Consider the following 50,611-nt stretch of genomic DNA (forward strand, 5'->3'; position numbering starts at 1 on the left):
GCGCCCGCCATCGTGTCGGCATTGATATTATAGGTATGGCCATCGGCGCCAACGCCGATCGGCGCGACGACCGGAATCATGCCCGCGGACGAGATGGTGTCGAGAATGGTGCGATCGACATGCGCGGGTTCGCCGACAAAGCCCAGGTCCACGACCTGCTCGATATTGCTGTCGGGATCTCGCCGCGTGCGGCTGACCTTTTCGGCGGTGACGAAGCCGCCGTCCTTGCCCGAAATTCCGACCGCCCGGCCGCCCGCCTGCGCGATCCAGGCGACGATTTCCTTGTTGATCGCACCCGACAGCACCATTTCCGCGACCTTGGCGGTTTCGGCGTCGGTGACGCGCAGCCCGTCGACGAACTGCGATTCGACACCGAGCTGCCTGAGCATCGCGCCGATCTGCGGACCCCCACCATGGACGACGACGGGGTTGATCCCGACCATCTTCATCAGGACGACGTCCTCGGCGAAATCGCGCGCCAGCTCGGGATCGCCCATCGCATGGCCGCCATATTTCACGACGAAGGTCTTGCCCGCATAGCGCTGCATATAGGGCAGCGCCTCGGTCAATGTTTCGGCCTTGGCGAGCAGTGCGGGATCGGGGGCGTGGGACAATGTTCAGGTTTCCAGTGGCTTGGCGTCGAGCCTGCGGCCAAGCGCGACGAACAGGGTGATGAGGACGGGCACGAGCACGATCGAAAGTACGACCTTGGTCAGCATCTGCCCCGCCATCAGTGACAGGATCGGCCGTTCGCCGAGGAACGAGATCGAGATGAACAGCACGGTGTCGACGATCTGAGAGATGACGCTCGCGATGATCCCGCGCAGCCAGACGAGCTTGCCCTCGCCATGCGAGAGCCGCGAGAAGATCACGACGTTGAGCGTCTGCGAAATGCCGTAGGAGATGAGCCCCGCGATCATCATCCGCGCGCTTTGCCCGACGACGATCGGAAACGCATCGATCGCGGGCGGGTACATTTCAGCATCGTGCGGCAATGCGATCACGAGCTGGATCAGCGCGGCGGAGACGAGCAGTGGAATGAAGCCCAGCCGGACGAGCGAGGTCGCGGTCTTCTGCCCGTGGAGTTCGGCGATCGCGCTCGAGATCACGACGAGCAGCAGGAAGGCGAAAATCCCCGCCTCCACCGCAAGCGGTCCAAGCGCAACCTGTTTGACCCCCAGCACGCCCGCAATGCAGACCATGCCGCCGTAAAGTACGGAAAAAACGAACAGCGATCGCGGCATTGAAACGGTCATGGCTTTCCCCGCCCGGAAACGATAGGCCCGCATAGCGCGGCAAGACTTCGCGCAAAACGAAAAAGCGCGCCCCGGCACCCACGCGACGCGAAAGGAGCGGATCGGCGGTTCAGCGCGTCGGCACGGGCTCATCGCCCGAATAATCGTAGAAGCCGCGGCCTGTCTTGCGGCCGTACCAGCCGGCCTCGACATATTTGACGAGCAGCGGCGCGGGGCGGAACTTGGGATCGCCGGTGCCCGAATAGAGCACCTTGCAGATCTCCAGACAGGTATCGAGGCCGATGAAGTCGGCGAGCGTCAGCGGGCCCATCGGATGGTTGAGCCCCATGGTGATCGCGGTGTCGATGTCGCGGATCGAGGCGACGCCCTCGCCCAGCGCGAAGCACGCCTCGTTGAGCATGGGGAGCAGGATGCGATTGACGATGAAGCCCGGCGCGTCATTGGCGTGGACGACCTTCTTGCCGATGGCTGTGGCGTAGGTCTCGACGATCTTCACCGTCTCATCGGCGGTCGCGAGGCCGCGGATCAGTTCGATCAGCCCCATGACGGGGACGGGATTGAAGAAATGGACGCCGACGAAGCGCTTCGGGTCGGGGGTCGCCTGCGCCAGCCGCGTGATCGGGATCGACGAGGTGTTGGAGGCGAGCACCGCCTGATGGCCGAGGATCTTGCCGACCTGCTCGAAGATCGCGCGCTTGACCTCCTCGCGCTCGGTCGCCGCCTCGATGATGAGGCCGGCCGAGGCCATCGGCGCGAAATCGCCGACGGGCTCGATCCGCGCAAGCGCCTGATCGCGCGTGGCGCCGTCAATCTTTTCCTTGTCGACGAGACGGTTGAGCTGGCGCGCAATGCCCTCCTTCGCGCGCTCGGCAATTTCGCGCTTGGCATCGGCGAGCAGCACGCGATAGCCCGCCTGCGCCGAAACCTGGGCGATGCCCGCCCCCATCTGACCCGCGCCGATCACGCCAACCGCCTGCATCGCGATACTCCTTCGTCCGAAAAGCTATCGCGGCGCTCCCTAACGGGTCTTTCCGGACGATGCCAGCAGCCTGCGCTATTTCGCGGCGAGATCGTCGGGGGTCATCGTCCGCTGGACCTTGCCCGCGGCGTCCATGAACAGGATCTGCGCGGTTCCGTCCGCCGCGACCTGGAGCCGCAGCCGCGTCTTGCCCTTGCCGTCGCGCAGATCGAGCACCGAGGCGTCGCGCGCATTCTTGCCGACGAAGAGCCGCGGGTTGTTGAACTCGCCCCGCTCGGCCATTTCGGTATAGGCCTTGTCGCGTGCCTCGGGCGTCATGGCGTCAAAACGAGGCTTTTCCCTGAACATCGCTTCGGCCGATCCCGTGCCCTTGTCGCTGATCACGAGCCCGGCGCGGACCAGCTTGCCGTCTTCCTCGATCTGCTGGAGCGCGACGACCTGATCGCGGTCATAGGGATCGAAGCTCAGATGCCCGCCGCTGCGGATCTTGTCGTTCGCATCCTTGGCGCCGTTGAAGATCAGCCCGCCATTCTCGGTGCCCTCGTCATTGTAGAAGATCATCCCCGCCGCGTCGCGCGGATGACGATACTCGCGGCCCTGAAAGATCGCGCCGGGGAAGCGTCCCTCATTGGACACCACCATGCGCAGCGTGCCATCCGCCTCGCGCACATTGATCCGCTGGACGTCGATCGTGTCGAAACGGGCATTGCGTGGCGCGTCAGCGCCGGTGAGCAGCAATCCTCCGAACGCGAGCGTGACGACGCCCGAATAGATCGCGATGTAATTCTGGAAGCCGCTGGATTTTGGCATGGGCACTTTCCCTTTCATGAACACCAGGAATATCGGCGCTCCGGCTGAAACGCCCCCCATTCGCAGGAGGATATGTAAAAAACTTCGCCTATCAGCGACTTATGGCTTTTGCCAGACTGGGCCGCGATGCTGACGCCGCTCCTCCTCGCGGCCGTGGCTTCGCCCCAGCCCGGCACAGGCAAATCCTTCGGCGACTGGGCCGTGGGTTGCGACAACGCGCTTTCGTGCGAAATGACGTCGCTGGTGAGCGACAGCGTCGAAGGCCATCTGGCGCGCGCAGGATGGCTGACGCTTTCACGCAGCGGCGCGCGCGGCGATGCCCCCGCGGTATCGATCTCTGCGCGGCCCGGGCTTCCTGCCATCCGCGCAGCCGCGATTCCCGCGGGCGATGCGGTCGCGCCAGCGCCGAAAATAATCACGGCGATGCAGACGGTGTCGGGCTGCGAACCCGATGGTGCGCAGGACACCCCCGCACAGGCCTTTCGCCTCGACGGCGGCAACATGCGGTGCTGCTCGCCTGCGGTGCGGGCGCCTATAATCTCACGAGTGCCGCCTATGTCGTCGGCGCGGGGGGGGGGGCAGGTTCGCACCCGCTGACTTCGATTCAGAACCCGGCTGGGGCGGCGAGAATGGCGTCGCCATGCTGGTCAATGCCTATTGGGAGCCGCGCGAGGCGCGGCTCAGCAGCTACGCTAAGGGCCGCGGCATCGGCGATTGCGGAAGCGCCGAAAGCTATGTCTGGGACGGCGCGATGTTTCGCCTGATCGAAGCAAAGCTGATGGACGAATGCCGCGGCAGCTCGCACTGGATCACCGTCTGGCGCGCCGGGCGCCGCTGATCAGACGGGCAGTCCCTGAAGCAGCCTGGGCAGATTGCCCGATTCGCCGCGCGCCTCGGCCATGAAGCGGCGTTTGAGCGGCGGGATTCGCTGGACCGCGCCCAGCCCGAAGCGGCGCACGGCGGAAGCGGTTTTGCCCGGAAGCCCGAACAGCCGGGTCAGTCCGTCGGTCGACGAGGCGACCATGAAGGTGTCGAGCGAGCGCCAGCGGTCGTAGCGCGCCAGCAGCTGGGCGTCGCCAGGATCGAGCCCGATGCGCACGCCTTCGGTCAGCACCTCGGCAAGCGCCGCAACGTCGCGGAAGCCCAGATTGAGCCCCTGTCCCGCAATCGGATGGATGCCATGCGCCGAATCGCCGACCAGCGCGAGCCGCTCGCCCGTGATGTGCGCGGCGTGATGGAAGCCGAGCGGATAGCTCTGGCGGGGCGCGGCGGCCCTGAGCGTGCCCAGAAATCCGCCCATCCGCTTTTCGGCCTCGGCCCAGAAGGCGCGGTCGGACAGCTTGAGCATCGCGCGCGCGTCGGACTGCTTGACCGTCCATACGATCGCCGAGCGATTGCCGGGAAGCAGCGGCAGCAGTGCGAAGGGGCCTGCGGGATAGAAGATTTCATAGGCGACATTGTCGTGTGGCAGCTCATGCTCGAATGCCGAAATGATCGCAGCGTGGTCATAATGCCAGCGCGCGACATTGATCCCCGCCGCCTCGCGCGTCGGCGAATTGCGTCCCTCGCACGCCGCGAGCAGCGAACCCCTGAGTCTGCGCCCGTCGTCTAGTCTTACGTGCACGCCCGCCGCGTCGCGCACCACTTCGGCGGCGCGCGCGGGCATTATCATCCGGATATTGGGCTGGGCGAGTGCGGCTTCGCGCAGCGCGATACGCAGCAGCCGGTTCTCGAACATGATGCCGAGCGGGCCTTCCTCATCCTCGGGAGTGAAATCGAGCACGCCGGGCGCAAGCCCGTCGCTGACATGGATGCGGCGGATCGCACAGCCCTTGCCTTCCAGGTACTTGCCGACGCCAATCGCCTCGAGCATCCGCCAGCTCGCGCTCGCCACGGCCGAGGCGCGGCCATCGAAGCCCGGGGCGAGCGAGGCTTCGGGATCGGCGGGGTCAATGACGGTCGACGTGACGCCATGGCTGCCCAGCGCGATCGCGAGCGTAAGCCCGACCAGCCCGCCCCCCAGGATGATGACGTCGCTTTGTTCGATGGTTTCCACAGTCATGCCATGTCCTTACCCCACTCATCCGCACCGCAAAAGCCCGGAACGGCTCGTCGCGCAAAAGCCGCATCCTGCCGGGGACTCTTGACGCGGAGTCGCCCGAAGGCGCATTGTACATATGCGGAACAACAGGATTTCCGCGCATTTCGGGGGTGGCATGGCAAGCCGCATGAGCAAGAGCGTGCCCGTGTGGCGCGAGTCGATGAAGCGCGGCGCGGTCCGCACCAGTGCGCTTGTCGGCGGCGCGGTGATGCTGCTCGCCACCTTGCTGCTGGTGCTCGCGCTCGCAAGCTATAAGCCGACCGACCCCGCGTTGATGACCGCGGCCGAGGGCCCCGCACGCAATCTGGTAGGCGGTGTCGGCGCGTGGACCGCCGATCTGCTGCTTTCGACCTTCGGGCCCGCAATAGCGCTGATTGCACCGTTGATGACGGTTTTCGGCATGCGGCTGATGCGCGGGGTTCCGGTAGGCCGCTGGCGGCGGATGCTGCTGGGCGCCATGATTGGTATCACGCTGATCGGCGGCGCCCTCGCTTTGTTCCGCGCCAATGCGCTGGCATGGTTGCCCGGTGGCTTTGGCGGCGCGCTGGGGCTCGCGCTTGCCGGAATCGCCGACTGGGGACTTGGTTTCATGGGCGAGATCCCGGCGCGGGGCTGGATCCGGACCACGATACTGGTCGGTTTTGCGGGCGCGGGCATCGTGCTCTGGGCCAAGAGCCTGGGCCTTGATGACGAGGAACGCGCCTGGTTGTTCCGCCGCCGGGACCCCACGGTTGACGATGATCTCGACGATTATGAGGGCGAAGACGAAGGTGTCGCGCTGGTCGAGCCCGCGCCGCGTCGCGCCGAACCACGGAAGGCGGCCGAAGCCGAGGAGCGCCGTGCACCGATCATCTCGCTGCCCGGCCGCAAGGAAAGCACGTCCGACAGGAAATCACAGGGCGCGGTCCAGACCTCTTTTGACCTCAAGGACCGCTACACGCTTCCCTCGGCCGAGCTCCTCAAACCCGCGCCGCCGCCGTCGGGTCAGAAGCTCGACAAGGCTGCACTCGAGCGCAATGCGCGACTGCTCGAGACCGTGCTCGACGACTTCCATGTGAAAGGCCAGATCGTCGAAGTCCGCCCTGGTCCCGTCGTCACCATGTACGAGCTCGAGCCCGCCGCGGGCATCAAGGCGAGCCGCGTGATCCAGCTCGCCGACGATATTGCGCGCAACATGTCTGCGCTGTCGGCGCGCGTCGCGACGATCCCGGGGCGCAGCGTGATCGGCATCGAATTGCCCAACAAGATACGCGAGGCGGTTTCGTTCCACGAGTTGGTGACGTCGCGCGGCTTTGCCGACCAGGGCGGCGCTCTTCCGCTGATCCTTGGCAAGAACATCGCGGGCGATCCGGTGATCGCCGATCTTGCGCCAATGCCGCACCTGCTCGTCGCGGGCACCACGGGCTCGGGCAAGTCGGTGGGTTTGAACGCGATGATCCTCTCGCTGCTCTATCGCCTGAGCCCCGACGAGTGCCGGATGATCATGATCGATCCCAAGCAGCTCGAACTGTCGACCTATGACGGGATTCCGCACCTGCTCTCTCCCGTCGTCACCGATCCTGCCAAGTCGGTGCGCGCGCTCAAATGGGCGGTCGAACAGATGGAGGAGCGCTATCGGATGATGGCCTCGCTCGCGGTGCGCAGTCTTGCGGGCTTCAATGAAAAGGTGCGCAACGCGCGCGCCAAGGGGCAGAAGCTCGGTCGCCGCGTCCAGACCGGCTATGATGCCGATACCGGCCAGCCGATCTATGAGGAGGAAGAACTCGACTATCAGACGCTGCCGCAGATCGTGATCGTGGTCGACGAGCTCGCCGACCTGATGATGACCGCGGGCAAGGAGGTCGAATTCCTCATCCAGCGGCTCGCGCAAAAGGCGCGTGCCGCGGGCATCCACCTGATCATGGCGACGCAACGCCCCTCGGTCGACGTCATCACCGGCGTGATCAAGGCCAATCTGCCGACGCGCATCAGTTTCGCGGTGACCAGCAAGATCGATTCGCGCACCATCCTCGGCGAACAGGGCGCCGAACAGCTGCTTGGCAAGGGCGACATGCTCTACATGCCCGGCGGGAAGCAGATCGTGCGCGTCCACGGCCCCTTCGTCTCCGACGAAGAGGTGCTGCGCGTCGCCGATCACTGGCGCGGCCAGGGCACGCCCGAATATATCCAGGCCGTGACCGAGGAGCCCGAGGATGGCGGCTATGCGATCGACGGCGCGCCCACGGGCGACGACAGCCCCGAGGACCAGCTGTTCCGCAAGGCGTGCCAGCTCGTCGCCGAGAGCCAGAAGGCCTCGACCAGCTGGCTCCAGCGTCAGCTGCGCATCGGCTACAACAGCGCCGCGCGGCTCATCGAGCGCATGGAGAAGGAAGGCCTCGTCTCGCGCCCCGACCATGTCGGTCGCCGCGAGGTGCTGATGGACACTGACGGTCGCCCACTCTGAACCGGGCTCCGGCCTCTAATTGATCCGCCAGAGCCTGAAGGGCGATCCCTTGGGCAAGGGCAGCGGCGCGAGCCATGCGGGTGCCTTGCCCGCCTCGAGCTGCGCGTAGAAGCCCTTGGGGCTGCGCGCCTTGTATACGGTGCCCTCGGCAAAGCCCGGGCAGATCAGCAGCAGCGTCGCGCCATGCTTCTTAGCGACTGCGCGCGCAGCGTCGGGCGTACCGTCAAAGGCGTGGTGGAGGTCGAGGATCGCGTCGCCGTTGCGGTGATAGGGACCCGAAATCGCGTCGTGATGCGTCAGCGTGATCAGCCTCGGGCCCAGATCGTTCATTGTCATGACGACGGCGCGCGGGAACTTGTCCAGCGGCGCCATGGCCGGGATCGTGCCGCACGCCGCGCCCGCCTTGCGCACGGCGGTGCCCTGTTTGGTTTCGACCTTGTTGGGCGCCATTTTCACCACCCAGGGCACGGCGAAGCCGCTTCCCACGATCACGACAATCGATGCGCCCAGCACGCGTACGAGCAGGCTCTTGCTCGCGCGGAAGCGTGGGAAGAGCAGCCAGATGAGCGATACACCGCCCGGCACGGCGAGCAGTTGCGCCGCGGGAGCTGCGCGGCTCTGGAAGAACAGCAGCGCGAAACCGCATGCCGAGAGCAGCGTCACCGAAGCCCAGGCCGTAAGCCGGGCGGGATCGCGCCGGACGAACCAGAGTGTGAGCAGGCTGCCCAATAGTCCGGTGACTGGCAGCCCCAGCATCGTTGCCATGACCCGCCAGTCCTGGCGATAGACCGGACGAACCTCGCGGATATTGTCGAGCCAGTTCTTTTGCAGTTCCGCCGAGACGCCCTCGGGCTTGCTCAGGCATTGCGGCCAGGCGCCTGCCAGGAAGCCGCCCAGAATGGCGGCCGCTGCGCCGGCTGCAGCGAGACGTTGGCAGCGGGTCGCCAAAGGCAGCCGCGCGAGCACGACAAGCAATCCGCCCGCCAGCACCATCGTCGACATCCATGCGGGCGAGAGCACGTCGCAGCGGGGAACGCGATTGTCGTAGGATGCAAAGAGTGCATAGCCGAGCGCGGATCCACCCGCGAGCAGTACCGCATAGGCCTGAAGTCGCTCAAATTCGGCGCGATCCCAGACCCAGCGCAACGCGATCGCGGCACCCGCCAGTCCGAGATAGGGCATCATCTCGAAACCGATGACGAGTGAGAGCGCACTGGCGGCCCCGACGGTCAGTCCGCCGCGTCGTCGTTCGGGGTCCACGAGCCCGGCCATGATGACCGCGAGCATCGCCAGCTGCCAGTTGTGATGATCGATGCGTGTGGGCGAGAACATCGCCATGGTCGACGAAGCGCCGATCAGCAGCAGCGCGGCAAGCGCGAAGCTCCACGGCGCGATCAGGCGGCGCATCGTCAGCGCGATGGCGAAGACGGTGACGCCAAGCGGCAGCAGGGGGGCAACGGCCACCGCGATGCGTTCTGCGATCGCGGTTCCGAAAAAGGGCTTGCTCGCCAGGATGATGGCCGCGATCGGGATATCGACGAAACGCGACCAGTGAATGTTGAAGCCTTCGGGCGGGTTGAGACGGTATTGGCGCATGTCGAACCAGCCCTGGCCGTCGAGCCAGGCGCGCACCTGCATCATGCGCAGATTGTCGTCGGTGTCGCCCAGCGCGAACCAGTGGATCGCGCCCCAGCGGTTCGCGATCAGGTACGCGGCCATTGCGATCCAGATCAGCAGCGTCAATGCGCGCCAGTGGCGATGCGCATCTTTCCAGTCAATCTTCATAGGAGCCCGCTCGATCGCCCTTTTCATATCCCCGGTCCGCGATTAGAGGCTCTTTGCCAGAGCACAAGTGAAGGGCATAGCGATTTTGGGCGCTCTATCGGTCGAAAACCGGATTTTACTGGGTCAACTGGTGCGCTACGGCCTTACCGGTGGTTTCGTCACGCTCATCGGCGCCGGGGCCTATTGGGTGACCGCCACCTTTGCCGGCGTCGCGCCGCTGGCCGCGAATGTCATCGCCTATGCCGTGTCGGTCGTCATCGGCTATGTGCTGCACAGCCGCTGGAGTTTTCGTGGGCATGGATCGCGTGACAATCTGGCGCGCATCACAAGCCGTTTCGTCATGGTCTCGGTGGTCAGTTTCGTGCTCAACAGCCTGTTTGTCTGGGTGTTGACCGGGCCCCTCGGCGGACCGACCTGGTGGCCGGTGATACCGATGGTCTTTGTCACGCCGCTCGTCACATTCGCGCTCAACCGCGCGTGGGTGTTCGGCTGATGGAACGCATCGTCTATGATCGCATGGCGGATCTGGACAGCCAGCACTGGTGGTATCGCGCCCGCCGCGAGATCCTGGCATCGGTGATCGCGCGTCACATCGCATTGCCCGCGCAGGCGCAACTGCTCGAGATCGGTTGCGGCACGGGTCACAATCTCGCGATGCTGAGCCGTTTCGGCAGGGTCGATGCGATCGAGATCGACGATGCGGCCCGCGCAATCGCGGCAAACCGCCTGGGCCGCGACGTCGGAAGCGCCCCGCTCCCCGGGCTTACGGGCGTGGCGCCACATCATTACGACCTCATCGCGCTGCTCGACGTGCTCGAGCACATCGAGGACGATCGCGCGGCCCTGCGGTCGATCGCAGGCCGCCTCAGGCCCGGAGGACGGATTTTGCTGACCGTGCCGGCATTCCCGTGGATGTGGAGCGCGCACGACGTCGTCAATCATCACCATCGGCGCTACACCAAGGCCAGCCTGTCCGGCGCGATTTCGGACGCCGGGCTGAAGCTCGAGATGCTCAGCTGGTTCAACAGCATTCTCTTTCCGCTCGCGGCCACCGCGCGCCTCGCCGGTCGGCTGATGGGAAAACAGGACAGCGACGATGCCTTGCCGCCGTCGCTGGTGAACTCGACGTTCGAGTGGCTTTTTGCGTTGGAGCGCTATGCGGTGGGGCGTGTGCCGATGCCGCCGGGCGTGTCGCTGGTCGCGATCGTATCGGCCTGAGTCGCGACATGGCCGTGCGCGCGACGCCCGCCGGCGCGGCCTGCAACCTGTGAGATGATGTAGAGCGGGCGGCGCTTCGATTCGAGGTATAGGCGTCCCAGATACTCGCCGATCATGCCGAGCACGAACATCTGCACTGCGCCGAGCACGACCACGACGAGCATCAGGGAGGTCCAGCCTTCGATGGCTTTGCCCGCAAGCCAGCCATAAGCCGTATAGGCCAGAAGCAGGACGGACGCTGCGGCAAGCCCGATCCCCATATAGCTGGCGATGCGCAGCGGCACCGTCGAGAACCCTGTCACCGCATCCAGCGCGAAGCGCACCATCTTTCGCAATGGATATTTCGTCTCGCCCGCCAGCCGTTCGGCGCGATCATACAGGATCGGGACCTGTCTAAAGCCGATCCAGGCCACCATGCCGCGCACGAAGCGCGCCTGCTCGGGGAGCGCGAGCAGCGCGTCGAGCGCGCGGCGGCTCATCAGCCGGAAATCGCCGGTGTCGACTGGAATCTCGATATCGGTAAGCCAGGAAAGCCCCCGATAGAACAAGGCGGCCGTGGAGCGCTTGAAGGCCGTCTCGCCCGCGCGCTTGCGCCTGACCGCATATACGACGTCGGCATTTTGCGCCTCCATTTCGGCCAGCATCGCACCCAGCAGCTCGGGCGGGTCCTGCAGGTCGGCGTCGATGATGAGGATCACATCGCCCGAGCAAAGATCGAGCCCAGCGGTCAAGGCGAGCTGATGCCCGTGATTGCGCGACAGATCTATCGCGACGACATGCGAATCCTGCGCGGCGAGCGCACGCATCAGATCCCAGGTCGCGTCGCGCGACCCGTCGTTGACGAGGACGATCTCATAGGCGTCGCCGACCGTGGCCGCGGCGGCATCGCCGAGCCGACGGTGGAGTTCGGTCAGACAGCCCTCTTCGTTATAGCAGGGCACGACGACGGAAAGGCGGGGACCGGTCATTGCGCGCGTATCATTCCTTGTCCGGGCTGGAAATGTCCCGCCCGTCGCGCTTGTAGAGCGCCGACATGTCGTTGCGCCAGACCAAATGGAAATTGCCGAGCGATCGCGCGTCGAATGTGGGGGCATCGATCAGCCAGAGATAGTCGAAGACCGCTGGCACCGACGCCAGCGCCTGATCGATCGAACGCCACGGCGCGGCGGCGCAGTGCGTGGGAAAAACGAACTGAGAGGGATCGGCGGTGAAGGGCGCTGCGCCCTCCAGGCGAACGCTCAGCAATTGCGCGCCCGGCATGTCCCATTGATCGTTCGAGAAGGCCTGTTTGCGGACGAGCGCGAGCGCGGGCAGGTGGTCGAGCCGCGACTTGGCCCAATCCTCGCGGCAGGGCTTGCCGACGAAGGAAACCATACGTGCATGCGGCGGGATATGCGCAACGGCTTCCAGCGTCCGGTCATATGTGCGGTCGTAGAGCCAGAAGCTGGCTGTATGCCCGGCGATCCGCGCGACGAAGAAGGCGCAGCTCGCGAGAGCGATCCAGTGAAGCGCGCGGCGTGAGAAATCCGGCCGAAAGCGGATCGCGAGGATCGCGATGGCGAGCGCGAAGGGGGCGAGTCGCATATCGGCATAGGCCGAACCGATCAGGATTCGCGGCAGCAGGACATAGGTGACCGCGAGCACGAGCGCGGCGAGGGCGAACATGCGCGAGAAGCCCGCGCTCGCGCTCCGCAGCGCGGCCGCAAGTGCGGCAACAAGCGCAATGAGCGAGAGCAGATCGAACAGCTGCCAGCGATCGCGCAAAATCTGGACGAAATAGGCACGCTTGATGTCCCAGTTGAACCAGTCGCCCGTGGTGCCCGCAGAGCCTTCCGAACGCCATGCGAACATCAGCAGCGCGGGCGGCGCGAGCGGCAGGCAGCCGATGCCGCCGCGGAAGATCGCGGCGATCCAGCCATGACCAGCATCGCGGTTGCGGACGATGCCCGCGGTGAAGGCGAGCAGGCCGAGCACCGCCCAGCCGAAGACATGGACGGTCCAGAGCGCAATCGAGAGCGGGACGAACAGCGCGGCGCGCAGCGTCGGGCGCGATGCGAGGTTGAGCCACAGCGCGAAGGCGAGCATCGACAGCGCCATCGACAGCGCGAAATTGACGAAGCCGAACTGGAAGGGGAAGGCGTAGGCAAGTGGCAGCGCGAGCGCGGCGGTCGGCGGCAGGCGCCCGTGCACCGCCTGCGCCACGGCGAGGAAGCCCGCGACGGTGAGCGGCGGGATCGCCATGACGATGAGCTTGGTGCCAAGCTCGACGCCGAAGATCTTGCCGAACGGCAGGATCAGCAGGTCGACCCCGAGATTGCCGATCCAGCGCCACTCGAAACCGTAGAACTGCTGCAGCGCCGGGCTGTTCGCGAGATCAAGCTGGACGCTGTAGCGCCCGATATGCGCGGTCAGGTCGACGAGCGGCAGGATATCCGGCCAGAGCAGGGGCAGCGCCGCGAGCAGGACCAGCGCGGCTGCATAGCCGCGCGTTTCCCACCAGTTGCGTCCCCCCGCCCCGGTCATCAGCGATCGCGCCGCCCGAGCAGTCGCAGCCGCAGCGCATTGAGCTTGATGAAGCCTTCGGCATCGCGCTGGTCATAGGCGCCCTGATCGTCCTCGAAGGTCACGACCTTTTCCGAATAGAGCGAATAGGGCGATTTGCGGCCGATCAGGTGCGCAGCGCCCTTGTAGAGCTTGATGCGCACGGTGCCCGTCACCTTGTCCTGGCTGTGGTCGATCGCGGCCTGGAGCATCTCGCGCTCGGGGCTGAACCAGAAGCCGTTATAGATGAGCTCGGCATAGCGCGGCATCAGTTCGTCCTTGAGGTGCGCTGCGCCGCGGTCGAGCGTGATCTGCTCGATGCCGCGATGCGCGAGGTGCAGGATCGTGCCGCCAGGCGTTTCGTACATGCCGCGCGACTTCATGCCGACGAAGCGGTTTTCGAGCAGGTCGAGGCGGCCGATGCCGTGGGTACGACCGAGATCGTTCAGCTTCGCGAGCAGGCTTGCGGGGCTCAGCCCCTCGCCATTGACTGCAACTGCGTCGCCGCGCTCGAAATCGATCGTGATGATCTCAGGCGCATCGGGCGCATCTTCGGGGCTGACGGTGCGCGAGAAGACATAGTCGGGGACCTCTTCCCACGGATCCTCGAGCACCTTGCCCTCGGACGAGGTGTGGAGAAGGTTGGCGTCGGTCGAGAAGGGGCTTTCGCCGCGCTTGTCCTTGGGCACGGGGATCTGGTGCTGCTCGGCAAAGGCGATCAGCGCGGTGCGGCTGGTCAGATCCCATTCGCGCCAGGGCGCGATCACCTTGATGTCGGGGTTGAGCGCGTAATAGCCGAGCTCGAAGCGAACCTGGTCATTGCCCTTGCCGGTGGCGCCATGGCTGACCGCATCGGCGCCCACTTGTCTGGCGATCTCGATCTGGCGCTTGGCGATGAGCGGGCGCGCGATCGAGGTGCCGAGCAGATAGCAGCCCTCGTAGAGCGCGTTGGCGCGCATCATCGGGAAGACATATTCCTTGACGAACTCCTCGCGGAGGTCGTCGATGAAGATGTGCTCGGGCCTGATGCCCATGAGCTGCGCCTTGGCGCGCGCGGGCTCGAGCTCCTCGCCCTGGCCGAGATCGGCGGTGAAGGTGACGACCTCGCAATTATACGTCTGCTGCAGCCATTTCAGGATCACGCTGGTGTCGAGGCCGCCCGAATAGGCGAGCACAACGCGGTTGATCTTGTCGCTCATGATTGCAGATTCCCGAATGGCGTTGGTGGAGTCGCGAGCGCGGTTATGCGCTATCGCGGTCCGGTGCAACATTCGTCATGATGGGAGGTTCATGCATGGCCGAGCTCAAGACCACGGCGACCGGGGTGATGGTGGCGGATTTTATCGCCGCCGTGCCTGATCCGGTGCGCCGCGGCGACGCGGAAACCCTCTGCGCGATGATGGCGCGGCTGACGGGCGAGCCGCCGGTGATGTGGGGGCCGTCGATCATCGGGTTCGGGCGCTACGCCTATCGCTATGACAGCGGCCATTCGGGCGAGATGTGCCGGATCGGTTTCTCGCCGCGCAAGGCGGAGCTCGTGCTCTATGTGCTGGTCGGCGATGCCGGGCAGGAAGACTCCCTTGCGCGCCTCGGCAAGCACAGGACGGGCAAATCATGCCTGTACGTGAAGCGGCTCGCCGATGTGGACCAGTCGGTGCTCGAAGAGCTCGTCGTCTCATCGCTGGCGTGGATTGACCAGCGCTATCCGCGATGAACCGGTATCCAACCACGCCGGGGCGCGGAACCGAAGGATATGAGACCCCGCGATGCTCGTTCTTTCCTGAGCGGCGCCATGAAAAGGCGTGCGTTCAGGAGGATGTCATGAAGTACACGTTGCTTGCCGCGGTCGCGCTCTGCACGCTGGGTGGTACAGCCTATGCCGGTGACATGTGGAAGACCGCCGACACCGATGGCGATGGCCGGATCACGCGCGTCGAGTTCGACGCGGCGACCGCCGCGGGCTGGACGAAGAAAGACGCCAATGGCGATGGCCAGATTTCCGCGGCCGAAGCATCGGCTAAAGCGGGCGACGCCAAATGGGCGGCCGCCGACACCGACAAGAGCGGATCGCTGTCGCAGTCAGAATATATGGCGATGAAGAACGCATGGTTCGCCAGGGCCGACAGCAACAAGGACGGAGCGTTGAGCAAGGCCGAGGGCGACCTTGCCATGGCGACACCGCATCGCTGACAGCCTGATCAGCGCCCGCTGATCTCTCGACGGAAGGCGCGGGCGATATTGGCGGCAAAGCCTGACAGCGTCGCCTCGTCAGCGCCATCGCGCGCCGCGGCGGACATGCCTTCGAGTGCAATTGTCGCCAGCGCGGTGAGTTCCCCTGCGCGCGTCGGATGTTCGGTAGCGATGAAGGCGCGAATCGCTTCACGGCTGGCGGCCTTTGCCGCGGCCGTTATCGCGCGCGCTTCCGGATCGGTGCTGTTGCGTGTGCCGTCAAGCACAAGGCAGCCGGCGGCGCCATTGCGTTCGGGATAGATGTGCGCAGCGCGGGCAAGCGCTGCTTCGATGACGTCGGCCACGCTCCCGCCGATCGCGCGCGCATAGCCGAAGACATTGGCTTCGCCGGCTGCATAACGTTCCAGCGCGCGCTCGAAGAGCCCCGCTTTGCTGCCAAAGGCCGCATAGAAACTGGGCGGCTTGATGCCGAGTTCGGCGCCAAGCTCGGCTACCCCAACAGCGTCATAGCCGCGCGCATGGAACATCCGCATCGCCTTATCCACAGCGGCCTCGACATCAAAGGAGCGCGGTCGGCCACGTGTAGGTAATTTTTCTGTAGCAACCACTAAAAAACTCCTTGAGCGATGCTCGCGATGTATATATAGCACTCACTACATTAACTCAAGGATCCCCTCATGTCCGACTTCTACAACAAAAATGTGCTCGTTCTTGGCGGCAGCCGCGGTATCGGCGCCGCCATCGTTCGCCGCTTCGCGAAAGGCGGAGGCAAGGTCGCCTTCACCTACGCCGGATCGAAGGATGCCGCAGAAGCGCTGGCATCGGAAACCGGTGCCGAAGCGATCCGCACCGACAGCGCCGATCGTGATGCGCTGATCGATACGATTGCCGGGCGCGGAGCCCTTGATGTCATCGTGATCAATGCCGGAACCGCGCTGCTGGGCGATCCGCTGACGCTCGAGGCTGACGCGATCGACCGGATGATCGCGATCAACGTCAACGCGCCCTATCATGCCGCGGTCGAGGCCGCGCGCCGAATGAACGAGGGCGGCCGCATCATCGTCATTGGTTCGGTCAACGGCGATACCATGCCCTTTGCGGGCGGCGCGGCCTATGCGCTGACCAAGTCGGCGGTGCAAGGCATGGTGCGCGGGCTCGCGCGCGACTTCGGCGATCGACGCATCACGGTGAACGCCGTCCAGCCCGGGCCCGTCGACACCGACATGAATCCCGCTGACGGGCCGATGGCCGATTTCATGCACAGCTTCATGGCGATCAAGCGGCACATCCATGCCGACGAGGTTGCCGAATTCACCGCCTATATCGCGGGTCCGAACGCGGCCATGATCACGGGTGCGATGCACACGATCGACGGCGGCATGGGCACCTGATTGCCTTCAGACCTTGTGCGCGACGCGCTGTTCGTCCTTCGCGATATAATCGCGGGTGATGGGCAGCGCGTCGCGCCGCTTGACGTACTGGATCTGGTAATTGCCCATCCCGCCATATTCGAAGGTCGAGATCGCGCCCGCCAGATAGAATTGCCACATGCGAAAGAAGCGCTCGTCATAGAGCGCAACGATCCTGTCGCGGTTTTCGGCGGTGCGCCTGTACCAATGATGGGCGGTCAGCCCGTAATGGAGACGCAATGTTTCGACATCGGTGGCGATCAGCCGGTTCTTCTCGCTCGCCGAAACGACCTCGCTCAGCGCCGGGATATAGCCGCCGGGGAAAATATATTTGCGCGTGAAAGCGTCGGTGGTGCCGGGTCCGCCGAAGCGGCCGATCGTGTGCAGCAGCATCACCCCGTCATCGGTCATCAGGTTGCGGCACTGGCGGAAGAATTCGCGATAATGCGGTGGGCCGACATGTTCGAACATGCCGACCGACACGATCCGGTCGAACTGCCCTTCAAGATTGCGATAGTCGATCAGCTCGAACCTGACGCGGTCTGACACGCCGGCTGCTGCAGCACGATTGCGCGCGGTACCGAGCTGTTCCTCGGAAAGCGTTATGCCCAGTACGTCGACGTCGAAATGTTGGTTGAGATAGAGCGCCATGCCGCCCCAGCCGCAGCCTATGTCGAGCACACGCTGGCCGGGTTTCAGGTGGAGCTTGGCGGCGATGTGCGCCTTTTTGTCTTCTTGCGCCTGTTCGAGGCTGTTTGCAGGATCGGTGAAATAGGCGCAGCTATACTGCATGTCGGCGTCCAGAAAGAGCTCGTAGAGACTGTTCCCTAGATCATAGTGATGCGCGACATTGCGCTTCGAGCGACCTTCCCAGTTGAAGCGCGATAGCCGGCTTTGCACTCTGCTGAGCGACCGGCGCACCGGGTTCCTGATGGTAAGCTTGCCGCCGCGCTCCCACGGGGTGTTGCGGCGAATCAGGGTGATGAGATCGAGTATATCGCCGCGTTCGATGATCAGGCGGCCATCCATGAAGGTCTCTGCCGCACCAAGCCGTGGGTGGCGGACGATGTATCCGGCAACGCCGCTGTCCGCGAAGCGGATCGCGACATCTCCGAACAGGGGATCGGGCGTACCGAAAGTGCTGCGGTTGCCGAGATGGTCGGTGAGCGTGAGCGTTCCACGTTTCACCAGCCTGTGCAGGAACGTGTCGACCAGCGCCATGGCGTCTCCGTGCGGTTGCGCCCCCTTTTCAAGGGGTAAGGCGAAGCGCGCTCAGGTCAAGACTCGTCTTTATCAGATACCCGCATACCATTCGTAATCGACGCGATCTTCCCAGAAGCCGCCCTTGCCGAGGCCGATACCGTCGAGGCTGGCCACGGCCTCGATCGACTGGACATATTTGGCGTGTTTGTAGCCGAGCTGGCGTTCGACGCGCAGCCTGAGCGGTGCGCCATTGCGGATAGGAAGGAGCCGGTCGTTGAGCGCCCAGGCCATGATCGTTTGTGGATGCAGCGCGTCAACAAGGTCGATCGATTCATAATAGGGTACGTCGCCGATCCGGTCGGCGCAGCGAAAGACGATGAAACGCGCCCGGTCGATCATTCCCGCCTGGTCGAGCAACCTCGAGAGCGGAACGCCGGTCCATTTCCCGATGGCGCTCCAGCCCTCGACGCAGTCGTGCCGCGTGATCTGGCTGCGTCTTGGCATCGATCGAATCTGCGCCATCGACAGCGTGAGCGGACGCGCGACGAGGCCCGACACGCTGACGCGCCAGTCGGCGAAGCCCGCCGCCGCATGGGCGGGATAGCCGCCCGTACCGGGATTCTGCGAACCATTGCCGCGGAAAAAGGGAGAGATTTCCGCAACCGAAAACTCGCGAGCAAGCGCATTGCGATCGGTCAGCAGGCGCTGCGCGTGCCGGTTCATCGCTTCGCCACAGGAGAGGATCTTGCGGAAGGTCGGGCTTTCGCCGAGCCGGTCGCAACCGCCAACCAGTCCCCCGGCTCCGATGGCGATACCGCTCCCTATGAGTCCGCGGCGCGTGAACAGCCGGTTCACCGATATGTCTCCCGCCCTGTGATCATGCCGCCGACGCCGCGGATGGGCCCCGACAAAAGCACGAGCAGCAGGTGCACTCCGATGAAGCCCGCGATCAGCGCGGCGATGATGAAATGGATCGAGCGTGCCGATTGCCGCCCCCCGAAAATGTCGATCAGCCAGGGCCAGGCGGCGTTCATGCCCGGCGACATCGCCAGCCCGGTGAAGATCAGCAGAGGCAGCAGCGCAAAGACGACGAGAATATAGCTCGCTTTCTGCAGCAGATTGTAGCGCTCTCCGTGGTCGAAGCGCAGGCGCAGGTGATCCCTCACGTCGCCCCATATTGCGCCCGGTTTGAGCTCTTCGCGCGTCAAGCTGAGGTCGCGCGCCACATGCCCGTTCGAGAAGGCACGGATCATGAAGCCGAGCAGCCCCAGGGCGAACAGCCAGGCGAAGGACAGATGCCAGCGGCGGGCCAGTGCCAGATTATAGGTCGAGGGCAGGGTGGCCCAGTGCGGAAAGGCCCGGCGTTGGGTGGCGCCATTGGCATCGCTCCAGCGACCGAGGACTCCGGTCGTATCCCAGCGTCGGTCGCCGACCCTGAGATAGCCATGCGTCTCGTCGGAGCCGATCTGCAGCCAGGCTCTGTCGGTATTGGCGCCGTACTGCCCCCAATAGAGCCGCGGATGCGCATTGAAGATCATCAGCCCGCTCATTAGCAGCACGAAGACCGCGAGCGCATTCGACCAGTGCCAAAGCCGTGTGGAAAGACGATGACGGAGCACGCGCCGTGGCCGGCTCGTCAGTTCCTCTGTCGCCTCGGCCGCGCGTTCCATCCCTTTCTCCTGACCGAAGGATCACATCGGGCAACTATGGTGTAAAGCCGCGAATGGTTGCAGGTCAGCCGAGCGCCGCCTGCTTTTCCTCTGCCAGCCGATCGAGTTCGGCGCGGGTTTTCTTTTCCGATGCTGTCTTGAGCTGGCCGCAAGCGGCGTCGATGTCGCGGCCGCGCGGCGTGCGGACGGGAGCGGAGATGCCCGCCTCGAACACGATATTGCTGAAAGCCCTGATCCGCTCGGGGGTCGAGCATTCATACGCCGCCCCGGGCCAGGGATTGAAGGGAATCAGGTTGACCTTGGCGGGCAGCTTGAACTTCCTGATGAGACGCACGAGTTCGCGCGCATCTTCGTCGCTGTCGTTCTTGTCCTTGAGCATGACGTACTCGAAGGTGATTCGCCGCGCATTGTTGGCACCCGGATAGTCGGCGCATGCCTGCAGAAGCTCCTCGATCCCGTATTTGCGGTTCAGGGGCACGATCTCGTCGCGGACTTCCTTGGTCACCGCGTGGAGCGAAACCGCGAGGTTGACGCCGATCTCCTCGCCCGCGCGCGCCATCATCGGGACCACGCCCGAGGTGGAGAGCGTGATGCGGCGCTTGGAGAGCGCAAGCCCGTCTCCGTCCATGACGAGCTTGAGCGCATCGCGGACATTGTCGAAATTGTAGAGCGGTTCGCCCATCCCCATCATCACGATGTTGGTGAGCAGCCGGCCATCGGGCTGGCTCGGCCATTCGCCCAGGGAGTCGCGTGCCAGCATGACCTGCCCGACGATCTCGCCCGCGGTCAGGTTGCGGACCAGTCGCATCGTGCCCGTGTGGCAGAAGCGGCAGTTGAGCGTGCATCCCACCTGTGACGAGACGCATAGCGTGCCGCGGTCCGCATCGGGGATGAAGACCATCTCGTAATCCTGGCCGTCGTCCGAACGCAGCAGCCATTTGCGCGTGCCATCGGTCGAGACCTGCGCCTCTACGACTTCGGGCCGGCCGATCACGAAACGTTCGGCGAGCCAGGGGTGCATGGTCTTGGCGATGTCGGTCATCTGCGCGAATTCGGTCGCGCCGCGATTGTAGATCCAGTGCCACAGCTGCTTGGCGCGCAGCTTGGCCTGTTTGAGTTCCATGCCCTTTTCGATCAGATAGGCCCGGATCTCGTCCCTGGGCAGGCCGATCAGGTCGATGCGGCCGTCCTCGCGCGGCGTGATCGCGCGGGGCACGGGCACAGGGTCTATGTGGCCGGGAATCGGCATGGTGATGGTCTGCGGGGCGTTCATGCCGCGCCACATAGTGCAAAATCGCCGATTTTGCTAGGGTCCGCGCCCCGGGCGAGGGTCATGGCCCGGTCTCCCCGCCTCCGGCGCCGTATCCGCTGCCCGCTGGGTCCGGCTCAGCGCCGTACACAGCCCAGCGCCGCTGCGTCGATCGCGGTCGCCGCTCCGCGCAGACGATAGGTGTCGCTGAAGCCTCGACCCTGGCCGTCCCGGCTGTCGATCGTCATTGACTGGGCATTGCGCATGGCGGCCACGATCGCGGCGTCGGTGCGCGCGTCGGGGGCCCATGCGTCTGCGCCGCCGCCCACAAGCACGAAGCGGCGTTCGCCGATCCGCAGCGTCGTCACCGCCTCGGAGCTGCGTTCGCGGCTGAGGCGGACATGCGTCTGGCCGCGCACGCCTTGCCCGGGCCAGTGCGAGACGCTCGCAAATGCGCGCCACGCCGCCTTTGTCGATTTGCGCAGCGGCTCCGCGATGGCGTAGCATCGCAGCGGCTGATCGTCGCGAAAGGCGCCCCAGCCCTCGAACGTGCCGAGCGACGTGCGCGTGGCCAGCGCTGGAGTAGCGAGCAGAGCGAAGCAGGCGCACCCGAGAAGCAATCTCATACTGGCGCGTGCCCCGTGCCCGTTCGTATTATGGTCTCGCGGCCATGCTCGACCATGACCATCGATCCCTGCGGCAGTCCCGCCGCGACGGGCGCGCGATGCTGCGAAGTGGTCGCGACGCCGGTTAGCATGCCGCGCAGGACGCGGCTCGATATGCCGTGCATCAGGATCAGCCGGTCGCCGGTCTGGTCGGCGGTGTCGTCGAGCCAGCCGCGCAGCCGCGCAGCGATGTCATCATACCATTCGCCGCCGGGCGCCTGCTGGCTGAACAGGCCTTGCTCGCGATCGAGTATGGGCCCGACTTCCGCCATGACGTCATGATAATAACGTCCGCCCCACGCACCCATGCCGATTTCGGCAAGCCGGGCGTCGGTTCTTGCCTGGTGCCAGTCCAGCTCGAGATGCTCGGCGATCACGGACAATGTCTGGAGCGCACGGCCCGTGTCCGATGCCCAAAGCGTCAGCGCGGGCCTGGGGCCGAGATAGTCGCGGAGCATCACGCCCATGGCATCAGCCTGTGCAAACCCCGCGCGGGTAAGCGGCGTGTGGGCGTGATCGCCCTGCAGCCGGCCCGCGGCATTGAACACCGTCTCGCCGTGCCGCGCGATGAAGTACCGCCCTGATCCGCTCATGTCCGGTCCATTCCGCGCCTGTCGCGGCATTGCAATAAATTTCGGTTGCCGATTGCGCTTTTTGCATCCGGTTTATGTGGGGTTCAGACAGCGGGTGCCATTTGCACCCCGTCCCCCGTTCCGGGGACACGCAAGTAATGGAGTTGTGTATGCGTATTCTCGTTCTGGCCACGCTGCTCGCCAGCGCTGCCGCCACCCCTGCCATGGCGCAGGATGCCGCGCCCTTCACGGGTCCGCGCGTCGAGGCGCTGGTCGGCTGGGATCGCGTCCAGGCTGACGGGCACGACGACGATATCGGCTATGGTATCGCCGCCGGCTATGACGCGCAGATCGGCAAGGCCGTGATCGGCGGCGAAGTCGAATATTCGGATTCGAACAACAAGACCTGCGACGATGGCGCAAAGACCGTCGCGGATCCGCGTCTTTGCCTGAAGGCCGGCCGCGATCTCTATGTCGGCGGCCGCGTCGGCACCACGGTCGGTGCCAACACGCTGCTTTACGCCAAGGCCGGTTACACCAATGCCGATGCCAAGTTCACTTCGGACGATGGCACCGACGAAGTTACGCTCGCCAAGAACCATCTCGATGGTGTGCGCGTCGGCGCAGGCGTCGAGCAGAAGATCGGCGGAAAGGCCTATGTGAAGGGCGAGTATCGTTACTCGAACTATGAGCAGGGCGTCGAGCGCCACCAGGTGCTTGGCGGCGTCGGCATCCGCTTCTGAGGAAGCGTGACTGATACGGTGTCGGGCCCGATATCCCTTCAGGTCTGGCTCGGCCTCGCTTCGTCGCCCGGCATGGTTCGGGTCACCGAATAGGACAGCATGATTCCGGCCTGTGCCGGGGCGACGAAAAAGAACGGGCCGGAGCCGCTTGCTCCGGCCCTTTTTCTTGTTAAGGATGGATGATGAACCATTGGGGGTGCGCCCGTGCCCCGCACAACCAGATCCAAGAGTCCCCGGGGGTTAGGACATGAAGGCGACGATCGAACGCGCAACGCTCTTGAAGAGCCTCAGCCACGTGCAATCGGTGGTTGAGCGGCGCAACACCATCCCGATCCTGTCCAACGTGCTTCTCGAAGCGAGTGCCGACGGCGCGATCCGGCTGATGGCGACCGATCTCGATCTGCAGATCGTCGAGAGCGTGGCTGCGGCGGTCGACCAGGCGGGCGCGACCACGGTATCGGCGCACACATTGTTCGACATTGCGCGCAAATTGCCCGAGGGCAGTCAGGTCGAGCTCGCGGCGTCCGAAGGCAAGATGCAGATCAACGCCGGGCGTGCACGCTTCAATCTCGCCACGCTGCCACGCGACGATTTCCCCGTGATCGCGGAAGGCGAACTGCCGACGCGCTTCGAGCTTCCTGCGCAGACGCTGCGCCAGATCATCGACAAGACGCGCTTCGCGATCTCGACCGAGGAAACGCGCTACTACCTGAACGGCATCTTTCTGCACGTTTCCGATGAATCGCAGCCGGTAATCAAGGCCGCCGCGACCGATGGCCATCGCCTCGCACGCGTCACCGTCCCGCGCCCCGATGGCGCCGAGGGCATGCCCGACGTGATCATCCCGCGCAAATGCGTCGCTGAACTGCGCAAACTGCTCGACGAGGTCGATGGATCGGTCGAGGTTTCGCTCTCGCCCACCAAGATCCGCTTCGGGCTCGGCACCGCAGTGCTCACCTCCAAGCTGATTGACGGCACCTTCCCCGATTACAGCCGCGTCATCCCGACGGGCAACGACAAGATCCTCAGGATCGACCCGCGCAGCTTCGAGGAGGGGGTCGACCGGGTCGCCACCATCGCCACCGAAAAGACGCGCGCGGTGAAGATGGCGCTCGAGCGCGACAAGATCACGCTTTCGGTCACCAGCCCCGAAAACGGGACTGCGGCCGAGGAAGTTCCGGGTGAATATGCGTCCGAGGGTTTCGAGATCGGCTTCAACGCGCGCTATCTGCTCGATATTCTCGGCCAGATCGAGGGCGATGCCGTCGAGGTCCACCTCGCCGATGCCGCCGCGCCGACGCTGATCCGCGAGAACGACAAGGCGTCTGCGCTCTATGTGCTGATGCCGATGCGCGTCTGATCAAATCCTAAAGGGCGAGAGACCCGAGAGCCTCGGGTCGCGCGGCCTCTGGCCTCGCTCAGAAGGTTGAGGCCACCTAGGTTCGCGGGGCGGCGGGCGCCTTGCAGCCGCGCTGTGCACCCACGCCCTTCAGGAAGGCGCGGCGCGCGAGCCCCGCATAGACCGCGTGATTGTATCGCGCATCCGACTTGTTGGCGCCTGACACTTCGCGGATGATTCCGCGGCCGGGGATGAAGCTCTGGGCAACGCTCTTCGCCGCGCCGATCGCCTTGACGTCCGAGCCCTCGCCCTTTTGCGGGCCCGCATCGAAATCGGGGCCGAGCGCATCATCAAGCGCGCCGACCGCGCTCGCGATCGTCTGGCAGCTCTGCGTATCCTTGCGCGCATAGGGATTGTTGCCGATCGCCTCGAGCACCGGCGGGATCTTCTTCTTCTGGATGTTGGTATCCTCCAGCGGATCGGTGACGATGGACTTCGCCGCGTCCTCTGCAGACTGTGGCTTCTTGCCCGGCGACTGGGCAAGCACCGGTGCGGCAAACGACAGGGCAACTGCCAGCGTCAGAAGCATGGAGTGACGATAACGCTGCGAAGGATAAGGCTGCATGGCTTGTCCCTTCCGTTAGAGCGACTGGAGTGTGCCACAGGTCCTGCAGAATTCGCAATGATCAGCGCCGGTTGGGCAGTAGATTCGAAACGCGATATGTGCCGGCCTGCCGCCGGGGGATATCGACAGCGGCGTGAAGATGCTGCCCGGCGCTGGCGATGGCAAATGTTGCAACTCGGGCGAAACGGACCCAGAAGGCGCGCGTGCCGCTGACCCGTCTCGCCCTCACCGATTTCCGCTCCTACGCCGACGCGCTGCTGTCGCCCGGCCCGGGATTCGTTGTGCTGACGGGCGAGAATGGAGCGGGTAAGACCAATATCCTCGAGGCAGTCTCGCTGCTCACACCTGGACGCGGGCTGAGACGCGCAGCGCTATCCGAAATGGCGCGCGATACAGGCGCGGGTGGCTTCGCGGTCGCGGCACGATTGGGCGATGTCGATCTCGGCACGGGTGCGACTCCCGACGCGCCTGAACGACGTCAGGTGAGGATCAATGGCGTGCAAGCCGCGGCGACCGCGCTTTCCGAATGGCTTTCGGTGCTCTGGCTTACGCCCGCGATGGACCGGCTCTTCACTGAAAGCGCGGGCGGCCGCCGCCGCTTTCTCGACCGGCTGGTGCTCGCGCTCCATCCGGGTCATGCCGTCCATACGACGCGCTACGAAGCCGCGATGCGCGCGCGTAACAAACTGCTCGCGGAGAATGAACGCCCCGACGGCGACTGGTTGTCCGCACTCGAAGCGCAGATGGCCGAGCATGGCGTTGCCGTTGCCGATGCACGGGCAGGCACGATCGCCGCGCTGGCGGCATGCATCGCCGGCGCTCCGGAAAGCGTTTTCGCGCGCGCGGGCCTGGCGCTCGTGGGCTGGCAGGCGCACGACCAGCAGGCGTTCGCGCGCGTTCTGGCCGAAGGTCGCGCGCGCGATGCCGGGGCCGGGCGCACGCTCGCGGGGCCGCATCGCTCGGACCTTCAGGTGACGCATCTCGGCAAGGCCCAACCCGCCGAACGCTGCTCCACGGGGGAGCAGAAGGCGCTGCTGCTGGGAATCGTGCTCGCGCACGCCGATCTCGTCGCCGCGCGCACGGGCCGGCGCCCGATATTGTTGCTCGACGAGGTTGCCGCGCATCTCGATCCTTCACGAAGAGCGGCGTTGTTCGAGCGGCTTGCAGACACAGACGGGCAGGTCTGGATGACGGGCACCGAGGATGCACTTTTCGACGCGATTCCGGCGGCTGCGAGCCGCTTCAAAATCGCGTCGGGCCATATTATATGAGACGTATCTCCATGCCACTGGAACGCCGCTTTTGCTTGGGTTTTGCCAAGCCCTTCGCTATGGACCAATGATGAGCAACGACACCGCACAAAATCCCAATTCCAACGAATATGGCGCCGATTCGATCAAGGTCCTCAAGGGCCTCGACGCGGTGCGCAAGCGGCCGGGCATGTATATCGGCGATACCGACGATGGTTCTGGCCTCCACCACATGGTGTTCGAGGTTTCCGATAACGCGATCGACGAAGCGCTTGCGGGGCATTGCGACCGGATTCTCATCACCCTGAACGCCGACGGCTCGGTCTCGGTCGAGGACAATGGACGCGGCATTCCTACGGGCATCCATGCCGAGGAGGGCGTTTCCGCCGCCGAGGTCATCATGACACAGCTGCATGCGGGCGGGAAGTTCGAGAACACCTCGGACGACAATGCCTACAAGGTGTCGGGCGGCCTGCACGGCGTTGGCGTGTCGGTAGTCAACGCGCTTTCCGAGTGGCTCGATCTGACGATCTGGCGCGACGGCGAGGAGCATTACATGCGCTTCGCGTTCGGCGATGCGGTCGCGCCCCTCAAGGTCGTCGGTCCCGCCAATGGCAAGAAGGGCACGCGCGTCACCTTCTTCCCTTCGCCAGCGACCTTCAAGATCACCGAGTTCGACTTCGAGAAGCTCGAGCATCGTTACCGCGAGCTCGCCTTCCTCAATTCGGGCGTGCGCCTGATCCTCGCCGATGCCCGGCACGAGGAAAGGGTCGAGCACGAGCTTTATTACGAGGGCGGGATCGCCGCGTTCGTGAAGTATCTTGACCGCGCCAAGACGCCGCTTTTCCCCGAGCCGATCGCGATCAACGGCCAGCGCGACGACATCGGGATCGACGTCGCGCTCGAGTGGAACGACAGCTACTACGAAAACGTCCTCTGCTTCACGAACAACATTCCCCAGCGCGACGGCGGCACGCACCTTGCCGCCTTCCGCGCGGCGCTGACGCGCACGCTCAACAACTATGCGGAAAAGTCTGGGCTGCTGAAGAAGGAAAAGGTCTCGCTGACGGGCGATGACATGCGCGAGGGGCTGACCGCGATCGTCTCGGTCAAGCTGCCCGATCCCAAGTTCAGCTCGCAGACCAAGGACAAGCTCGTCTCGTCCGAGGTGCGCCAGCCGCTCGAAAGCTTGCTCGCGGACAAGATGGCCGAATGGCTCGAGGAAAATCCGGCCAATGCGCGCGCGATCGTCGCCAAGATCATCGACGCCGCCGCCGCGCGCGAGGCCGCCAAGCGCGCGCGCGAGCTCACGCGCCGCAAGGGCGTGATGGATATCGCCTCGCTGCCGGGCAAACTGGCGGATTGCCAGGAGCGCGATCCCAGCAAGTGCGAACTCTTCCTCGTCGAGGGTGACTCGGCAGGCGGTTCCGCCAAGCAGGGGCGCGACCGCAACATCCAGGCGATCCTGCCGCTCAAGGGCAAGATCCTGAACGTCGAGCGCGCGCGCTTCGACCGCATGCTCTCGTCGAAGGAAATCGGCACGCTCATCCAGGCGATGGGAACTGGCATCGGCCGCGACGACTTCAACCTGGAAAAGCTGCGCTATCACAAGATCGTGATCATGACTGACGCCGACGTCGACGGCGCCCATATCCGCACGCTGCTTCTGACCTTCTTTTACCGGCAGATGCCCCAGATCATCGAGGCGGGGCACCTCTACATCGCGCAGCCGCCGCTCTACAAGGTCGCGCGCGGCCGCAGCGAGGTCTATGTCAAGGACGACGCCGCGCTTGACGACTATCTGGTCGACGCGGGCATCGGTGCGATGGTGCTCGAGGCGCAGGGCGGCGCGCGCGCTGGCGAGGACCTGCGCATACTCGTCGAACATGCGCGGCGCGTGCGCACGCTCATGCGCTACGTCCCGCGCCGCTATGATCCCGCAATCATCGAGGCGCTGGCACTGGCTGGTGCGCTCGCTCCCGACCTGCCCGACCAAAGCCGCGAGGAGGCGATCACCAAGGTCGCCAAGTGGCTCGAAGCCTCGGACAAGGAAGCGCGCTGGACTGCGCGCCTCAGCCGTGGCGGTTATGACCTCGAGCGGCTGTGGCGCGGCGTGACCGACCACCACCATATCGAGGCTGCATTCCTCGGCAGCGCCGAGGCGCGCAAGCTGCATGCGCTCGCGAGCGAGCAGATAGAGGCCTATGCCAACGTCTCGCGACTGGTTGCGCAATCGAAGGCGACACAGGTCGTCGCCGACGTCCCCGAGGGCGAGGAAGATCTGCCCGCACCCGTCTCCGACGCAAAGGGCACGCTGGTCAGCCGACCTTCCGAGCTGCTCGATGCCATTCTGGCGTCGGGGCGCAAGGGCCTGTCGATCCAGCGCTACAAGGGTCTTGGCGAAATGAACGCCGAACAGCTCTGGGAAACGACGCTTGATCCGCAGAATCGCTCGCTGCTGAAGGTCGAGGTGTCCCAGGCCGACGTCGCCGACGAGATCTTCACGCGGCTGATGGGCGACGTCGTCGAACCACGCCGCGAGTTCATCCAGGACAATGCGCTGAGCGTGGCGAACCTTGACGTCTAGTTGGCGGTCAGGCGATTTTTGGGACAGGCCAGGCCGCGCTGGCGGGCCGGTGGCCCGCTAGCGAAGGTTGATCCGCGCCCCCGACGTTATTCGGGCCGTGTCCGGTTCAGGCGCTTGATCGAGTTCACGAGGCGGATGCCCGCCAGAAGCCGTATGACCGCTGACTCCAAAAGCATTGAGACCTGGCGAACGCGTGCAAGCGGAACACGTCCGCAGAATCTGCGGAAATGCAACCAGTCTTGAGTACGCGGGAGACGACGCAGGAAGCGTCTTTGGCGGAGCGGGAGGGATTCGAACCCTCGATACGGTTTTGCCGTATACTCACTTTCCAGGCGAGCGCCTTCGACCACTCGGCCACCGCTCCGCATGCTCTGGATGCCTGAAGCCCCTATCGCGCGGCGGCGCTCGACGCAACCGGATCATTTGCAGTGGCTGACTCAGGCTATGAAATGGACGGAGCGAGCGATCGGTCAACAACGTCGGTTGAGGATCCGATGCTTCGGTCGCACGTTTCGCATCGCACGGCATCGAGAAATCCTATGGGGAAACATGTTTGATCATTTGCTGCGCCTGTTCGTGCTTGCCGCTCTCCCGCTGACGCCGCTGGCTGCGCAACACGGCACCATCCGGCCCGTCGATCTGCCGCCCAGCCTTCCTGCCCGCGTGCCTGTGCCTGACGCGCCACTGGGGCCGCCGATGGATGCAACTGCCGGCAACCTTGAGGAAAAAGCGTTCGAAGCCCCAACACCCGCCGCCATTGCCGCCGCAGCTATGGCGGCCGAGATCGAGGAGCGGCGCCGCACTGCAGAGCTCAACGCCACATTGGCGCAGGCGGCCGAGGACCAGCACCGTGCCGCCACGCAAGCGCGTATCGATGCCGCGCGCAAGACCGAGGAGGACCATCAGGCAGCACTGGCCGCACACCAGCAAGCCGTCGCCGAGAGCGAGCGCCAGCATGCCGCGGCGATGGACGAATGGCGCCGCCGCGTCGAAGCATGCAAGGCTGGCGACACGGCCGCCTGTGCCAGATAGCGTACAGGGAACTGGGGGTGGAACACGCATAATCGCGCGATATTTCAGGCAAATCTGCCCCTTTTCATTTGAGAATGTGGCGCTAGTCTCCGACGCTCGATGATAAAGGTCGCCCTGGTCGCCGCTGTGGCACTCGCTCCCGTTGCCTGGTTTGCGCTCGCGCCCGGCGACGCCTCCGCACCAAGCCCGGCCGAGATCGCCGCCAGTGCGCCGCCGGGGGATTGGATCGATATTCCCGAAAGCGAATTGCTGCTGATGGAAACCGCCGAAGGCGGGCGCGTCGTCATCCAGATGGCGTCCGAATTCGCGCCTGTCCATGTCGGCAACATCCGGAAGATTGCGGCAGCGCGCTGGTGGGATGGCACGAGCATCAACCGCGTTCAGGACAATTATGTCGTGCAATGGGGTGACGCGACCGAACGGAAGACGCTGCCCGAAGGTGTCATTGCCAAGCCCGCCGCGGAGTATTTCCGCCCCGTGAAAGGCCTGTCGCCCGACTGGATCGATTGGCCCGACCCCTATGCCAAGAGGACCGGCTTCTGGAAGGGCTGGCCCGTCGGCGGCGATGGCGACAATATATGGCTCACGCACTGCTATGGCATGGTCGGGGTCGGGCGCAATCTGGCGCCAGATACGGGTTCAGGCGCAGAGCTCTATGCGGTGATCGGGCACGCGCCACGCCATCTCGATCGAAATATCGCGCTGGTCGGCCGCGTGATCGAGGGCATGGAGTTTCTGGCATCGCGTCCGCGGGGGACTGGCGATCTCGGCTTCTACACCGATGGGCAGCAACGTATCGCGATCGGCAGCATAAAGCCGATGTCCGATGCCGAGGCTGGCGCAAAGTCGCGCTACCAGTATCTGTCTTCAAAGAGCTTCAGTGCCTATCGCGATGCACGTGCCAACCGCCGTGACCCCTTCTTCAACGTGCCGGCTGGCGGCGCGGACGTCTGCAATATCCCGGTGCCGATCCGACGAGCATCGTGAAGCTCGCATCGATCTTCAGGCGGCGGCTCTGATCAACGCAGCCGCATTTCGCCTTCGGTGATTTCGACCTTGGCGACGCGTGACAGAAAGCTCTGCCCCAGCAGCGACACGCCAAGATCATTTTCCGCGACCATCGCCTTCACGTTGGTTGCCGATACTGGCCCGATCGCCAGCCGGTCGAGCATCACGGGCTTCAGCTTTACTTCACCATTTGCCGACATGGCGCGCGCCGTGAACTCGCCCGCCTGCGCTCCAATTCCTGCCTTTTGGGCGTCCGCGCGCGTCAGCACGACCGCGCTCGCGCCTGAATCGACGAGAAAGCGCACCGCCGCGCCGTTGACCTGCGCCTCGGCATAGAAATGGCTGTCGGACGCGCGGCGGAGCACGACCTCCGCGATCCCGTTGCCGGCCTGCTCGACACGCGGTGGTGCGGCATCCGCAACCAGATGCCCGGAAACCACATTGGCGGCCTGTCCGGTCTGGCCCGGCCTGAGAGCCGGGGTCGTCGGCCCGCCGGGCATCAATGCGAGCAGCGCAATCGCACCCAGGCAGATCAGGAAAACCAGCCGCATCATATTGCAACCCCCTGCGGACCTTCGTCGCCAGCCCTTTGCCCGCCGGACGACGAACGGCGTTAATGCCCGCAAAATCTCGCCGCTTCAAGCGACCCGCGACGAACCGAATCGTTCTCGGGCCGACGCAGCGCGCTGCGGCGGAATGGGCGGGGCATCGGGGTAAACTTCAGTGTGCCAGCCCTGCCTCGATCAGCCGTATTGGTTCGGCGTTCGCGCGTGGCAGTCGCGACAGAGATGGCTGTTCGGCATGCCAGGCCTGGAACATCAGGATGTCCCACAGGCAAAAGTGCCAGCGTCGTTCACCGGAAAGATGTTCGCGCCAGATGCGGCCCACCCGATCCGGGTCGAAAAAACCTTCGGCGCGCAGACGGCGGGGATCGAGCAGCTCCTCGGTCCATTCGCGCAGGGGCCCCGCAAGCCACTCCGCAAGTGGCAGTCCGAATCCCTTTTTCGGACGCTCAACAAGTTCGACGGGGACGTGCCTGTGAAGCACTTGCCGCAGGATATGCTTGCCGCGTCCGCCCTTGACTCTCGCGGACATCGGCAGCCGCCATGCGAATTCGACGACGCGGTGATCAAGAAAGGGCACGCGCGTCTCCAGGCTTACTGCCATGCTCGCACGATCCACCTTGGCCAATATATCGTCGGGCAGGTAGATCAGCGTGTCGCGGTGCATCATCTGTAGCCGGAGATCTGCGAACAATGGCATGCTGTCGCCAGGCAGCTCCGCTCCTTCCTCGTCAGCCGTTGCCAGCAGGTCATGCGGTTTTCCGATCGCCATGAAATCGCGGCAAAAGGCCTCATCGGAATCGGCGCGGAAAAGCCCGCCAAGCTTGGAAAGCCGATCGGCCGGCGCCAATCGCCGCAAATGGCGTGGCAGGACGCGCTGAGCCATTCCCGCCATTTCGTATAGCAGCCCGTCCTGCAGGGACTGGCCCAGCGCGCCGCGCATCGACGAAGGAATATGCCCGAGCGACTGGCGCGTGCGCGCCGCGCGATGATAGCGTGCATAGCCCGCGAACAGTTCGTCGCCGCCATCCCCCGAAAGGCTGACGGTGACGTGCTGGCGGGTAAGCTTGCTGAGCAGATAGGTTGGCACCTGCGAGGGATCGGCAAAGGGTTCGTCCCAAATGGTGGGAAGCCGAGGGATGACCGCGAGCGCGTCCTCGGCAGTGACGTACATTTCGCAATGCTCGGTGCCGAGATGCGCGGCCACCGCACGGGCATGGGGGGCTTCGTCGAAGGCGGCGTTGTCAAAGCCGATCGAAAAGGTGCGGACCGGGCGTGACGATACCGATTGCATCAATGCAACGATCAGGGAACTGTCGACCCCGCCCGACAGAAATGCGCCCAGCGGGACGTCCGCCTCCATCCGCTGCGCGACAGCGTTGCAGAGCAATGCTTCGAGTTCGTCCACCAGCCAAGGGCCGTCGTCGCGCGGGTCCGACGTCCCTGATCGCGCTATGTCATCAAAATTCCAATAGCATATCGGCGCGCTCACCGACCTGCCATCGTCATCGACGACGACATAATGCGCTGCGGGCAGTTTGTGGATACCGCGCCAGATGCTGTGGGGCGCGGGCACATAGCTGTGCCGCAGGAACAGGGCGAGCGCATCGCGGTTTACCACCGGCTCGAACCCGGGATGCGCGGCAATCGCCTTGAGCTCGGATGCGAACACAAATCCGGCCGCGGCGGATCCGTAATAGAGCGGCTTTTCCCCAAGCCTATCACGCGCCAGATAGAGCTTGCGCGCGAGCCTGTCCCAAAGCGCGAACGCGAACATGCCGTTGAAACGGTTCAGCGCGCCCTCCACGCCCCACTTCTCGAACGCCGCGAGCATCACCTCGGTATCCGAATGACCCTTCCAGCGCGGCGCGGCGCCAAGGGCTTCCAGCTCGTTGCGCAGCATCGCGTGATTGTAGATTTCCCCATTGTACACGATCACAAACCGGCCGGTGGCAGAAGGCATCGGCTGGTGCCCCGCCGGGGAAAGGTCGATGATCGACAACCGCCGGTGTCCGAGCGCCAGCCCGGCGTCCTGATCAATCCATCCGCCCGCATCATCGGGGCCGCGGTGCGTGATGGCGTCGGTCATCGCGGCGAGCGTCGAGGCGAATTCGCTTGTCGCCGATCGATCAAAGAACCCGGCGATTCCGCACATTGAACATTACCCCTCGGTGCCAGTCTGGCAGATCAATCGACATGCCTTCCGAAGATCCGATGGATCGCGGACTTGACCGATGCGAACCCCGGCAGCCTGTCGAGCATCGTCACGACGCCGCGCCCAGGCGCGCTTGCCTCGCCGCCGGGGCGATAATATTCCTGGTACCGCGAATAATAGTGGATCGCGTCGCCATAGCTGCGGCGCGCATGCTCGCCATAATTTACCCGATTGAGCACGACCCCTGCGATTTCGTCGCCGAATATGTCGACAGCGACGCGCGCTGCCTCCGGGTGGGACCGCCCCCAATCGAGAACCAGAATGGTCGCGTCCGCGATGCCCGAAAGTATCTTTGCATCGAGCACTGGTAGAATTGGCGGGGCGTCCAGCACAATCAGGTCGAAGCGTTCACGCAGTTGCGAGAGCATCTCTTCGAGCCGTGGCGACGAGATCAGCGCGCTCGCGTCTGCTACGGCGTGATTGACCCCGATTTTCTCGAAATGGCCCAGCCGGTCATCGGACACCAGCACTTCATCGAGCCCGGCGCGATTACTGAGATAGGCAACGACATCGGGGGTGTCCGCCTGGTCGGGGCGCGGGTGCAGCGACGCAGGTTGTCGCAGATCGACGTCGACCGAGACAGCTCTGTGCCCCAACGAACTCGCCGCCGCGGCGAGTCCTGCAGCCACCGTGGTTTTGCCTTCGTTCACCAGAGGCGATGTGACCACGACCACCATTGCCCCGCTCTTCTTAACGCGCGCGAGCAACTCGATATAGAGATTGCGCAGGGCTTCGGGGAATACAGACCCCGGACGCTCGGCGATGAGCGCGTGCGGTGCGGAGAGCGCCATGTGACCTGATACGTCGGGCACCATGGCCAAGGTGGGAAGGCCAAGGGCGCGTTCGACCTGGGCAGCCGTGCGCAGGCGATTGTCCACATTCTCGGCCACCAGCGCGAGGATAATGCCGAGAATCGCGCCGCCGATCAGCGCAACTGCCAGCGTTCTCTTAGGCTCGGGGTGAGATGGCAGCTTCGGAACCGGTGCGCTCGATATGATTCGCATGTCGGGGCGAATATCCTCGGGCTTGGCCATGAGTTCCTTCAACTGCGAGAGCAGCGACAGATAGAGTTGATGGCTCGTGTCGGCTTCGCGTTGCAGTTCCTTCAGATTGACGATTGCGCCCATTTCGCGCGAATTCGCGGCTCGCAGCGCACCAAGGTCACCGGCCAGTGCACCGGTGCGCGCGGCATCGGCCCGGCTATCAATTGCAGCCGACTGCATCGATGCCATCGCTGCGCGCGTCATTTCCTGGCCGATGCGTTGGCGAACTTCGGTCAACTGCGCCGTCGCCTTCGCCAGATCGGGATGACCTGGGCCGTAGAAGCTCGAAAGATCCGCCACCTTCGCCGCAAGCGTAGCCTCCTGCGACTTGAGATCGTTGAGTACCGGCGAGGTCGCGATCGTATTCGATGCACTCGCTACCCCGCGCGCCTTGCTGCCGGTCAGCGCGCCTGCCGCCTTGGCCTCGGAGAGCGCGCCGGAGATACGCGCGAGCAATGTGTTGTTGATTTCTTCGGGGCGCGAAGTGAACAGATTGTTCGCACGCATATAGCCAGCCACCGCGGAATCTTCGGTTTCCAGCGTGACGCGCAACTCATTCACGCGGCTCTTCAGATCCGCGATCGCGCGTCGGCGCGAATTGCGCTCTTCCGAGCGCTGGGAATCCACATGCGTCTGCACGATGCGATTGGCGAGATGGCTCGCCTTATAGGGATCTTCCGAACTGACCGAAACGTCGATCAGATGCGATCGGCCGAGGCGCGTCACCGTCGTGCGACCCATGAGGCTATCGGTGACTTCCTCCAGCTTCGCTTTTTCGGCTGCCTCGTTGACATCCTTCGCGCTCATCTCGGCCAGAAGCGCGCTCTCCTCGAGCTTTGGCGGGGCGGGTTGCAGGCCGATGCGTTGCATCAGACTGAGTTTCGCGGCCGGCGGGACAAACTCGGGATCTTCCATCAGATCGGCATTCCGCACCACGCGTCGGGCAAGCGCACGCGATTGCAGCAGCTCAATACGCGTGGAAATGCGCAGCTCTTCATCAGGGGTCGCGACGACTGTGGCGGCCTGCGCGTCTGCTATTTCCTTTTCGGGCTGGACCATCACGACCGCGGCGCTCGTATAGATCGGCTTTGTAAGCAGCAACGCCAGAACGGTGAATGCGAGCACCCCCAGCATCGCCCCGACAAGCAGTGTGCGATGGCGCATCAGGATGCGCCAGATTTCGACCATGCCTACATAGGCGGCCTCGGTCCTGTTATTGGGGCGCCACGGCTCCTGAACCGTCATCGCCCTTAGGGCCTGCGGCTCAACGATGCGGGCGATTTTCCCGTCGGGCATTGTTCAACCCCCCATCTACACATGGCCGGGGTGCCGGACCGTCTCGAGCTTGCCGGTACCGCACCGAACAAACATTCTATGATCCGGTGCCCATCTGGCCAGCGATCATAGTGATAGCGGCCCATCCCAGGAGATTAACGCGATGGCTTTCCAATTCCCATTGGAAGTAGTGGGGCGCGCATCGGGCTAGGCGCGCCCCGTTTCCGGTGCGGAGCCTTTCGGCTCGATATCGTCAATTGCACGCAGCGATCCGATGGTCGTCATCGCCAATGCCGCGCATCACCGCCCAGATTGCGGCCTGCGTGCGGTTGAGCACATTGAGCTTCCTGAGAATCGCCTTGATATGCACCTTGACCGTGGCTTCAGTAATGTCGAGGCGGCGGGCAATCACCTTGTTCGCTTCACCGCATACAAGGCATTGAAGAATTTCGATCTCGCGATCCGATAGATTGACCGAAGCGCGGCTCGCTTCCCAATCGCCGCTGGCTGGCTGCCAATGCATATTGGTCAGCGATTCGACGACCTGGGTCGGCACCACCTTTTCGCCAAGCGCGATAAGGTTGAGCGCACCTGCCAGCGGTTCACACGATATCGCCTTGACCAGATAGCCGTCGGCGCCGGCTTCGAACGCGCGTGCAATCGCATCGAGCCGATAGTTGTCGGCCATGATGACCACGCGACAACCCGGAAAACGTTGCCGCAGCTGCCGACACGTATCCAACCCTTCCTTGTCGGTAGTCGAATCAACGATGAACAGGCAATTCAAACTGCCGTTCTCGTTGTCGCTGGTAAGATGTTCGGCGTCCTGCACGACATCGAGAACATTGAATGACTGCTCGGTCAGGATCCTTCTCAGACCCTCCCGGACAATTTCATTTCTGCCGAGAATAGAAACCTGAATATTGTCACGCATAACACCCTCCATTGCGTTTTCGGCAATTCATGGAAACAGGATTATGCGACCACCACCCTGAAACATTATTCAATTGTGTAATTTTATTTTATGCTCCGTAAAACAAAATCATGACGATGAGAAATGATCAAATCATCCTCATAGCCTACACACAGTTGTTATTATGCTCGCTCCAGCCCCTGCGCGGATATAACCCCAGGATCACTCCATCGGCGTATCCATTGCCTTGCAACGGATAAGGGATGGACGCTGTTTCAGTGTGTTAATGTTAAGCTAATGCCAATTGGCAGGTATTGCCAATGGGATTATTACGTACGTCATCCTTCGGCGCATATCTCTGCCCAGTCGAGCCGCGAAAGATCCACAATGGTCAAATCACTCTCGCCCGAAAGGTGCATCGGCTGCACCGAATTGACACGTTGCGGCCGATCGACACGGATGGTCTGCCAGCCCCGCTGCCTGGGGGCCACAAAATCCTTGGTTGGATTATCCCCAATATAGGTAAGGCGGTGCGGAGGCAGCCCGAACAGCGCCTCGATGCATTCGAAGGCGCGGGGATGCGGCTTCCAATAGGCGCGCCCCCAAAGATCGGTGCAGATCAACGGCCAGAATCCCTTAGCGGCGAGCCCCAGCGCCCTGATCTTCTGCTGTTGCGCGACAAGGAAGCCGTCGGTCACCAGCGCGAGACACAAGCCGTCGGGCCGCTCGGCCGCCAGCAGCGCGGCCGCATCCTGCGCCAGGCGGATCTCGGGCCAATGCCTGCGATAGACGTCGACGGCCTTGCCGATGAACTCGGGCGTCGCGCGCACGCCCAGATCGGCAAAGGCGCGGTTGAACACGTCGCCTCTGTGGCCGGTGTCGAAGATCGCAGCGGCCAGCTCGGCAAAATTCGATATCCGCAACTCTTCCTCGACCCACGCGCCGACCGCGCGAAATCCGCTCAGCACGTAATCGCGTTCCAGGTAAAGCGTGTCGTCGAGATCGAATACGACCACGCGCTCAACGCGTTCGTGCCGGGGCGCGCGCGCAGTCATGGGCCAACAAACACGGCTGCGTCATAGCGAAGCATGATGAGGTTCTCGAGCCATCTGTCATGCGCGCTCGGCGTCCTGCCAAGCGCTTCTTCGAGCAGCCAGGTGGAGAAGGTCGCGCCGGCCCGGTGCGCCAGCGGATAGCCCCCGCCAAAGCGCGCGTTGATCTCGAAGACCCTGGCGTCGCCGGCATCGTCCATCATGACCTGGAAGCAGAGCGCACCCCGCGGTTCGGGCAGGGCGGCCGCTATATCCCGCGCGATGCGTTCAAGTTGCGGACTCCGCCGTGTAACTCCCTTCTCGACCTCGCCCGCGCGTATCTGGATCCGTTCATGCGGTACCGCACAGCGCATTTGCCCTGCCCGATCGAAAAACATGTTGACGGTATGCTCGCGTCCGCGCAGCAGCTCCTGCGCGACAAAGGGCTCGTCAATCTCGACTTCCCGTAGTTCCGCCACATTATGGACTATGCGGACGCCACGCCCCGAGCTGCCATGTGCGGGCTTGACGAGAAGCGGCCATTTCCAGTCCGAAGCCGACGACGCAGCGACGGCGATGGGGGCAGTGCGGGGTGCAGGAATGCCATGCGTCGCCAGAAATTCGGCGGTCAGAAACTTGTCGCGCGCGATGCCGACCAGCCTGGCTCCGCTGACCGATACAGTGGTCCCGATCGCGGCGAACCGATCGCTGGCCAGCGCCAGCGGATGGAGTTCGGGATCAATTGTCGGAACGACGAGCGTGACGCCATTTTCGCGACAGATTTCCAGGACCGCATCGACATAGCCCGAATCATCGGCGCGCGGCACGGCAAAGGCGCGGTCTGCCTCGTGGCATGCGGGGCTCCATTCGGGGCGCAGATCGCACGCGAAGATCTCCAGATCGATGCCGAGCGCGGCGGCGGAGGCGCGAAAGCTAAGGAGCAGCTCGACGCGCCTGCCCGCCGAGGTGATCAGCATGGCGACGCGGCTGGCCCCGCCTGTCCGCCGCGTCGGCAGGGCTCCAGCTATCTGTTCGGCGAGCCGCGGAGGCATGTTGACGCTCATGCCAATGCCCGCACGAGGACGAATGCCTCTGCGGCCGCCTTGCAGACCGTTGCCCCGCGCAATTTCGCGAGCGCGCCCAGCGTTTCGGTCGAGCGTTCATGCGGGAAGGGCTTTACCTGCGAGGCGTAGCAACCGAACGCCTCCAGCTTGGCTGTCAGATGATCGGCGATATCGACGAACACGGTGGGCAGAAAACCGGGCGTGACGTAGGGTGCATACCAGTTGGTTTCCGAAAGCGTCTCATAGGCGAGCACAAGCCTCGGAAACGCATCGGGACTGGGGCGCGCGGCGACCAGGCTCGACTGGAACAGGATCTGGTGATCCAGGTGAATGTCGCCGATGAAGGGGACGAACAGCACCTCCGGGCGTTCGGCGGCGACAAGATCGTGCAGGGCATCGTTCAGTACGGCATGGGGCACGCGATCGAGCTCCGCCGCCGGGAAATCAAGCCAATGACGCCGAGAGACACCCAGACGCGCATGTGCCGCCGTCATTTCCGACTCCAGCGCGCCTACAGCGGCCGCATTGAACCGTGGCGGCTTGCCGCGCGTCGCAAGGACAACGGTCACGCGGCACCCCGTGGCCGCAAGCCGCGCGATCGTACCCCCGCATCCCAGAACCTCATCGTCAGGATGCGGTGCGATCACCATCGCGCGCTCGATCCCTTCAAGCATCCTGCTCTCCCCCCCGAATGCCCAAGCGGGCGTGGAGTCTCGGTACCCCGTTGGTCGAGCTCCAGTCGTCGATCCACAAACCGCGTCCGTCGCCGCAGCATATGGCAAAGCCCGTCGCGTCGCGCGCAATGACTTGCCCGGCAGACGCTGCATGGCGCGTCGCTTCGGGCCATGGACGGGCGCTCCAGATCGTGAGGCGCGTGCGGTCGCACATGCTGAAGGCACCCGGATAGGGGCGCCCGACGGCGCGGATCAAGCGTTGGATCTCCTCGGAGGGGCGCGTCCAGTCTATCAGGCCATCCGCGGGGGTGCGCCGTGCAGCCCAGCTCGCATATTGCTCGTCCTGAACGACACGCGGGGCGTCGCCGCGGGCAATTAGCGGCAGGCTCTGTGCGAGCATCGCCGATAGCGCTTCCATATGCCGTGCATATAACGAGCCGACAGTTTCGTGGGTGCCAACATGCAGAAAATGCTGGTTCAGGATCGGACCGCTGTCGACGCCCTCATCCATCCAGAACAGTGTCGAAGCGGTGATGCTGTAACCGAGCAGGATGGTCCATGGGATCACGCCGCGCCCGCGCAATTGCGGCAGCGGAGCCGGATGATAGCCCACCACATTATGGCCCGCCGCCTCCAGAAAGGCGCCGCGGCAGATTTGCGACCAGCCGATGACGAAAGTGCAGTCGGGGGCGATCTCGCTTATCGCATCGAGTACCTCGGGGTCGTTGCCTCTTGCATGTCGGATCAGCCGCGCGCCGGCCCCTGCTGCATCGGGTTCCAGGTCGACGAAATCCGAATGGCGCGCTGAAAGCTCGGCCGGAAGCGTCAGCACGCCAGCGACCGACCAGCCGGGGCTGGCGGCGATCGCGTTGAGCGCGAGGCGCGTACTTTCAACCGCGCCGACGAGCATTGCCCGCATACACGCTCCGTATTGCTGGGTGATTGAGCCGTTCCCCGCGCAGGAGCACGAGGAATGTGCGGAAGAGAATTTGGCAGTCCAGGCGCCAGGAGCCATGTCCGACGTACCAGAGATCGAGCGACAGCTTCTCTTCTTCGGTCAGCAGCGTGTTGCCATTGACCTGCGCCCAGCCCGTCAATCCCGGCCGCACGAGCCCCCTGATGGCACCGGCTTCGCCTTGCAGCAGCTTCGATTCCGGGAGCATCGGGCGCGGTCCGATCAGGCTCATGTCGCCCTTGAGCACGTTGTAGAGCTGTGGCAGCTCATCGAGCCGGAACCTGCGCAGTGCGCGTCCCAGACGCGTGATTCGTGCTTCGTCGCTGGCGAGTTCGCCATCGGGGCCATGGATCTGTGTCATCGTCCTGAACTTGCGCAGTTGGAACGGGCGGCCATTGCGGCCGCTGCGCGTCTGCGTGAACATGATCGGGCTTCCCATCGACAAGGCCACCAGCACCGCGATGATGAGCCCGAGCGGCGCGAGCGCGACGAGCCCGAGCGCCGATACCGCAATATCAAACAGTCTGCGCCCGATGCCGCGTGGTGCCTCCGGCGTCTGCAGGGAGGCGTCGTCGAGCCGCATCGTGCTCAGGAGCAGGCCGTTGACCTTGGCGACCGCATATTTCGCTTCAGCTATACGACGTGCGGCCGCGCCCATGATCACCGCCAGGCGGGGATCGCGTGCAAAGCGTTCCATCGCATCGGCCAGTGCGAGCGCATCGCGTGGCGGTACGAGAAATCCATTGACGCCTTCGACGATCGGTTCGCGGCATCCGGGCATGTCGGTGGTGATGACCGCGCGTGCCGTCGCCATCGCCTCCAATATCGTGCGCGGCAATCCTTCGCGATAATAGCTGGGTAGAACGAACACGGTTGCGCGCGCGAGGAAGGGCGTCACGTCGCGTGTCTCGCCAAGATATTCGACCAGCCCTTCGGCGTGCCACGCGCCGACCTCGGCGCGCCCGATTCCGGTAGGGTTGGTATCGAGCGGTCCGAGCAGTTGGAAGCGTGCCTCGACACCACGCGCGCGCAACAGTCGCGCGGCCTCGACGAATTCGCAAAGGCCCTTGTCGCGCAGCAAACGCGCGACCATCAGGAAGCAGATGCCGTCGTCGGGCACGGGGCGCGCGGAAAAGCGCCCGATATCGACGCCCGATCCGGGAACCTGGACGACCCGATGCCTGTGGTCGATGATGCCAAGGCGCAGCATTTCGCCGCGATCGTCGCTGTTGAAGACGAAAACTGCCTCGGCGCGCGCCACCGCCATGCGGTACAGGCGCGAGACGATCGCACGCAGCAGCGACGAACCTGCGCCGGGCGTAAAGACATGGCCGAGCCCACTCACCATCGCGTAATAGCGACCGTGACCGGCAAGGCGCATCGCAATCCCGGCATAGATGATCGGCTTTTGGGTGTAGGCAAGCAGGACGTCAGGACGCTCTTTGCGGACCAGCGAGACGAGCGCGGCGAGCGTGGCGAGATCGGACAGCGGGTTGGTTCCGGTCCTGCGCATCACGATCCGGCGATATTCGACGCCCATTTCGGCGAGCTGTGCCGAAATCTCGGCATCCGCTTCGGGGGCGCACGCAATGACGCTGTGTCCGGCCTTCACCATCGCCGCGAGGAGTGCGCCCCGAAAGTTGACGAGCGAATAGGCGAGGCTGGCGACGACAATGACCTTCATGCCAGTGCGCCCTTCTCGCCGCTACCGCCGTGCGCCACGGATCTCCCGCCAAGCGCAAGCACATCCTGATACAGCGCCGCATACTGCGCAGCGATGTCGCGCAAGGCATAGCATGCGATGATCCGCGCACGTGCCGCCTGTCCGAGCCTGTGACGACCTTCAGGCCCCGCAGCGACAAGCTCCAGCAGCGCACGTGCAAGCGCTTCGACATCGCGCGGGGGAACGACAAGCCCGGTGTCCGCGATGATCCGTCTGCTGTCGCCGACGTCGGTGGCTATGCACGGCACCCCACAGGCCATCGCTTCGCCGATGATGTTGGGGAAGCCTTCTCCCCATGCCGAGGGGAGCGCCAATATATCCAGGCCGCCCAGCCATGCGGCAACATCGGCACGTCCCTCGACCAGCGTGTAACGATCGCGTGGCAGGCGCGATGCCAGCGTGCGGCTATGCGCGGCGTCCGGTGAAGCCATGCCCTGACCGACGATGATCAGGTGAATGTCGGCGCCCGCCGAACGCGCCCGGCATACCGCCTCGACAAGATTGTCGGGATGCTTCATCGGATGTGCGCGTGCGACCATACCCACGAGCACCGCTTTCCCATCGATGTCGAACAGCTCGCGAATCCGTTGCCGGGCGCCGGGATCCGGGCGGTATTGATCGCAGTCGAAGCCATTGGGGATCACGCGCGAATGGCATGACGCATAGCCCAGTGCTTCATATTGTGCGCGTGCAGCGTGCGAATTGTAGATGATCGCTGCGGGTCGCTTCGAGAGCGCCGCGCCGAGCTGCAACACCTTTCTTGACGACCATTTTTCATCGCGGATGTCATCGAGCGAGTGCCGGACGTTCCAGATGAGCGGTATCGGTGGCTGCACCGAACGCGCGGCCAGCCAGGACGCAAGCTGTCCGTGATGCATCCAGCCCATGATGAGGTCGGGTCTCAGGCGGCGCGACACCCGAATCAGTCGCAGAGCAGCGCCTGGCGTAACCAGACCCTGACGCATCGAAAGCGTTTCCAAGGGAGTGCCACCGGCTGCGATGCGCGCGCCCGCAGGACCCGGCGCCATGAGGCTCAGGACGCATTGATCAATGCCTGCTCGATCGGCATTGTCCTGCCCAAGGAGCCGCGCAAGCACGGTTTCCGCCCCCCCGACATTCAACGCAGTGATGACATGCAGCAGCGTCACATCCGCCATAACTCTCGACTGCCCCCGAACGAATTGGTTGCCGAGGTCTGCACGGACGTTTCACAATGAGGCGATCTGTGCGTTTCGGCCTGCCAGGTTCAGCGCCAATGCTAGCTTCTCCGGTGGCAACACGGGCGGAAATTCCGGCCATTATCCTTTCGGACGCATGACCTTGCTGTGGCGCGAGGTCGCGCACTGGCAGCGCGAACGCCGCGCATTCCCAGGAAGCGCTGTCCCTGAGATGCCCATTCTTGCCGCGGTGCACAACTTTCGCCGGCAATGACACCTGTCGGATAGCTGCGAATTCAAAAGGGGTGGAAGGCTACTCCGATTCAGCCTGCTCCGAAGAGCCCGTTCATTTGGGCGTTTATAAACATATTCTTTACGTCATGGAGCGCCGCGAGCCGATGAATCAGCGTCGGCGGCAGACGGGGCCGGCCCGGAGCGCTCCAGATTTCAGCCGGCGGGTCGCGACATAAACCGCATGCCGGAAGCATTCCGAGCGTGACCAACTGGCGGGGGCATTGTGGCTCGTGATCGACTTGCTGAGAACATCGACAATTCCGCGCTATACCCGTAAGGCGGTCATATTGCTGGCCGACAGTCTGGCAACGGGCGCCGCGCTCGCCGTCGCGCTCGTGCTGCGGCTGAGCGGAGACATTCCGCCGCATATGTCGCAGGGGCTCATCGACGCACTGCCGGTGACGGTTCTCTCCGCGATGCTCGTATTCTACGGTGCTGGGCTGCACAGGCGGGTGTGGCGTTTCCTTTCACCGTCGGACTTGCGGGTTCTCGTCGCCGCGGCCACCGCCGCGGTGGTGTGCAGCACCGCTGCCACCGCGCTGCTGGGACTGGCGGAGTGGATGCCCCTGTCGCTGCCGATCATCCAGTGGTTCGTTCTGGTCGTTCTTCTCGCAAGCGCTCGCTTTGCGTGGCGCGCGCTGCGAGGGCACCTGAGAGCGACGACGCTCAACGGAGCCGGGGGCGAGCCGCGCGCCGAACCGCTGCGCACGCTCATCGTCGGAGCGCCGGAGAATGCCGAGGTGCTTCTCCACCAGCTCGAAATAGCACCCGAGGCAGGCTATCGGGTGGTGGGTATCCTGGACCTCACCGGGAAGGATGTCAGCCTGAAGCTGCACGGTATTCCGATCCTTGGCTCGCTCGATTTCCTCGAGCAGGCCGTGCAGCGGCTTGACGCGGCTCACCAGCGCCCCGAGGCGCTGATTATTGCGGGCAACGGTGATTGCATTCCAACTCCGCGCACCGTCCGTCTGGTTTCAGAGGCGCAGACGCTTGGCCTTCGCGTGGTGCGTTCGTTGCACCCCGCCGACCCTAATGCGGCGCGTCAGGCGCCGTTGAGCCTTCAGACGATCGACCTCGCGGACCTGTTGGGCCGGCCGCAGACCCAACTCGACAATGTCGCGATCACACGAGCCATTGCAGGCCGGCGCGTACTCGTGACGGGGGCAGGCGGCACGATCGGCCGCGAACTCGTGCGACAGATCGCTTCGATGAATCCCGCGCAGATCGTCCTGCTCGATGCGGGCGAATACAATCTCTATTCGGTGGACATGGAGATGGCGGAGCATTTCCCGGAGCTGCCGCGCAGCGCGGTGCTGTGTTCGATCCGCCAACGTCAGAGCGTGATGGACGCTTTCGAAGAATATCGTCCCGAGCTGGTCTTTCATGCTGCAGCGCTGAAGCATGTCCCGCTGGTCGAACAAAATCCCTGCGCGGGCGTGATGACCAACGTGCTCGGCACGCGCAACGTTGCGGACGCTGCCCGACAATGGGGCGCGCGCGCTATGGTGCAGATCTCGACCGACAAGGCGGTCAATCCCGTAGGTGTGATGGGCGCGACCAAGCGGCTGGGCGAGCTCTATTGCCAGGCGCTCGATCTGGAGAATTGCCGGACCGACAATCCGGCCCGCTTCATGACGGTACGTTTCGGCAATGTGCTGGGATCGAGCGGCTCGCTGATCCCGCTGTTCCAGCGCCAGCTCGACCTGCACCAGCCGCTGACCGTGACGCATCCTGATGTCGAACGCTATTTCATGACCGTCCACGAAGCGGTTCAGCTTACGCTGCAGAGCACCGCGTGCGCGCTCGAAGGCAATCTCGGCCGGGGCCGCATCTTTGTTCTCGACATGGGCGCTCCGATCAAGATCATCGACATCGCGCGCCGGATGATCCGGCTCGCCGGGCTTGTGCCCGAGCGCGATGTGCCCATTGACATTGTCGGTCTCAGGCCTGGCGAAAAGCTCTTCGAGGAACTTTTCGACGGCAGTGAGGAGAAGCTGCCTTCGACGATTGCAGGCGTGTTCGAGGCCGAACCGCCGCCAATTCCGCTGAAGACCCTCAATTATGCCTTTGACGGACTGGCCGAAGCAACGCGCAAGGGCGACAGCGCGGCAGTCCTGGCGCGGCTTGATCTCGTGCTCAAGGCGCGGACGAGCCCGGTCGAGACAGGTCGACTGGTCGTCCCGGCAATCGCACATGGGCGGCGCGTCGTTCCGATGACGACCACCATCGCGGGGAGCGCATAGACATGAACTATCTCAGCGCGCCCGATCACAGCTATCTCCCGGTCCGGCCGGCTGCTCTCCCCCATCTGCGAAAGGCGGTGCGGTCGCGCTGGCCGGTCTATGCGGAAGACGAGATCGACGCGGTCGTCCAGATACTGCGATCAGGCCGGGTCAATGCCCTGCATCATGGCGAACATTGTCACGCATTCGAGGAAGCGTTCGCGACAATGTGCGACATGCCCCACGCCATAGCCCTTGCCAACGGGACGCTCGCGCTTGAGCTTGCGCTTCGCGTGCTCGGCGTCGGACCGGGCGACGAGGTGATCGTGCCCGCGCGCAGCTTCATTGCCTCGGCAAGCTGCGCGATCGCGTGCGGCGCGGTGCCCGTCTTCGCCGACGTCGATCCGGACACCCAGAATCTGAACGCTGAAACCGTCGCTGCGGTGATGACGCCGCGGACGCGCGCGATCGTCGCGGTTCATCTCGCCGGATATCCGTGCCCGATGGACGAGTTGATCGTCCTGAGTGAATCCTATGGCATAAAGATCGTGGAGGATTGTGCTCAGGCGCATGGCGCACGCTTCAACGCTAGGCCTGTGGGGTCGTTCGGCGACGCCGCGATATTCTCGTTCTGCACCGACAAGATCATCTCCACGGGTGGCGAGGGCGGGATGCTGCTGCTGCGCGATGATGACGCCTGGTCGCGTGCGTGGGCATATAAGGATCATGGCAAAAGCCACAGGCTGACGACGGGGCAGGCGCCCGGAGCTGCCTTCAAGTGGTTGCACGACTCCTTCGGGAGCAACTATCGGATGACCGAGATGCAGGCTGCCATCGGGCTGCATCAACTTGAAAAGCTTCCTGGCTGGCTCGCCGATCGCACACGCCACGCGGGCATTCTCGACGACAGCTTGTCGGGGCTTGCCGCCCTCCGCCTGATTGCCGCGCCTGAGGGCGTAACACCCGCACACTACAAATATTACGCGTTTGTGAGACCCGAATGGCTCGCACCGGGTTGGTCGCGTGACGCGATCATTGCCGCCGCGATCGACGCCGGAGTGCCCTGCCAGAGCGGCATCTGTCCGGAAATCTACCGCGAACAGGCCTTTGTGCGCTCCGGCCTTGGCCCCGAAAGCCCCCGCCCATCTGCGCTGAGGCTCGGCCAGACCAGTTTGATGCTGCCGATAGATCAGACGATCGACGATGACATGGTTTGCGAAATGGGGCGCGCGCTTCGCGATATTGTCCTGATGGCAACCGCCGAGGAGCGGGCGGCATGATCGACCGCCCCGTCGAGCGATTGCCGAGCTTCATCATCATCGGGGCGATCAAGGCCGCCACGACGTGGATTGCGCACCAGCTGCGACAACACCCCGGTATCTTCCTCCCCGGACCGGAGCCGCACTATTTCAGCACCGAGTTCGAGCGGGGTCTTCAATGGTATACCGGACTGTTCCGCACGGCGGGGGCCGCGAAGATGATCGGGGAGAAATCCGCGGACTATCTGTCGCACCCATTGGCTGCGCGGCGTATTGCGGAGATGCTGCCGGCCGCGCGACTCATCGTGCAGCTGCGCAATCCCGTCGATCGCGCCTATTCGGACTATTGCATGCTCTATCGCCGGGGTTCAGTGTCGAGCGATCCCGCGCGCTATCTGAGCCCGAAAACCAGTGAGAACCGGCGCTTCCTCGAGAATGGACGCTATGCGACACATATTGCACGCTATCTGGACAGCTTTCCCCAGCAACAACTCGCGATAATCCTGCATGATGACGTCCGAGCGATGCCCGAACAGACGCTTCGCGAGGTTTGCGCGCATATTGGCATCGAGCCCATGATCATCTCCGAAAACCTGATCGTGCGCAAAAACGACAGTGAGACGCCGCTCCTGCCACTTGGAGTGCGGCGTGTGGCGCGCCCCTTCAAGCATTTGGCCCGGCGACATCGCAACCAGCAGTGGTTCCAGGCGATCCGAGGCGCGCTTGCCCGTCCGGTGGAGTATCCGCCGTTGAGCGACGATCTGCGCGCGCGGCTGTACGACTTCTATCAGCCTGAGCTCGAAACGCTGCAGAAGATGATCGGGCGCGATCTTACCTGCTGGACCCAGGGCACTGCCGCGGCGACGATGCCCCGATAGCGAGTTGCAGATGCGAGCGCGCCCCTATCTGGATTCAGCGTCGATCGGATGGGCGGCATCTGCGCCCATATTGGCGGTTGCGGTGTTTCTAGCGCCATATATCGCGTGGCGTCCAGGTGCGATCCTGTTCACGATCAGCGATATGTTTTTTGTGCTCGGCGCTTTTTTGATCGCGCTCGCGCACCGCATGCCGCTGCGACCATTCGCATATTTGACGCCATATTGGCTGCTCGCGCTGGCGGTGATGCTGGGCGGACTTTATCTCGGCAGCATCATCAATGGCGATCCGTTGCGATGGGCGATCCTCGCCGGGCAATATCTTTTCAGCCTCGCGCTTCTCCCGATTCTGCTGATGCGGCATGATCGCAGGCGAACCTTTATGCTCTTCAAGGCCTTCGTCGCGGGCGTCGGATGCATGGAACTCTTCGGAAGCGCTCTCTATTTCGCTTATGGGGGACAGTGGGAGCCGCTTCAGCGCTTCGGGCCCGATTTCGTGACCGGCGGCGGACGACTGTCGGCCTTTCTCGCCGATGCCAACTGGAACGCTGCGATGATCGCGATGGCGATTCCGTTCGTCTATTATCTCAGGATCGCCGGACAGCTCGGGCAGATGCTGTTCGCATCGACGCTGACGATCCTGCTCATCGGGCTTGCCCTCACCGCCTCGGTAACGGGAATGGTGAGCGCCGTCCTCGCAACGACCATCTTTCTCGTAGCCGGCAAGGTCAGGCCGCCGATGCGGCTCTTTGCCGCGGGTGGCGCCGCTTTCGCCCTGCTGATTGCTTCAGGTTATGCGCTGCCGCGCGCCTTTCAGACGCGCATCGTACCGGCGCTGGAATCGGGCGAGCTCGCGCAAGCCGGCACCTATCTTGGCCGCGTCGAGCTCATAGAGGAAGCGTGGGACATGACGAGCAACGCGATCGTGGTCGGCATTGGCGCCGACCAGTTTCGTAATGTCAGCGTGGTGCAGCAGCCCGTGCACAATCTCTATCTGCTGCTATGGGTGGAAGGGGGCCTTGCCTCGCTCATAGGCTGGCTCTGGATGATGGGCATCCTGGCGGTGGGAGCGATTTGGGCGCTTCGACACGATCGGCTGGTAGCAGCGCTTGCGCTGTCCGTTTTTGCCACCTTCCTGATCTACAGCGCCGCTTCGCCACATATGTATGCCAGGCAATGGATCGTTCCGTTGCTGCTCGCGATGGCGCCCGTCTTCGCGATCATGGGGAAGTTGGCCCGGCGGCATGGACCCGCCGACATGCCGCATCATTACCCTATGACTCCCAAAGAATTTTAGGATATGGTCACAACACACGGGAGGAGGCCAGCCATGAGAATGTTGGCGTTCGTATGCGCAGCGGCACTGTTCGGGCTGCAGGGGTGCGCGACACCAGCGTCGGACCTGCCCAGGATGTACGAAGTCACCGACACAGCCTACAGGCTGGGTGCAGGCGACGAAGTGCGTATCACGGTCTACGGCATGGACCAGATGACCAACACCTATGTCGTGGGGGATGGCGGCACGATCTCGCTGCCATTGCTCGAGACCATGGCGGTCGAGGGCAAAACGACGGCGGAGGTCGAAAAGGCGATCGCCGACGCCATTCTGGCGAAACAACTCGTGCTTCAGCCCAGCGTCAGCGCCCAGGTGCAGAAATATCGCCCCTTCTACATATTGGGCGAAGTGCAGCGTCCCGGCCAATATCCCTACGCACCCGGTCTTTCGGTGACGTCAGCGGTGTCGATCGCCGGCGGGTTCACTTTCCGCGCCGACAAGAAGGAGTTTGCGATCCAGCGAAAATCCGGGCCGAAAACGGTGAAGGGCAAGGTTGGCCCCGATGAACCCGTGCTCCCCGGTGACACGGTTACCGTTTATGAGAGCTGGTTCTGAGACCTGTGGCGATGGTGCGGTCCAAAGCCAGCAGCCGATGGCAGGGGCTCTGCGCATTGCGTCTGCTTTCTGCGGTTGTGGCTGGGGGCGCGCCGCTTCTGGTCGCGCCCGCGGCGGTAGCGCAGAGGGCGGATGAGGACGAGTCAATCTCGCAACTGCCGCGCCCCGGTTATGAACCGCGCAACATCCTGATCGGGGGCACCGTCATTTCGCCCGAGGCGGAGTTCGGCGCGACTTATGACGACAACATCTTCGCGACCGCGAACGCCACGGACGACGACGTCGTGTTCCGGCTGGCCCCGCGCGCACGGCTTACCCACCAGACATCCCACGTCAACTTTCGGGCGGACGCCTATGCGTCGATATTGCGCTATGCCGAGAACAGTTCGGAGGATACCGAGAGCTACGGCATCGGGACCTCGGTCCAATATCGTCGTGACGCGCACACGCTGTCCGCTTCAGCCCGCTATGATCGCACCTTCGAGCGACGCACCGATCCCGAAGCCGATTTCAATCTCGCCCGCCCGCCCAGCGAGATCGACCTGCTGAGCACGGAACTGCGCTATGCCTATCGCCCCGGGCGTTTCGGGGTGCAGGTGGCTGCCGGTGCGGACAAGACCAACTACCTGCCGCAGGTTGATGCCGATCGCGATCTCACCACCTATCGCGGTTCGCTGCGTGCATTTGTCGAGGTGAGCGGCGGCATGGACGCGTTCGTCGAAGGCTTTGCCACGAAGCGGGACGCGCGCACTGCCGTGGATCGCAACGGTGTCGACCGCGAC

General features: G+C 64.1%; 47 protein-coding genes and 1 tRNA gene. 20 read left to right on the top strand and 28 right to left on the bottom strand.

The window, feature by feature from the left end:
- The 4 genes from argB to MKI88_RS15180 form a co-directional block, all read right to left on the bottom strand.
- Window positions 1-614, bottom strand: a 614-nt coding sequence (gene argB, locus MKI88_RS15165; RefSeq protein WP_241632237.1) for an acetylglutamate kinase, incomplete at its 3' end; no start/stop codon positions are given.
- Window positions 615-617: 3 nt separating this feature from the next.
- Complete coding sequence (locus tag MKI88_RS15170; protein ID WP_241632238.1) at window positions 618-1,256, bottom strand: queuosine precursor transporter; 639 nt, start codon at window positions 1,254-1,256, stop codon at window positions 618-620.
- Window positions 1,257-1,365: 109 nt separating this feature from the next.
- Window positions 1,366-2,235 (bottom strand): 3-hydroxybutyryl-CoA dehydrogenase, encoded by an 870-nt coding sequence (locus tag MKI88_RS15175; protein ID WP_241632239.1) that lies wholly within the window; start codon window positions 2,233-2,235, stop codon window positions 1,366-1,368.
- A gap of 75 nt (window positions 2,236-2,310) precedes the next feature.
- A complete protein-coding gene (locus MKI88_RS15180; RefSeq protein ID WP_241632240.1) occupies window positions 2,311-3,045 on the bottom strand; it encodes a hypothetical protein in 735 nt (244 codons plus the stop codon).
- A 126-nt stretch (window positions 3,046-3,171) separates the two neighbouring features.
- On the opposite strand from MKI88_RS15180, the gene MKI88_RS15185 reads away from it, so the two are divergent.
- Both MKI88_RS15185 and MKI88_RS15190 read left to right on the top strand, forming a co-directional pair.
- Window positions 3,172-3,642 (top strand): DUF1176 domain-containing protein, encoded by a 471-nt coding sequence (locus MKI88_RS15185; protein WP_241632241.1) that lies wholly within the window; start codon window positions 3,172-3,174, stop codon window positions 3,640-3,642.
- A 43-nt stretch (window positions 3,643-3,685) separates the two neighbouring features.
- Window positions 3,686-3,883, top strand: coding sequence for a DUF1176 domain-containing protein (locus MKI88_RS15190; RefSeq protein ID WP_241632242.1), 198 nt, complete (start codon window positions 3,686-3,688; stop codon window positions 3,881-3,883).
- On the opposite strand, the gene MKI88_RS15195 is transcribed toward MKI88_RS15190, so the two are convergent.
- Complete coding sequence (locus MKI88_RS15195) at window positions 3,884-5,107, bottom strand: UbiH/UbiF/VisC/COQ6 family ubiquinone biosynthesis hydroxylase (RefSeq protein ID WP_241632243.1); 1,224 nt, start codon at window positions 5,105-5,107, stop codon at window positions 3,884-3,886.
- Between the two features lie 154 nt (window positions 5,108-5,261).
- On the opposite strand from MKI88_RS15195, the gene MKI88_RS15200 reads away from it, so the two are divergent.
- The gene (locus MKI88_RS15200; protein WP_241632280.1) at window positions 5,262-7,589 is read left to right on the top strand and encodes a DNA translocase FtsK 4TM domain-containing protein; all 2,328 of its coding nucleotides are present in this window, start codon (window positions 5,262-5,264) and stop codon (window positions 7,587-7,589) included.
- Window positions 7,590-7,604: 15 nt separating this feature from the next.
- Here the strand turns inward: MKI88_RS15200 and MKI88_RS15205 are convergent, their stop codons facing one another.
- Window positions 7,605-9,374: an AcrB/AcrD/AcrF family protein gene (locus tag MKI88_RS15205; protein WP_241632244.1), complete on the bottom strand. Its 1,770-nt coding sequence runs from the start codon at window positions 9,372-9,374 to the stop codon at window positions 7,605-7,607.
- A 130-nt stretch (window positions 9,375-9,504) separates the two neighbouring features.
- Between MKI88_RS15205 and MKI88_RS15210 the strand changes: the two genes are divergently transcribed.
- Together MKI88_RS15210 and MKI88_RS15215 are read left to right on the top strand one after the other, a co-directional pair.
- Window positions 9,505-9,867, top strand: coding sequence for a GtrA family protein (locus MKI88_RS15210; protein WP_241632245.1), 363 nt, complete (start codon window positions 9,505-9,507; stop codon window positions 9,865-9,867).
- Window positions 9,867-10,592, top strand: coding sequence for a bifunctional 2-polyprenyl-6-hydroxyphenol methylase/3-demethylubiquinol 3-O-methyltransferase UbiG (locus tag MKI88_RS15215; protein ID WP_241632246.1), 726 nt, complete (start codon window positions 9,867-9,869; stop codon window positions 10,590-10,592). The genes MKI88_RS15210 and MKI88_RS15215 overlap by 1 nt, the downstream gene beginning before the upstream one ends.
- Here MKI88_RS15215 and MKI88_RS15220 read toward each other — a convergent pair.
- Genes MKI88_RS15220 through MKI88_RS15230 form a run of 3 tightly spaced genes read right to left on the bottom strand, consistent with a single transcriptional unit; the run spans window position 10,529 to window position 14,332 of the window.
- Window positions 10,529-11,560, bottom strand: coding sequence for a glycosyltransferase family 2 protein (locus MKI88_RS15220; RefSeq protein ID WP_241632247.1), 1,032 nt, complete (start codon window positions 11,558-11,560; stop codon window positions 10,529-10,531). The genes MKI88_RS15215 and MKI88_RS15220 overlap by 64 nt on opposite strands.
- A gap of 10 nt (window positions 11,561-11,570) precedes the next feature.
- Window positions 11,571-13,115: a hypothetical protein gene (locus MKI88_RS15225; protein ID WP_241632248.1), complete on the bottom strand. Its 1,545-nt coding sequence runs from the start codon at window positions 13,113-13,115 to the stop codon at window positions 11,571-11,573.
- A complete protein-coding gene (locus MKI88_RS15230; RefSeq protein ID WP_241632249.1) occupies window positions 13,115-14,332 on the bottom strand; it encodes an argininosuccinate synthase in 1,218 nt (405 codons plus the stop codon). Before MKI88_RS15230 ends, MKI88_RS15225 begins: the two co-directional genes overlap by 1 nt.
- A 95-nt stretch (window positions 14,333-14,427) precedes the next feature.
- Between MKI88_RS15230 and MKI88_RS15235 the strand changes: the two genes are divergently transcribed.
- Window positions 14,428-14,847: a DUF1801 domain-containing protein gene (locus tag MKI88_RS15235; protein ID WP_241632250.1), complete on the top strand. Its 420-nt coding sequence runs from the start codon at window positions 14,428-14,430 to the stop codon at window positions 14,845-14,847.
- A 107-nt stretch (window positions 14,848-14,954) separates the two neighbouring features.
- Window positions 14,955-15,323: an EF-hand domain-containing protein gene (locus MKI88_RS15240; protein ID WP_241632251.1), complete on the top strand. Its 369-nt coding sequence runs from the start codon at window positions 14,955-14,957 to the stop codon at window positions 15,321-15,323.
- Window positions 15,324-15,331: 8 nt separating this feature from the next.
- On the opposite strand, the gene MKI88_RS15245 is transcribed toward MKI88_RS15240, so the two are convergent.
- Window positions 15,332-15,973 (bottom strand): helix-turn-helix domain-containing protein, encoded by a 642-nt coding sequence (locus tag MKI88_RS15245; RefSeq protein WP_348636262.1) that lies wholly within the window; start codon window positions 15,971-15,973, stop codon window positions 15,332-15,334.
- Between the two features lie 27 nt (window positions 15,974-16,000).
- Between MKI88_RS15245 and bdcA the strand changes: the two genes are divergently transcribed.
- Window positions 16,001-16,714, top strand: coding sequence for an SDR family oxidoreductase (gene bdcA, locus MKI88_RS15250; protein WP_241632253.1), 714 nt, complete (start codon window positions 16,001-16,003; stop codon window positions 16,712-16,714).
- 6 nt (window positions 16,715-16,720) lie between these two features.
- Here bdcA and MKI88_RS15255 read toward each other — a convergent pair whose 3' ends face one another.
- The 6 genes from MKI88_RS15255 to MKI88_RS15280 all read right to left on the bottom strand — a co-directional run bounded on the left by MKI88_RS15255 (window position 16,721) and on the right by MKI88_RS15280 (window position 22,112).
- Window positions 16,721-17,953: a cyclopropane-fatty-acyl-phospholipid synthase family protein gene (locus MKI88_RS15255; RefSeq protein ID WP_241632254.1), complete on the bottom strand. Its 1,233-nt coding sequence runs from the start codon at window positions 17,951-17,953 to the stop codon at window positions 16,721-16,723.
- A 72-nt stretch (window positions 17,954-18,025) separates the two neighbouring features.
- Window positions 18,026-18,790 carry a molybdopterin-dependent oxidoreductase gene (locus MKI88_RS15260; RefSeq protein WP_407073362.1) on the bottom strand — a complete coding sequence of 255 codons (765 nt, stop codon included), beginning with the start codon at window positions 18,788-18,790 and terminating at the stop codon, window positions 18,026-18,028.
- Window positions 18,787-19,605: a cytochrome b/b6 domain-containing protein gene (locus MKI88_RS15265; RefSeq protein ID WP_241632255.1), complete on the bottom strand. Its 819-nt coding sequence runs from the start codon at window positions 19,603-19,605 to the stop codon at window positions 18,787-18,789. The genes MKI88_RS15260 and MKI88_RS15265 overlap by 4 nt, the downstream gene beginning before the upstream one ends.
- 64 nt (window positions 19,606-19,669) lie before the next feature.
- Window positions 19,670-20,878 (bottom strand): 23S rRNA (adenine(2503)-C(2))-methyltransferase RlmN, encoded by a 1,209-nt coding sequence (rlmN, locus tag MKI88_RS15270; RefSeq protein ID WP_241632256.1) that lies wholly within the window; start codon window positions 20,876-20,878, stop codon window positions 19,670-19,672.
- Between the two features lie 113 nt (window positions 20,879-20,991).
- Window positions 20,992-21,480, bottom strand: coding sequence for a hypothetical protein (locus MKI88_RS15275; protein ID WP_241632257.1), 489 nt, complete (start codon window positions 21,478-21,480; stop codon window positions 20,992-20,994).
- Window positions 21,477-22,112 carry a histidine phosphatase family protein gene (locus MKI88_RS15280; protein WP_241632258.1) on the bottom strand — a complete coding sequence of 212 codons (636 nt, stop codon included), beginning with the start codon at window positions 22,110-22,112 and terminating at the stop codon, window positions 21,477-21,479. The genes MKI88_RS15275 and MKI88_RS15280 overlap by 4 nt, the downstream gene beginning before the upstream one ends.
- Window positions 22,113-22,261: 149 nt before the next feature.
- Here MKI88_RS15280 and MKI88_RS15285 point away from each other — a divergent pair, with 149 nt between their 5' ends.
- Window positions 22,262-22,834: an outer membrane protein gene (locus MKI88_RS15285; protein ID WP_241632259.1), complete on the top strand. Its 573-nt coding sequence runs from the start codon at window positions 22,262-22,264 to the stop codon at window positions 22,832-22,834.
- A gap of 247 nt (window positions 22,835-23,081) precedes the next feature.
- Entirely contained in the window at window positions 23,082-24,194 is a 1,113-nt protein-coding gene (dnaN, locus tag MKI88_RS15290; protein WP_241632260.1) for a DNA polymerase III subunit beta, read from the top strand.
- A gap of 76 nt (window positions 24,195-24,270) precedes the next feature.
- On the opposite strand, the gene MKI88_RS15295 is transcribed toward dnaN, so the two are convergent.
- On the bottom strand, window positions 24,271-24,798 hold the full coding sequence (locus MKI88_RS15295) for a hypothetical protein (RefSeq protein WP_241632261.1): 528 nt from the start codon (window positions 24,796-24,798) through the stop codon (window positions 24,271-24,273).
- A 158-nt stretch (window positions 24,799-24,956) separates the two neighbouring features.
- Between MKI88_RS15295 and recF the strand changes: the two genes are divergently transcribed.
- Both recF and gyrB read left to right on the top strand, forming a co-directional pair.
- Window positions 24,957-26,069: a DNA replication/repair protein RecF gene (gene recF / locus MKI88_RS15300; protein WP_407073363.1), complete on the top strand. Its 1,113-nt coding sequence runs from the start codon at window positions 24,957-24,959 to the stop codon at window positions 26,067-26,069.
- A gap of 70 nt (window positions 26,070-26,139) precedes the next feature.
- On the top strand, window positions 26,140-28,635 hold the full coding sequence (gyrB, locus tag MKI88_RS15305) for a DNA topoisomerase (ATP-hydrolyzing) subunit B (protein ID WP_241632283.1): 2,496 nt from the start codon (window positions 26,140-26,142) through the stop codon (window positions 28,633-28,635).
- A gap of 273 nt (window positions 28,636-28,908) precedes the next feature.
- On the opposite strand, the gene MKI88_RS15310 is transcribed toward gyrB, so the two are convergent.
- Window positions 28,909-28,999: transfer RNA gene (locus MKI88_RS15310), tRNA-Ser, on the bottom strand.
- Between the two features lie 185 nt (window positions 29,000-29,184).
- Between MKI88_RS15310 and MKI88_RS15315 the strand changes: the two genes are divergently transcribed.
- Entirely contained in the window at window positions 29,185-29,667 is a 483-nt protein-coding gene (locus MKI88_RS15315; RefSeq protein WP_241632262.1) for a hypothetical protein, read from the top strand.
- Window positions 29,668-29,766: 99 nt separating this feature from the next.
- Window positions 29,767-30,654 carry a peptidylprolyl isomerase gene (locus tag MKI88_RS15320; RefSeq protein ID WP_241632263.1) on the top strand — a complete coding sequence of 296 codons (888 nt, stop codon included), beginning with the start codon at window positions 29,767-29,769 and terminating at the stop codon, window positions 30,652-30,654.
- Window positions 30,655-30,686: 32 nt separating this feature from the next.
- On the opposite strand, the gene MKI88_RS15325 is transcribed toward MKI88_RS15320, so the two are convergent.
- From MKI88_RS15325 to MKI88_RS15370, 10 genes are all read right to left on the bottom strand, one after another.
- Complete coding sequence (locus MKI88_RS15325) at window positions 30,687-31,229, bottom strand: TIGR02281 family clan AA aspartic protease (protein ID WP_241632264.1); 543 nt, start codon at window positions 31,227-31,229, stop codon at window positions 30,687-30,689.
- Window positions 31,230-31,395: 166 nt separating this feature from the next.
- Complete coding sequence (asnB, locus tag MKI88_RS15330) at window positions 31,396-33,393, bottom strand: asparagine synthase (glutamine-hydrolyzing) (protein WP_241632265.1); 1,998 nt, start codon at window positions 33,391-33,393, stop codon at window positions 31,396-31,398.
- Window positions 33,394-33,425: 32 nt separating this feature from the next.
- Window positions 33,426-35,741 (bottom strand): Wzz/FepE/Etk N-terminal domain-containing protein, encoded by a 2,316-nt coding sequence (locus tag MKI88_RS15335; protein WP_241632266.1) that lies wholly within the window; start codon window positions 35,739-35,741, stop codon window positions 33,426-33,428.
- A gap of 283 nt (window positions 35,742-36,024) precedes the next feature.
- On the bottom strand, window positions 36,025-36,705 hold the full coding sequence (locus tag MKI88_RS15340) for a response regulator transcription factor (protein WP_241632267.1): 681 nt from the start codon (window positions 36,703-36,705) through the stop codon (window positions 36,025-36,027).
- Window positions 36,706-37,022: 317 nt separating this feature from the next.
- On the bottom strand, window positions 37,023-37,700 hold the full coding sequence (locus MKI88_RS15345; protein WP_241632268.1) for an HAD family hydrolase: 678 nt from the start codon (window positions 37,698-37,700) through the stop codon (window positions 37,023-37,025).
- 35 nt (window positions 37,701-37,735) lie between these two features.
- Window positions 37,736-38,779: an ATP-grasp domain-containing protein gene (locus MKI88_RS15350; protein ID WP_241632269.1), complete on the bottom strand. Its 1,044-nt coding sequence runs from the start codon at window positions 38,777-38,779 to the stop codon at window positions 37,736-37,738.
- A complete protein-coding gene (locus MKI88_RS15355) occupies window positions 38,776-39,453 on the bottom strand; it encodes a PIG-L deacetylase family protein (RefSeq protein ID WP_241632270.1) in 678 nt (225 codons plus the stop codon). The genes MKI88_RS15350 and MKI88_RS15355 overlap by 4 nt, the downstream gene beginning before the upstream one ends.
- On the bottom strand, window positions 39,446-40,372 hold the full coding sequence (locus tag MKI88_RS15360) for a methionyl-tRNA formyltransferase (RefSeq protein ID WP_241632271.1): 927 nt from the start codon (window positions 40,370-40,372) through the stop codon (window positions 39,446-39,448). Before MKI88_RS15360 ends, MKI88_RS15355 begins: the two co-directional genes overlap by 8 nt.
- A complete protein-coding gene (locus MKI88_RS15365) occupies window positions 40,344-42,092 on the bottom strand; it encodes a sugar transferase (protein WP_241632272.1) in 1,749 nt (582 codons plus the stop codon). Before MKI88_RS15365 ends, MKI88_RS15360 begins: the two co-directional genes overlap by 29 nt.
- Window positions 42,089-43,288, bottom strand: coding sequence for a glycosyltransferase (locus MKI88_RS15370; RefSeq protein WP_241632273.1), 1,200 nt, complete (start codon window positions 43,286-43,288; stop codon window positions 42,089-42,091). Before MKI88_RS15370 ends, MKI88_RS15365 begins: the two co-directional genes overlap by 4 nt.
- A 524-nt stretch (window positions 43,289-43,812) precedes the next feature.
- Between MKI88_RS15370 and MKI88_RS15375 the strand changes: the two genes are divergently transcribed.
- The 6 genes from MKI88_RS15375 to MKI88_RS15400 all read left to right on the top strand — a co-directional run.
- The gene (locus MKI88_RS15375; protein WP_241632274.1) at window positions 43,813-45,825 is read left to right on the top strand and encodes a nucleoside-diphosphate sugar epimerase/dehydratase; all 2,013 of its coding nucleotides are present in this window, start codon (window positions 43,813-43,815) and stop codon (window positions 45,823-45,825) included.
- Window positions 45,826-45,827: 2 nt separating this feature from the next.
- Window positions 45,828-47,084 (top strand): DegT/DnrJ/EryC1/StrS aminotransferase family protein, encoded by a 1,257-nt coding sequence (locus tag MKI88_RS15380; RefSeq protein WP_241632275.1) that lies wholly within the window; start codon window positions 45,828-45,830, stop codon window positions 47,082-47,084.
- Entirely contained in the window at window positions 47,081-47,941 is an 861-nt protein-coding gene (locus tag MKI88_RS15385) for a sulfotransferase (RefSeq protein WP_241632276.1), read from the top strand. The genes MKI88_RS15380 and MKI88_RS15385 overlap by 4 nt, the downstream gene beginning before the upstream one ends.
- Before the next feature lie 211 nt (window positions 47,942-48,152).
- Complete coding sequence (locus MKI88_RS15390; RefSeq protein WP_241632277.1) at window positions 48,153-49,235, top strand: O-antigen ligase; 1,083 nt, start codon at window positions 48,153-48,155, stop codon at window positions 49,233-49,235.
- Between the two features lie 33 nt (window positions 49,236-49,268).
- On the top strand, window positions 49,269-49,829 hold the full coding sequence (locus tag MKI88_RS15395; RefSeq protein WP_241632278.1) for a polysaccharide biosynthesis/export family protein: 561 nt from the start codon (window positions 49,269-49,271) through the stop codon (window positions 49,827-49,829).
- A 56-nt stretch (window positions 49,830-49,885) separates the two neighbouring features.
- Window positions 49,886-50,611, top strand: a 726-nt coding sequence (locus MKI88_RS15400; RefSeq protein ID WP_241632279.1) for an outer membrane beta-barrel protein, incomplete at its 3' end; no start/stop codon positions are given.

Origin of the sequence: Sphingomonas sp. LaA6.9 (assembly GCF_022601895.1) — a bacterium.
Lineage (GTDB): Bacteria > Pseudomonadota > Alphaproteobacteria > Sphingomonadales > Sphingomonadaceae > Sphingobium_A.

Excerpts from the sequence above, each read along its gene's own strand:
- MKI88_RS15170 (WP_241632238.1), bottom strand. The coding sequence starts at position 1,256 with ATGACCGTTTCAATGCCGCGATCGCTGTTCGTTTTTTCCGTACTTTAC.
- MKI88_RS15175 (WP_241632239.1), bottom strand. The coding sequence starts at position 2,235 with ATGCAGGCGGTTGGCGTGATCGGCGCGGGTCAGATGGGGGCGGGCATC.
- MKI88_RS15180 (WP_241632240.1), bottom strand. The coding sequence starts at position 3,045 with ATGCCAAAATCCAGCGGCTTCCAGAATTACATCGCGATCTATTCGGGC.
- MKI88_RS15185 (WP_241632241.1), top strand. The coding sequence starts at position 3,172 with ATGCTGACGCCGCTCCTCCTCGCGGCCGTGGCTTCGCCCCAGCCCGGC.
- MKI88_RS15190 (WP_241632242.1), top strand. The coding sequence starts at position 3,686 with ATGCTGGTCAATGCCTATTGGGAGCCGCGCGAGGCGCGGCTCAGCAGC.
- MKI88_RS15195 (WP_241632243.1), bottom strand. The coding sequence starts at position 5,107 with ATGACTGTGGAAACCATCGAACAAAGCGACGTCATCATCCTGGGGGGC.
- MKI88_RS15200 (WP_241632280.1), top strand. The coding sequence starts at position 5,262 with ATGGCAAGCCGCATGAGCAAGAGCGTGCCCGTGTGGCGCGAGTCGATG.
- MKI88_RS15205 (WP_241632244.1), bottom strand. The coding sequence starts at position 9,374 with ATGAAGATTGACTGGAAAGATGCGCATCGCCACTGGCGCGCATTGACG.
- MKI88_RS15215 (WP_241632246.1), top strand. The coding sequence starts at position 9,867 with ATGGAACGCATCGTCTATGATCGCATGGCGGATCTGGACAGCCAGCAC.
- MKI88_RS15220 (WP_241632247.1), bottom strand. The coding sequence starts at position 11,560 with ATGACCGGTCCCCGCCTTTCCGTCGTCGTGCCCTGCTATAACGAAGAG.
- MKI88_RS15225 (WP_241632248.1), bottom strand. The coding sequence starts at position 13,115 with ATGACCGGGGCGGGGGGACGCAACTGGTGGGAAACGCGCGGCTATGCA.
- MKI88_RS15230 (WP_241632249.1), bottom strand. The coding sequence starts at position 14,332 with ATGAGCGACAAGATCAACCGCGTTGTGCTCGCCTATTCGGGCGGCCTC.
- MKI88_RS15235 (WP_241632250.1), top strand. The coding sequence starts at position 14,428 with ATGGCCGAGCTCAAGACCACGGCGACCGGGGTGATGGTGGCGGATTTT.
- MKI88_RS15240 (WP_241632251.1), top strand. The coding sequence starts at position 14,955 with ATGAAGTACACGTTGCTTGCCGCGGTCGCGCTCTGCACGCTGGGTGGT.
- bdcA (WP_241632253.1), top strand. The coding sequence starts at position 16,001 with ATGTCCGACTTCTACAACAAAAATGTGCTCGTTCTTGGCGGCAGCCGC.
- MKI88_RS15255 (WP_241632254.1), bottom strand. The coding sequence starts at position 17,953 with ATGGCGCTGGTCGACACGTTCCTGCACAGGCTGGTGAAACGTGGAACG.
- MKI88_RS15265 (WP_241632255.1), bottom strand. The coding sequence starts at position 19,605 with ATGGAACGCGCGGCCGAGGCGACAGAGGAACTGACGAGCCGGCCACGG.
- rlmN (WP_241632256.1), bottom strand. The coding sequence starts at position 20,878 with ATGAACGCCCCGCAGACCATCACCATGCCGATTCCCGGCCACATAGAC.
- MKI88_RS15275 (WP_241632257.1), bottom strand. The coding sequence starts at position 21,480 with ATGAGATTGCTTCTCGGGTGCGCCTGCTTCGCTCTGCTCGCTACTCCA.
- MKI88_RS15280 (WP_241632258.1), bottom strand. The coding sequence starts at position 22,112 with ATGAGCGGATCAGGGCGGTACTTCATCGCGCGGCACGGCGAGACGGTG.
- MKI88_RS15285 (WP_241632259.1), top strand. The coding sequence starts at position 22,262 with ATGCGTATTCTCGTTCTGGCCACGCTGCTCGCCAGCGCTGCCGCCACC.
- dnaN (WP_241632260.1), top strand. The coding sequence starts at position 23,082 with ATGAAGGCGACGATCGAACGCGCAACGCTCTTGAAGAGCCTCAGCCAC.
- MKI88_RS15295 (WP_241632261.1), bottom strand. The coding sequence starts at position 24,798 with ATGCAGCCTTATCCTTCGCAGCGTTATCGTCACTCCATGCTTCTGACG.
- recF (WP_407073363.1), top strand. The coding sequence starts at position 24,957 with ATGGCAAATGTTGCAACTCGGGCGAAACGGACCCAGAAGGCGCGCGTG.
- gyrB (WP_241632283.1), top strand. The coding sequence starts at position 26,140 with ATGAGCAACGACACCGCACAAAATCCCAATTCCAACGAATATGGCGCC.
- MKI88_RS15315 (WP_241632262.1), top strand. The coding sequence starts at position 29,185 with ATGTTTGATCATTTGCTGCGCCTGTTCGTGCTTGCCGCTCTCCCGCTG.
- MKI88_RS15320 (WP_241632263.1), top strand. The coding sequence starts at position 29,767 with ATGATAAAGGTCGCCCTGGTCGCCGCTGTGGCACTCGCTCCCGTTGCC.
- MKI88_RS15325 (WP_241632264.1), bottom strand. The coding sequence starts at position 31,229 with ATGATGCGGCTGGTTTTCCTGATCTGCCTGGGTGCGATTGCGCTGCTC.
- asnB (WP_241632265.1), bottom strand. The coding sequence starts at position 33,393 with ATGTGCGGAATCGCCGGGTTCTTTGATCGATCGGCGACAAGCGAATTC.
- MKI88_RS15335 (WP_241632266.1), bottom strand. The coding sequence starts at position 35,741 with ATGACGGTTCAGGAGCCGTGGCGCCCCAATAACAGGACCGAGGCCGCC.
- MKI88_RS15340 (WP_241632267.1), bottom strand. The coding sequence starts at position 36,705 with ATGCGTGACAATATTCAGGTTTCTATTCTCGGCAGAAATGAAATTGTC.
- MKI88_RS15350 (WP_241632269.1), bottom strand. The coding sequence starts at position 38,779 with ATGAGCGTCAACATGCCTCCGCGGCTCGCCGAACAGATAGCTGGAGCC.
- MKI88_RS15355 (WP_241632270.1), bottom strand. The coding sequence starts at position 39,453 with ATGCTTGAAGGGATCGAGCGCGCGATGGTGATCGCACCGCATCCTGAC.
- MKI88_RS15360 (WP_241632271.1), bottom strand. The coding sequence starts at position 40,372 with ATGCGGGCAATGCTCGTCGGCGCGGTTGAAAGTACGCGCCTCGCGCTC.
- MKI88_RS15365 (WP_241632272.1), bottom strand. The coding sequence starts at position 42,092 with ATGAAGGTCATTGTCGTCGCCAGCCTCGCCTATTCGCTCGTCAACTTT.
- MKI88_RS15370 (WP_241632273.1), bottom strand. The coding sequence starts at position 43,288 with ATGGCGGATGTGACGCTGCTGCATGTCATCACTGCGTTGAATGTCGGG.
- MKI88_RS15380 (WP_241632275.1), top strand. The coding sequence starts at position 45,828 with ATGAACTATCTCAGCGCGCCCGATCACAGCTATCTCCCGGTCCGGCCG.
- MKI88_RS15385 (WP_241632276.1), top strand. The coding sequence starts at position 47,081 with ATGATCGACCGCCCCGTCGAGCGATTGCCGAGCTTCATCATCATCGGG.
- MKI88_RS15395 (WP_241632278.1), top strand. The coding sequence starts at position 49,269 with ATGAGAATGTTGGCGTTCGTATGCGCAGCGGCACTGTTCGGGCTGCAG.